59 protein-coding genes and 2 tRNA genes (1 of these 61 running past the window's edge) are annotated in these 57,671 nt (G+C 38.4%); 33 read left to right on the top strand and 28 right to left on the bottom strand.

What is annotated here, in order from left to right; translation table 11 throughout:
* Window positions 1-232: 232 nt before the first annotated feature.
* From G9H65_RS10595 to G9H65_RS13555, 3 genes are read left to right on the top strand one after another with little or no spacing between them, the layout of a single operon-like run.
* Entirely contained in the window at window positions 233-1,222 is a 990-nt protein-coding gene (locus tag G9H65_RS10595; protein WP_166375321.1) for a bifunctional heptose 7-phosphate kinase/heptose 1-phosphate adenyltransferase, read from the top strand.
* 2 nt (window positions 1,223-1,224) lie between these two features.
* Complete coding sequence (locus G9H65_RS10600; RefSeq protein ID WP_166375322.1) at window positions 1,225-2,508, top strand: AGE family epimerase/isomerase; 1,284 nt, start codon at window positions 1,225-1,227, stop codon at window positions 2,506-2,508.
* 12 nt (window positions 2,509-2,520) lie between these two features.
* Entirely contained in the window at window positions 2,521-3,381 is an 861-nt protein-coding gene (locus G9H65_RS13555) for a TonB-dependent receptor plug domain-containing protein (RefSeq protein ID WP_394367201.1), read from the top strand.
* On the opposite strand, the gene G9H65_RS10610 is transcribed toward G9H65_RS13555, so the two are convergent.
* The 4 genes from G9H65_RS10610 to G9H65_RS10625 all read right to left on the bottom strand — a co-directional run bounded on the left by G9H65_RS10610 (window position 3,378) and on the right by G9H65_RS10625 (window position 7,676).
* Entirely contained in the window at window positions 3,378-5,558 is a 2,181-nt protein-coding gene (locus G9H65_RS10610; protein ID WP_166375323.1) for a sialate O-acetylesterase, read from the bottom strand. The two genes, G9H65_RS13555 and G9H65_RS10610, sit on opposite strands and share 4 nt — an antisense overlap.
* 112 nt (window positions 5,559-5,670) lie before the next feature.
* The gene (locus G9H65_RS10615; protein ID WP_166375324.1) at window positions 5,671-6,834 is read right to left on the bottom strand and encodes a hypothetical protein; all 1,164 of its coding nucleotides are present in this window, start codon (window positions 6,832-6,834) and stop codon (window positions 5,671-5,673) included.
* Between the two features lie 150 nt (window positions 6,835-6,984).
* Window positions 6,985-7,458: a tetratricopeptide repeat protein gene (locus tag G9H65_RS10620; RefSeq protein WP_166375325.1), complete on the bottom strand. Its 474-nt coding sequence runs from the start codon at window positions 7,456-7,458 to the stop codon at window positions 6,985-6,987.
* 148 nt (window positions 7,459-7,606) lie between these two features.
* Window positions 7,607-7,676: transfer RNA gene (locus G9H65_RS10625), tRNA-Gln, on the bottom strand.
* A 120-nt stretch (window positions 7,677-7,796) separates the two neighbouring features.
* Here G9H65_RS10625 and G9H65_RS10630 point away from each other — a divergent pair.
* A complete protein-coding gene (locus G9H65_RS10630) occupies window positions 7,797-8,255 on the top strand; it encodes a mobile mystery protein A (RefSeq protein WP_166375326.1) in 459 nt (152 codons plus the stop codon).
* A complete protein-coding gene (locus G9H65_RS10635; RefSeq protein WP_166375327.1) occupies window positions 8,246-8,842 on the top strand; it encodes a mobile mystery protein B in 597 nt (198 codons plus the stop codon). The genes G9H65_RS10630 and G9H65_RS10635 overlap by 10 nt, the downstream gene beginning before the upstream one ends.
* A gap of 68 nt (window positions 8,843-8,910) precedes the next feature.
* On the opposite strand, the gene G9H65_RS10640 is transcribed toward G9H65_RS10635, so the two are convergent.
* Window positions 8,911-8,984 (bottom strand) — tRNA-Gln (locus G9H65_RS10640).
* Window positions 8,985-9,118: 134 nt separating this feature from the next.
* The gene (fabD, locus tag G9H65_RS10645; protein ID WP_166375328.1) at window positions 9,119-10,000 is read right to left on the bottom strand and encodes an ACP S-malonyltransferase; all 882 of its coding nucleotides are present in this window, start codon (window positions 9,998-10,000) and stop codon (window positions 9,119-9,121) included.
* 100 nt (window positions 10,001-10,100) lie between these two features.
* Here fabD and G9H65_RS10650 point away from each other — a divergent pair, with 100 nt between their 5' ends.
* Entirely contained in the window at window positions 10,101-11,198 is a 1,098-nt protein-coding gene (locus G9H65_RS10650) for a hypothetical protein (protein WP_166375329.1), read from the top strand.
* Here the strand turns inward: G9H65_RS10650 and G9H65_RS10655 are convergent.
* On the bottom strand, window positions 11,195-11,554 hold the full coding sequence (locus G9H65_RS10655; protein WP_166375330.1) for a thiol-disulfide oxidoreductase DCC family protein: 360 nt from the start codon (window positions 11,552-11,554) through the stop codon (window positions 11,195-11,197). The genes G9H65_RS10650 and G9H65_RS10655 overlap by 4 nt on opposite strands.
* Entirely contained in the window at window positions 11,554-14,394 is a 2,841-nt protein-coding gene (locus tag G9H65_RS10660; protein ID WP_166375331.1) for a T9SS type B sorting domain-containing protein, read from the bottom strand. Before G9H65_RS10660 ends, G9H65_RS10655 begins: the two co-directional genes overlap by 1 nt.
* Window positions 14,395-14,567: 173 nt before the next feature.
* Between G9H65_RS10660 and G9H65_RS10665 the strand changes: the two genes are divergently transcribed.
* From G9H65_RS10665 to G9H65_RS10720, 12 genes are all read left to right on the top strand, one after another.
* Entirely contained in the window at window positions 14,568-15,236 is a 669-nt protein-coding gene (locus tag G9H65_RS10665; RefSeq protein WP_166375332.1) for a succinate dehydrogenase cytochrome b subunit, read from the top strand.
* A 22-nt stretch (window positions 15,237-15,258) separates the two neighbouring features.
* Complete coding sequence (locus G9H65_RS10670; protein WP_166375333.1) at window positions 15,259-17,238, top strand: fumarate reductase/succinate dehydrogenase flavoprotein subunit; 1,980 nt, start codon at window positions 15,259-15,261, stop codon at window positions 17,236-17,238.
* A 9-nt stretch (window positions 17,239-17,247) separates the two neighbouring features.
* Entirely contained in the window at window positions 17,248-18,006 is a 759-nt protein-coding gene (locus tag G9H65_RS10675; protein WP_166231551.1) for a succinate dehydrogenase/fumarate reductase iron-sulfur subunit, read from the top strand.
* A 48-nt stretch (window positions 18,007-18,054) separates the two neighbouring features.
* On the top strand, window positions 18,055-18,639 hold the full coding sequence (locus G9H65_RS10680; protein WP_166375334.1) for a thymidine kinase: 585 nt from the start codon (window positions 18,055-18,057) through the stop codon (window positions 18,637-18,639).
* Between the two features lies 1 nt (window position 18,640).
* Window positions 18,641-19,096, top strand: coding sequence for a YkgJ family cysteine cluster protein (locus G9H65_RS10685; RefSeq protein ID WP_166375335.1), 456 nt, complete (start codon window positions 18,641-18,643; stop codon window positions 19,094-19,096).
* 77 nt (window positions 19,097-19,173) lie between these two features.
* Window positions 19,174-20,091 (top strand): ROK family protein, encoded by a 918-nt coding sequence (locus G9H65_RS10690; protein WP_166375336.1) that lies wholly within the window; start codon window positions 19,174-19,176, stop codon window positions 20,089-20,091.
* Window positions 20,092-20,256: 165 nt separating this feature from the next.
* Entirely contained in the window at window positions 20,257-20,493 is a 237-nt protein-coding gene (locus G9H65_RS10695; protein ID WP_092019417.1) for an acyl carrier protein, read from the top strand.
* A 123-nt stretch (window positions 20,494-20,616) separates the two neighbouring features.
* Window positions 20,617-21,864 carry a beta-ketoacyl-ACP synthase II gene (fabF, locus tag G9H65_RS10700; protein WP_166375337.1) on the top strand — a complete coding sequence of 416 codons (1,248 nt, stop codon included), beginning with the start codon at window positions 20,617-20,619 and terminating at the stop codon, window positions 21,862-21,864.
* A gap of 4 nt (window positions 21,865-21,868) precedes the next feature.
* Complete coding sequence (gene rnc / locus G9H65_RS10705; RefSeq protein WP_166375338.1) at window positions 21,869-22,615, top strand: ribonuclease III; 747 nt, start codon at window positions 21,869-21,871, stop codon at window positions 22,613-22,615.
* A gap of 2 nt (window positions 22,616-22,617) precedes the next feature.
* Window positions 22,618-23,556 (top strand): hypothetical protein, encoded by a 939-nt coding sequence (locus G9H65_RS10710; RefSeq protein WP_166375339.1) that lies wholly within the window; start codon window positions 22,618-22,620, stop codon window positions 23,554-23,556.
* A gap of 65 nt (window positions 23,557-23,621) precedes the next feature.
* Window positions 23,622-25,256, top strand: a complete 1,635-nt coding sequence (locus G9H65_RS10715) for a helix-hairpin-helix domain-containing protein (RefSeq protein ID WP_166375340.1) — start codon at window positions 23,622-23,624, stop codon at window positions 25,254-25,256.
* A gap of 186 nt (window positions 25,257-25,442) precedes the next feature.
* On the top strand, window positions 25,443-25,580 hold the full coding sequence (locus G9H65_RS10720; protein ID WP_166375341.1) for a hypothetical protein: 138 nt from the start codon (window positions 25,443-25,445) through the stop codon (window positions 25,578-25,580).
* Here G9H65_RS10720 and kdsA read toward each other — a convergent pair.
* From kdsA to G9H65_RS10735, 3 genes are read right to left on the bottom strand one after another with little or no spacing between them, the layout of a single operon-like run.
* Window positions 25,575-26,384 (bottom strand): 3-deoxy-8-phosphooctulonate synthase, encoded by an 810-nt coding sequence (kdsA, locus tag G9H65_RS10725; protein ID WP_166375342.1) that lies wholly within the window; start codon window positions 26,382-26,384, stop codon window positions 25,575-25,577. The genes G9H65_RS10720 and kdsA overlap by 6 nt on opposite strands.
* Before the next feature lies 1 nt (window position 26,385).
* Window positions 26,386-27,426 carry a UDP-N-acetylmuramate dehydrogenase gene (murB, locus tag G9H65_RS10730; RefSeq protein ID WP_166375343.1) on the bottom strand — a complete coding sequence of 347 codons (1,041 nt, stop codon included), beginning with the start codon at window positions 27,424-27,426 and terminating at the stop codon, window positions 26,386-26,388.
* A 1-nt stretch (window position 27,427) separates the two neighbouring features.
* Window positions 27,428-28,156 (bottom strand): ABC transporter ATP-binding protein, encoded by a 729-nt coding sequence (locus G9H65_RS10735; protein WP_166375344.1) that lies wholly within the window; start codon window positions 28,154-28,156, stop codon window positions 27,428-27,430.
* A gap of 187 nt (window positions 28,157-28,343) precedes the next feature.
* Between G9H65_RS10735 and G9H65_RS10740 the strand changes: the two genes are divergently transcribed.
* Entirely contained in the window at window positions 28,344-29,249 is a 906-nt protein-coding gene (locus G9H65_RS10740) for a prohibitin family protein (RefSeq protein WP_166375345.1), read from the top strand.
* A gap of 8 nt (window positions 29,250-29,257) precedes the next feature.
* On the opposite strand, the gene G9H65_RS10745 is transcribed toward G9H65_RS10740, so the two are convergent.
* The 3 genes from G9H65_RS10745 to G9H65_RS10755 all read right to left on the bottom strand — a co-directional run bounded on the left by G9H65_RS10745 (window position 29,258) and on the right by G9H65_RS10755 (window position 31,296).
* Complete coding sequence (locus G9H65_RS10745; RefSeq protein WP_166375346.1) at window positions 29,258-29,659, bottom strand: type II toxin-antitoxin system HicB family antitoxin; 402 nt, start codon at window positions 29,657-29,659, stop codon at window positions 29,258-29,260.
* A gap of 51 nt (window positions 29,660-29,710) precedes the next feature.
* Window positions 29,711-29,905 (bottom strand): type II toxin-antitoxin system HicA family toxin, encoded by a 195-nt coding sequence (locus G9H65_RS10750; protein WP_166375347.1) that lies wholly within the window; start codon window positions 29,903-29,905, stop codon window positions 29,711-29,713.
* A gap of 170 nt (window positions 29,906-30,075) precedes the next feature.
* On the bottom strand, window positions 30,076-31,296 hold the full coding sequence (locus tag G9H65_RS10755; protein WP_166375348.1) for a bifunctional 3,4-dihydroxy-2-butanone-4-phosphate synthase/GTP cyclohydrolase II: 1,221 nt from the start codon (window positions 31,294-31,296) through the stop codon (window positions 30,076-30,078).
* 90 nt (window positions 31,297-31,386) lie between these two features.
* Here G9H65_RS10755 and G9H65_RS10760 point away from each other — a divergent pair, with 90 nt between their 5' ends.
* Window positions 31,387-32,094, top strand: a complete 708-nt coding sequence (locus G9H65_RS10760; protein ID WP_166375349.1) for an ABC transporter ATP-binding protein — start codon at window positions 31,387-31,389, stop codon at window positions 32,092-32,094.
* Here G9H65_RS10760 and G9H65_RS10765 read toward each other — a convergent pair.
* The 3 genes from G9H65_RS10765 to G9H65_RS10775 are packed head-to-tail and all read right to left on the bottom strand — an operon-like array spanning window position 32,091 to window position 35,018.
* Window positions 32,091-32,876, bottom strand: a complete 786-nt coding sequence (locus tag G9H65_RS10765; protein WP_166375350.1) for an amidohydrolase — start codon at window positions 32,874-32,876, stop codon at window positions 32,091-32,093. The genes G9H65_RS10760 and G9H65_RS10765 overlap by 4 nt on opposite strands.
* An 11-nt stretch (window positions 32,877-32,887) precedes the next feature.
* Complete coding sequence (locus G9H65_RS10770; protein WP_235927503.1) at window positions 32,888-34,258, bottom strand: DUF4270 family protein; 1,371 nt, start codon at window positions 34,256-34,258, stop codon at window positions 32,888-32,890.
* The gene (locus G9H65_RS10775; RefSeq protein ID WP_166375352.1) at window positions 34,209-35,018 is read right to left on the bottom strand and encodes a glycogen/starch synthase; all 810 of its coding nucleotides are present in this window, start codon (window positions 35,016-35,018) and stop codon (window positions 34,209-34,211) included. The genes G9H65_RS10770 and G9H65_RS10775 overlap by 50 nt, the downstream gene beginning before the upstream one ends.
* A 133-nt stretch (window positions 35,019-35,151) precedes the next feature.
* Here G9H65_RS10775 and G9H65_RS10780 point away from each other — a divergent pair, with 133 nt between their 5' ends.
* The 3 genes from G9H65_RS10780 to G9H65_RS10790 are packed head-to-tail and all read left to right on the top strand — an operon-like array spanning window position 35,152 to window position 37,310.
* Window positions 35,152-36,147, top strand: coding sequence for a lysylphosphatidylglycerol synthase transmembrane domain-containing protein (locus G9H65_RS10780; protein ID WP_166375353.1), 996 nt, complete (start codon window positions 35,152-35,154; stop codon window positions 36,145-36,147).
* Window positions 36,131-36,613 (top strand): D-glycero-beta-D-manno-heptose 1-phosphate adenylyltransferase, encoded by a 483-nt coding sequence (gene rfaE2, locus G9H65_RS10785; RefSeq protein WP_166375354.1) that lies wholly within the window; start codon window positions 36,131-36,133, stop codon window positions 36,611-36,613. Before G9H65_RS10780 ends, rfaE2 begins: the two co-directional genes overlap by 17 nt.
* Before the next feature lie 4 nt (window positions 36,614-36,617).
* Window positions 36,618-37,310: a zinc metallopeptidase gene (locus G9H65_RS10790; RefSeq protein WP_166375355.1), complete on the top strand. Its 693-nt coding sequence runs from the start codon at window positions 36,618-36,620 to the stop codon at window positions 37,308-37,310.
* 118 nt (window positions 37,311-37,428) lie between these two features.
* Here the strand turns inward: G9H65_RS10790 and G9H65_RS10795 are convergent, their stop codons facing one another.
* Window positions 37,429-39,141, bottom strand: a complete 1,713-nt coding sequence (locus G9H65_RS10795) for an amino acid permease (protein ID WP_166375356.1) — start codon at window positions 39,139-39,141, stop codon at window positions 37,429-37,431.
* Window positions 39,142-39,244: 103 nt separating this feature from the next.
* Between G9H65_RS10795 and G9H65_RS10800 the strand changes: the two genes are divergently transcribed.
* A complete protein-coding gene (locus G9H65_RS10800; protein WP_166375357.1) occupies window positions 39,245-40,252 on the top strand; it encodes a glycosyltransferase family 2 protein in 1,008 nt (335 codons plus the stop codon).
* Here the strand turns inward: G9H65_RS10800 and G9H65_RS10805 are convergent.
* A complete protein-coding gene (locus G9H65_RS10805; RefSeq protein WP_166375358.1) occupies window positions 40,249-40,470 on the bottom strand; it encodes a PspC domain-containing protein in 222 nt (73 codons plus the stop codon). The two genes, G9H65_RS10800 and G9H65_RS10805, sit on opposite strands and share 4 nt — an antisense overlap.
* 323 nt (window positions 40,471-40,793) lie before the next feature.
* Here G9H65_RS10805 and G9H65_RS10810 point away from each other — a divergent pair, with 323 nt between their 5' ends.
* Window positions 40,794-40,988, top strand: coding sequence for a cold-shock protein (locus G9H65_RS10810; RefSeq protein ID WP_109322468.1), 195 nt, complete (start codon window positions 40,794-40,796; stop codon window positions 40,986-40,988).
* A 146-nt stretch (window positions 40,989-41,134) separates the two neighbouring features.
* On the opposite strand, the gene lysS is transcribed toward G9H65_RS10810, so the two are convergent.
* Window positions 41,135-42,850 carry a lysine--tRNA ligase gene (gene lysS, locus G9H65_RS10815; RefSeq protein ID WP_166375449.1) on the bottom strand — a complete coding sequence of 572 codons (1,716 nt, stop codon included), beginning with the start codon at window positions 42,848-42,850 and terminating at the stop codon, window positions 41,135-41,137.
* A gap of 333 nt (window positions 42,851-43,183) precedes the next feature.
* Between lysS and G9H65_RS10820 the strand changes: the two genes are divergently transcribed.
* Window positions 43,184-44,659, top strand: a complete 1,476-nt coding sequence (locus G9H65_RS10820; RefSeq protein ID WP_205753298.1) for a Do family serine endopeptidase — start codon at window positions 43,184-43,186, stop codon at window positions 44,657-44,659.
* A 246-nt stretch (window positions 44,660-44,905) separates the two neighbouring features.
* On the opposite strand, the gene G9H65_RS10825 is transcribed toward G9H65_RS10820, so the two are convergent.
* A complete protein-coding gene (locus G9H65_RS10825) occupies window positions 44,906-45,889 on the bottom strand; it encodes a pyruvate dehydrogenase complex E1 component subunit beta (RefSeq protein ID WP_166375359.1) in 984 nt (327 codons plus the stop codon).
* Between the two features lie 142 nt (window positions 45,890-46,031).
* Here G9H65_RS10825 and aroB point away from each other — a divergent pair, with 142 nt between their 5' ends.
* Window positions 46,032-47,060 carry a 3-dehydroquinate synthase gene (gene aroB / locus G9H65_RS10830; protein WP_166375360.1) on the top strand — a complete coding sequence of 343 codons (1,029 nt, stop codon included), beginning with the start codon at window positions 46,032-46,034 and terminating at the stop codon, window positions 47,058-47,060.
* On the opposite strand, the gene gatC is transcribed toward aroB, so the two are convergent.
* From gatC to G9H65_RS10850, 4 genes are read right to left on the bottom strand one after another with little or no spacing between them, the layout of a single operon-like run.
* Window positions 47,061-47,348, bottom strand: a complete 288-nt coding sequence (gene gatC, locus G9H65_RS10835) for an Asp-tRNA(Asn)/Glu-tRNA(Gln) amidotransferase subunit GatC (RefSeq protein ID WP_166375361.1) — start codon at window positions 47,346-47,348, stop codon at window positions 47,061-47,063.
* The gene (locus G9H65_RS10840) at window positions 47,335-47,526 is read right to left on the bottom strand and encodes a hypothetical protein (protein ID WP_166375362.1); all 192 of its coding nucleotides are present in this window, start codon (window positions 47,524-47,526) and stop codon (window positions 47,335-47,337) included. The genes gatC and G9H65_RS10840 overlap by 14 nt, the downstream gene beginning before the upstream one ends.
* 2 nt (window positions 47,527-47,528) lie before the next feature.
* On the bottom strand, window positions 47,529-49,031 hold the full coding sequence (gene gltX / locus G9H65_RS10845) for a glutamate--tRNA ligase (protein WP_166375363.1): 1,503 nt from the start codon (window positions 49,029-49,031) through the stop codon (window positions 47,529-47,531).
* Between the two features lie 6 nt (window positions 49,032-49,037).
* Entirely contained in the window at window positions 49,038-49,409 is a 372-nt protein-coding gene (locus G9H65_RS10850) for a RidA family protein (protein ID WP_166375364.1), read from the bottom strand.
* Window positions 49,410-49,484: 75 nt separating this feature from the next.
* Here G9H65_RS10850 and G9H65_RS10855 point away from each other — a divergent pair, with 75 nt between their 5' ends.
* The gene (locus tag G9H65_RS10855; RefSeq protein WP_166375365.1) at window positions 49,485-50,381 is read left to right on the top strand and encodes a DMT family transporter; all 897 of its coding nucleotides are present in this window, start codon (window positions 49,485-49,487) and stop codon (window positions 50,379-50,381) included.
* A gap of 111 nt (window positions 50,382-50,492) precedes the next feature.
* Here the strand turns inward: G9H65_RS10855 and G9H65_RS10860 are convergent, their stop codons facing one another.
* Entirely contained in the window at window positions 50,493-51,587 is a 1,095-nt protein-coding gene (locus G9H65_RS10860) for a chorismate mutase (protein WP_109322460.1), read from the bottom strand.
* A gap of 138 nt (window positions 51,588-51,725) precedes the next feature.
* On the opposite strand from G9H65_RS10860, the gene G9H65_RS10865 reads away from it, so the two are divergent.
* From G9H65_RS10865 to G9H65_RS10885, 5 genes are all read left to right on the top strand, one after another.
* A complete protein-coding gene (locus G9H65_RS10865) occupies window positions 51,726-52,898 on the top strand; it encodes a proline dehydrogenase family protein (protein ID WP_235927499.1) in 1,173 nt (390 codons plus the stop codon).
* A 2-nt stretch (window positions 52,899-52,900) separates the two neighbouring features.
* Window positions 52,901-53,554 carry a lipoprotein signal peptidase gene (locus G9H65_RS10870; protein ID WP_166375452.1) on the top strand — a complete coding sequence of 218 codons (654 nt, stop codon included), beginning with the start codon at window positions 52,901-52,903 and terminating at the stop codon, window positions 53,552-53,554.
* Window positions 53,555-53,576: 22 nt separating this feature from the next.
* Entirely contained in the window at window positions 53,577-54,305 is a 729-nt protein-coding gene (locus tag G9H65_RS10875; RefSeq protein ID WP_166375366.1) for a sulfite exporter TauE/SafE family protein, read from the top strand.
* A gap of 163 nt (window positions 54,306-54,468) precedes the next feature.
* Window positions 54,469-54,945 (top strand): Dps family protein, encoded by a 477-nt coding sequence (locus G9H65_RS10880; RefSeq protein WP_166375367.1) that lies wholly within the window; start codon window positions 54,469-54,471, stop codon window positions 54,943-54,945.
* Between the two features lie 89 nt (window positions 54,946-55,034).
* A complete protein-coding gene (locus G9H65_RS10885) occupies window positions 55,035-56,369 on the top strand; it encodes a DEAD/DEAH box helicase (RefSeq protein WP_166375368.1) in 1,335 nt (444 codons plus the stop codon).
* Window positions 56,370-56,623: 254 nt separating this feature from the next.
* Here G9H65_RS10885 and G9H65_RS10890 read toward each other — a convergent pair whose 3' ends face one another.
* Both G9H65_RS10890 and G9H65_RS10895 read right to left on the bottom strand, forming a co-directional pair.
* Window positions 56,624-57,226 (bottom strand): OmpH family outer membrane protein, encoded by a 603-nt coding sequence (locus G9H65_RS10890; RefSeq protein WP_166375369.1) that lies wholly within the window; start codon window positions 57,224-57,226, stop codon window positions 56,624-56,626.
* Window positions 57,227-57,256: 30 nt separating this feature from the next.
* Window positions 57,257-57,671, bottom strand: the 3' portion of a protein-coding gene (locus G9H65_RS10895) for an OmpH family outer membrane protein (protein WP_166375370.1). It continues 149 nt past the right edge of the window; 415 of the gene's 564 nt are visible here — the last part of the coding sequence; the start codon falls outside the window, past its right edge — the gene reads right to left on this strand; the stop codon is at window positions 57,257-57,259.

Here is a 57,671-nt window from a genome sequence, read left to right on the forward strand (position 1 = left end):
TGTCACCTATTGCTTTTGAAAAAAAACTATTAAATTTAAATCAAGCTATATGCTAAACAAAAAATACTTGAATACTAATCAAGTATAAATGACATAAAACGGTCAACTTCATTCAGGCATTCACAATCTATAATTTATCATTCATCATTTATAATTTACAACTCCCTTTTGACGATTTTTATTTAGCTTTACATCATTATAAACCTATTATTTCAATCTATACCTTTTACGCATGTCCCCCGAACAATTACGGCAGATCCTAACCCGTATTCAATCCTTGAAAATTGCGGTCATTGGAGATTTTGCCATTGATTTCTACTTCCAAAAAAGCGAAGCTACTGGCGACTTTTCTGTCGAAACTAAAAAAGAAGTACACTGGGCTAAAGCTCCAAAAACAGGACTAGGTGGTGCTGGAAATGTGGCCAAAAACCTGGCTACTCTAGGCGTTCCCACTTCCGCATTCGGACTCATTGGTTCAGACATTTTTGGTCGCGACATGAATTTTCACTGCCAAAATTTAGGCATTCATTCTGAGAATCTTAAGGCTCTAAGTGGCATGGACACACCCACCTATTCGAAACCGATGCAAGGGGATGTGGAGTTGAATCGGATCGACTTTGGTACGCAAGAAAAAGATATCGTTCAGGCTAGTCAAGACTTAGTGGATTCACTCTGTCAGCAAATAATTGACTACGACTGGGTGATCATCAACGAGCAATTCCGCTACCCATTATTGAACCAAAATCTACTAGAAAAGCTACAAGAAGCCATGAATAAGGCGCATAAAATTGGCTTAGCCGACTTACGAAGCCTTGGAAATTTTGCTAATAATGTATTATTAAAAGTCAATGAATCTGAATTAGCCCATTTACTGAATATAGACCCTGCCCTATTGGAGGACAATAATCAAGTACCACAAATTGTGAAAGAATGGGTTAAAAGCCGTCAGCAAGGCGCACTAGTAACCCTTGGCGATCGCGGATTAATCTATGCTGACCACGACCATTTTCACTGGCAAGCAGGCATCCCTGCCAAAGGCCCCATTGATACAGTTGGTGCCGGCGATATGATTGTTGCAGGGTTTTCTGCTGCTAAAGCTGCTGGTGCCAGTATACAAGAAGCCTGTGAATTTGCTACCTTGTGTGCGCATATTTCCATCCATAAATTAGGCGAAACTGGTGAAGCCTCCCCTCAAGAAATTTTAGATCTAAACCAATTATAACGATGAATGTTCAAGAAATTGAAGCCCTAAGAAAAGAAATTAAAGACTATACCGAAGCGCACTTATTGCCTTTCTGGTCCAAAAGAACCATTGACAAAGAATATGGTGGCTATTTGACCCATTTCGATGAGTTTGGAATTGATTCAGGTACCGATGAAAAATCTCTGATCGCCCAAACCCGTTCTGTTTTCACTTATTCCCAAGCCTACCGACACGGCTTTGGTGGCCCGATCATGAAGGAAATGGCCGAGCATGGCGTTAAATACCTGATTGAGAAAATGTGGGATGAGAAAAATGGTGGTTTCTATTGGATGATGGACCGCAAAGGTAATGCGACTAATAAACAGAAAATTGGCTACGGACATAGTTTTGTTATCTATAGCTTGAGTGAATATACCTTAGCTACTGGTGACCCAATCGGTTTGGAATATGCCGAAAAGACCTTTGACCTATTACAAAAATATGCTGTAGATACCAACCTGGGGGGCTATTGGGAGTTCTTCTCCGAAGAATGGGAACTGATGGGTGCTGGATCACCCGGTGGCGACCGCAAAACGTTGGACGTTCACATGCACTTGATGGAAGCATTTACCACCTTGTACGAAGCTAGTGCTAAAGAAGTACATCGCAGAAAGTTGAAGGAATCCATCGATATTTTGATACAAAAAGTCATGCACCCCGTGTACGGAACAGGTGTTCCTCAATTCTGGGCCGACTGGTCTGTAGCCCCGCAAATTAAATTTGATATCGTTTGGGGTTGGGATCGTTTTGCGGAAGGTGGACAAAAAGCCTCAGCCGTTGATAATACTTCTTATGGCCACAACTCTGAATTTGGCTGGTTATTAATGCATGCACTGAACATTGGTAAATTCCCGGTAGCAGATTATATGGATAACCTGAATAAAGCTTTTTACCATTCGATGGAACATGGAATTGATTGGGAATTTGGTGGTGTATTTGTAGAAGGATCGCACGATGGACAGGTCTATGACAAAGAAAAAGAATTTTGGCAACAGGCTGAAATGCTGATTGGTATGGCTGACGCCTACCTCTTAACTAAAGATCAAGACTTTCTAAAAGCTTATCGACAAGTACATCGTTTTGTTTTCGATAAAATGATTAATTTTAACACCGGTGAGTGGTGGCCTTTGATGACCAGAGAAGGAGAACCTATCTGGAGACATATGTCGCACTCTTGGAAAATTAACTACCATAATGTAAGATCGATGATACTATCCTACGAAAGACTAGGAGAAGTAGCTAAGGTCTTAGCTAACTCTAACTAACCCCATCATGCCATGAAATACGTATTATTTACCCTGTTTGTATTTGCGAGTATTACAGTGAGTGGACAATCTACCACCTCTCCTCAGGAAGTAAGTCAGATTTTAAGTACGTATTTCAGCAAGACGGCCTCTTCCAGTGCTTTAGCGAATAAAAGCCAAGCACTGGAAGCAAGTCGCACTTTCTCCATTCGTCGAGATAGTTTATTTATCTACCTCTACGACCCGATGGATGTCTTTACCAAAGGTCCATTTTATGACACGACGGTCATTCCTATCAATCAAATAGAGCAAATAAAAATTCATAAGTCGAAAAATGCAACTGGACAAGCTGGTGTAGGAATTGAGTTTATCCAAAAGAATTTTGCCGGTATTTCTGTTAAAGAAAAAGCCAAAGACAATGGAGCTCCGGCTAAAATCACAGATAAAAATTTGGCCAATGTCAATGCTGCTAGTGTGAATCAAAAAATGATTGGACAGGTAGCTGGGGTGACGGTTGGTAACGATAATTCTCCTGGTGGTGCCACTATGGTGCGCGTTCGCGGCTATGGTTCCATCAATTCGAATAGCCCTTTGTATGTAGTCGATGATGTACCTGTAACAGGAAATTTGAATACCATCAATCCCAATGATATCGAATCCGTTCAGGTTTTAAAAGATGCTTCCTTGACGGCTATTTATGGCGTTAGAGGGGCAAATGGCGTAGTCTTAATCAAAACGAAAAAAGGAGGTATCAGCTCTGGAATTCCAGCTGATTTACCAAGAGATTTAGTTTTATCTTACACCCTTTGGACATGGGGTAAAGCTGCTACGGATTTCAATAAGTCCGATGATAAAATCAAATTGAAGAAATTCCTCGAGCAAGATTATAATTAATGGCTTACGATGATATTTTTCACGTATTCCATTTGATCATTTGTTCTTACCCATAATTTGTACAATCCCTGCGAAAGGTGTTGTACATTTAATTGGGCAGACCCATCTTGACTGATTTGTGAATCCATCACCAATCGGCCATCCAAGGTATATATTTTCACTAATGCTCCAGCTAATGAAGTTTTTGCTTGAATCGACAAGAAGCTAACTACTGGATTTGGGAATACCACCACTCCCATGTCATCTGGTAAACTATAGCTATAACTGGCCTTAGGAGATGCGCAAGTTGGTCCAGGAATATAGGTTTTAGTCAAATACAAGGAATAAGTCCCAGACTCATTCACACGTAAAAGCGTACTTTTTTCGGGCAATACCTTTTGATTGAACTCCCAAAACATATTTGTATCACTAGCTTTCAATACAGATGTCTTAAGAAAATAAGGACTTTCCTGTGTAATTACAGGAGCCGCTGGAATGTCAAAAACTCGGGTACTAACGGCATTCGAATAAGCTGTAGTACATTGATATTTATTGGTTCCTTTCACTTGATAAGCGCCTTTTTCCTTTACGGTTATCAATGAACTTTGCGCACCTGTATTCCATACATAGTTTAAATCTGAATTAGCTGCTACTTGTAACTCAACAGAACCGCCTTGGCAAAACAAGGTGTCTCCTTTGACTAAAATAACAGGAGTTGCTGGAGCTTGCAGCGGCTTAAATTGAAACAAAGGAACGCTAAATTCATTTCCTACACCATCTTGCAAACGCATCGCATAATTGCCCGATTTGGCTTTTGTTAGGGTATTACTTGTGCTAAATACTTGCGAACTATCATTTAACCATTGAATGTTATCTGGGGTAGTTACACTTAAATTGGTCGCATTGCTATTATCACAAATGACCGAAAAACTAGGTAAAGCTTTGGGAGTAACCGCCTTGGCATTTTTACTGATCGCCTCAGATATTTTCACTAACCAAAGGTAGGCTAGTTCTTCATAAGCATCTGGAGAGAAATGGACACATTCAGAGAAGGCATCTGGTTTACGAGGAATCTCTACCACATCGGTATAAGGTCCTAAATATATTTCAGGTATACCACTAACTTCGGTCACCATATCTCCCTGCTTTCTTACCAATAAATCATCCGTATATGACATAGTACAAGCCCCATTTACCAATCCTGCTCCATAAGAAACCTGAGAAACTAACCAAGGCACATCAATTCCCGTTTGTGTCCGAAGGTTTTTAATCATATCCTTGAAATTCTGTTGATAGGTATCCGTTTTCGCTTTTCGAAGCTCATAAGAATCTAAACGATAGCCAAAAGAATCCGTTTCCCCTTGATGCCAAAGTATGGCCCTAACCCCGTTTTTCTTCCCAAATAACTCTACTGCTCGCTTTAAATTCTTAAAAGGAAATCCAGCATCATAGGAAATGTTGGGATCAAAAGGATTGGCAGATGGCTTGGCATTAGGTAATGATGATTCATACCAATTCCGCATAACAGTGGCTAACCAGGCAGTATTGATAAAACAAACAGGAACATTGTAAGTCTCTGCTAAGCGATCCCCCAATCGCGCCCAATAATAATTGGATAATCCCATGGGACCAATCGTGGCTTTGGCATCCAAATGTTGGAAATCGGTAAAAGGGAAATCAGTGTTCAATCGCCCTAAATAGCGGTAAAATGGCGAATTATTGTAGTCTTTGAAGTAATTGTACACATTAGCCACATTAACTCGATCATCCTTGGAAAAACTTTCCTCGGCCCGTCGGTTATTTCCTCCTTGGGCATTGGATTGACCAGAAATTATAAAATTCTCCCCTACTCCAACGCGATCTAATTGAGTAGAATCTTTTAATTGTGAGCCCTGATAGGTACGAATTTTCAAAGTATACCAACCTCCTTTGGCCGTAATGATTTCTTGATAAAAACCAGCCACTGGCTTGGTATTCATACTAGTCCAATCGATTAAGGTCCCTTGACCTGCTTTCACAGGTTCCAATTTATATTGTACCAAACTTACATCTTGAGAACAATTTCCTAGGATGGATAATCGAGCTTCATTTTGGGCATCCCGCTGAAATACTTGTCGATTATGTGGAAAAACAATGGATACTTGACCATTTACTTGCATTGAAAACAATACGGTAAAACATAAAAGCAAGTATTTCATAGTTTGGCGTTTATCAGTTAGGGTTGGCAAATTTTGGGTACTAAAATAGTAAAAAGCATCGGCAAAGGGAAATCAATTGATTAAAGACTCGACGATTCAACAAGCAAAGCGCTTAATAAATCCAATTGAATGGAGAAATCCGTTCCAAATGCATGATCAAGGTATAAGTTGGCGTGAAAAAATTTGCCAAAAACAAGAGAAAAATCAAGACTCTTGCACTTTCGTGTTCTTTCACATGATGGATGATTTGAAAGAATACCAATATAATAGGAAAACAAAAAGTAAGACTTCGCGTGACATCATCTACTGCAGTGGCAGCAATAAATGAAGCTAAATAAATCCCAAAATATAACCAAGCCGAGGTCCATATATGTTGCTTAATAAAATAAGCAAAAACAAAAATAGGTAAAAAAATCGCCCATTTTAAAGCAGAAAATAAAGCATATGGTAATTTAAATCCATGCAAAAAGGCAAAGCCCAATTGTACCCCAGCCTGTTTTCCAATAGGTGTCTCTAAATGAAAATTGGCGTATAAATAAAATCGAATCAAGGCATACAATGAATAACTAATCAATAGATAATGTGTCGCTCTGTTTTTCAAAAGAAAATCACGAATCACGTTGGTCCATTTACCTTGAGGTATCCCTGTTTGAAATAAAAATAATAATGGCAAATTTAAGGCAGGAAATAGACTACGCTCATCCACAAAAAAGGCTAAAATCAAAGCTAAAATAGACCAAACGCGATCATAATAAAAACAAGCTAGTAACAGAAATACAAAGGCGTATGAATCATAAAAAAGCGTATCATAAACAAATGAATGTCCTACATAAGTAAACAACATACATGCTGTTGCCCAAAATGCCATGGGAGCATCTCCTCCAGCTAACTTTCGAACTAGATTAAATAAGAGAAAAAGAAAAAAGGGCAGTAATAGTACCTGCAAATAAAACAGTCGAATGGCATTTAAATGAAATACCTTTCCTATCACATAAGGAGTAATACGCAATTCTCTTTTGGCAAAATGCTCTTTCGAATCTTTGCCCACCATCGCCACCAAAGGATGTTCAATCTTACTATTGACAAATTCAATCAAATACTTATCATTGCTCGTCCAGGAATTGTACATCCGCTTCTCAATAACCTTTGGAAAATAGAGTAAAGAAAACCCAGCAAATAGACCTAGGCAAATAATCAAAACGCCTAATTGATGTTGTGCCCATTGGCTAATCAATTCATTCCATCGACGAAAAATAGTAGGAATATGGGGAATCATAAGTAATTAGAGAATATAGCAGATGTAGATACCTGAGAGCTTATTTCTAGCTTTTCTTGTATCGCAATTTAACTTTAATTATACTTTTTTGCTAAATTATCATATTTCTTCTGTCTTGGCAAATATCCGCTTTAAGTTAAGAAAAGAGGATTAGGGCTTCAAAGAACAATATTTAGCTTGCAAAGTGATAGCTGAAGTATCTCCAGCCGAAATTGCCTCTTGAAGATCGAGACATGCTTCAGTCAAATCACCTAATGCAATAAATGAATCAGCTCGCTGACGGTACACTTCTACATACCATGGTGCTTTAGTGAGGCAAATAGAATAATCCTTGATAGCGCTTTTGTGATAGGCCAATTGAGATTTGAAATACCCTCGAAAAAAATAATAATCTGGACGCGAATCATTTAAGCTAATTGCTTTATTCATATCGGCAATGGCTAAAGAATGGTAGCCCGCTAAACTCCGACTGGCCGCCCGAGCAAAATAGATTTCATCGTTTCGCTTGTCCTTCAAAAGAGCCTCACTAAATTCTACATTTGCCCCCAAATAATCTTGATTGGAAAACTTACTGATACCTGTTTGATACTGTACTTGACCTGTACAAGATATTAGTAAAAACAAACAAAGGATTATCAGGTATCTCAAACGAATGAATCTTTTTTTGATTTTTGCTAAAAATAAGAGCAGCCCTTCAAAAATCCTATTTTCTCGATTTATTTCAAAAAACAAAAAAAATCCCCCGCCGAAAAATCAGCGAGGGTAAGGGTGCTTGACCTAAAGGATTCGAACCTAGAACGACTGAACCAAAATCAGATGTTTTACCTTTACACCATAGGTCAATTTCAAATCGAATGCAAAAAACAGACTCAATAAGTCAAGTTATAATTTTACATTTTATTTGAAATAGTCAACTTATATATTTACTTTTATTAAAAATAGTCAATATATATATTTACATTATGAACAAGAAATCATTACAACGTCAACAACTGAATGACAAAATGTTGATACTGGCTTCTATTAATCAGGTGATTAGCCCACCTATTGGATGGGTAAAAGCAATTCGAACCTCTCTGGGGATGTCCATGTTGCAATTAGGGAATAAACTCTCCAAATCAAAACAAGGAATAGCCGATATAGAAAAAAGGGAAATAGAAGGAGGCATTACAATAAAGGCATTAAGGGAGGTTGGAGAAGCTTTGGATATGAAATTAGTATATGGTTTTGTCCCAATTGATGGTTCCCTAGAGGCACTTATAGAAAAAAAAGCGTTGAAGCTAGCCACTAAAATTGTGATGAGAACATCCAATACCATGAGACTGGAAGATCAGGAGAACTCAAATGAGCGAATTGAGAAAGCCATAAAAGAGAGAACTCATTCGTTAAAACAAGAAATGCCAAAAATTCTATGGGATTAAGAATAGCATATAATGAAGGGCAAACTCCATTGGATGATGAAGAAAAAGAGGGGCTTCTTATTCCCAGTATAGCCACTAGGGGAGAATTAGATGAATTCGAACAACAAAATATAGAAGAGGCTATTCAATGGGCTTTAATGAGAACGATTAAGGCCGAAGAACTACTAACAGAGGAGTTCATATGTAAAGTACATGAAAGAATGTATGCTAACGTATGGAAATGGGCTGGAAAATTCAGAAAAACGAATAAAAACTTAGGGGTTGACAAATGGCAGATTCCATCAGAATTAAGAATTCTACTAGATGATACTCGATTTTGGTATGAAAATAACATTTATCTACCCGACGAAATGGCCATTCGATTTAAACATAGAATCGTAAGTATTCATTGTTTTCCCAATGGAAATGGTAGACACAGTCGCTTAATGGCAGATATAATAATTGATAAAATTTACCAACAGTCAGAATTTACATGGGGAGCCTACTCTAGCAAAAATGTACCTGAAATTAGAAAAAACTACTTAAATGCAATAAAAGCAGCCGATCTCGGTGATTTTAAATCTCTTCTTGCTTTTGCTAGATCTTAAATTAAAATATAACTTTTAAGACAATTAGAAACAAAAATCCCCCGCTGAAAAATCAGCGAGGGAAAGGGTGGTTGACCTACTAGGATTCGAACCTAGAACGACTGAACCAAAATCAGATGTGTTACCTTTACACCATAGGTCAATTCCAAATCGAATGCAAAAATAAGACCTCCTAAGCGAATTATCAAATGTGCTTCAAAAAAAATTGAATTATTTCATCCAAAATCGGCTTGGAGGCTCTAAATCAAGCAATTAATTTGCACTTGACAAAGCTGCTTATGCCAACTCCATCGATGCAACTTGGACATCAGCACTAATTTTCTTTACCAAACCTTGCAAAACCTTACCCGGACCACACTCAATAAAGTCCGTTGCACCTGCTGCAACCATTGCCTCCACCGACTGCGTCCAACGTACTGCACCTGTCAATTGAGCAATTAAATTCTGCTTGATTTCTGCTGGATCCTGTGAAGGCTTTGCCGTTACATTTTGGAATATCGGACAAATAGGTCGTTCGATCGTCGTGGCTTCGATAGCTGCCGCCAATTCCACACGCGCTGGCTCCATAAAGGGTGAGTGAAATGCTCCACCAACTGGTAATGTCAATACTCGCTTAGCACCTGCCGCCTTCAATAGCTCAGCTGCTTTTTCTATTCCAGACACACTTCCTGAAATCACCACCTGGCCTGGGCAATTGTAATTAGCTGCCACCACTTCCCCGTTCAATTCTCCACAAATACGTTCAATTTCGGCATCTGCTAAGCCTAAAACTGCTGCCATGGTACTTGGAACTACCTCACAAGCCTTTTGCATCGCTAAGGCTCTTTGATAAACCAAACGTAATCCATCTTGCCAAGATAATCCTCCTGCCGCAACCAATGCTGAAAACTCGCCCAAGGAATGTCCCGCCACCATGTCTGGAGCAAAATCTTTCCCTAATTTAGCCACGAGCACCGAGTGCAAATAAATGGCTGGTTGAGTCACCTTCGTTTGTTTCAAATCTTCATCAGTCCCCTCAAACATGACTTTCGACAACGAAAAACCCAAAATTTGATCCGCCTCATCCACGATTTCTTTCGCTAAAGCAAAGTTCTCATATAAATCTTTGGCCATACCTGGAAACTGAGATCCTTGACCGGGAAATACGAATGCCTTCATTTTTATTATGTTTTGTTATATTTTTGATTTAAGATTGACAATCTTTGACAAAGATAAATTAATCTTCTGGCTATCTGAAACGCTCTTAAATTTCAATTGCATGTTCCATCGATTTTTAACCTTCCTAGCAATCCCTCTCTGCCTAAGCCTATTCATTTCTTGCCAAAAGGAAGAGAATAACCCATCTACCAATCAGCAAGGAAATATCCAAATTGATGCATCGAATAGTCGGACTTTTATTCAACGAGATCTCAACAATCAAGGTACCATTGTCCTAGTAGGACAAAGTTCCCTATCATTTACTTCTGCCCAAGTCAAATTCAAAAACATTCTTGGTGGAAAAGAAAGTGATTGGCTCAATCTAAGTAAAGAAGGTGCTCAATTTAAAGGTGAATTCGCTTTACAAGCTGGTGGATATTATCCAGAAATCAAGTTAATGCAGGATTCCAAAACAGTCAGTGATACTCTCCTAACCCAATCTCCCTTTAAAGTTGGAGAAGTTTTTGCAGTCATAGGTCACTCCTTAGCAGAAGGCCAACCTCCTTATGAATTGACCGATTACGACAACAAATGGTGTGAAATCATTAAATATTCCGACAATAACGTAGTTGCCTTTTGGGGGAGACTCGCCGATAAACTAAAAAACAGATATCAAGTTCCCATTCGCATCTATAGTACGGGAATCGGTGGATCTACCTCGGAACAATGGGGAAAATCGGCTTTAGGATTGGAATTCAGCAGCACATTGTTCGACTGGAAAAAAAGATACCCATATTCCTTTTTTGAAAATAAACTCTTATCTGAAGTACCAAAAAGTGGATTGAGAGCCGTATTGGTCATTCATGGAGAAAATGACGCCACTACTTCCATGGATAACATCATCAAATACACCGGTATTTATATGGATTATACCCGTAACATACTTCAAAGTAAAAATCTGAATTTTATGCTGGCACGAAGTAACCGTGGTCTCAATAAAACAGAGGATTTACATGTGCAGGAAGCTCAAAATGTCATCTTGAAAACCTTCCCCAATGTCATCGAAGGAGCAAATTTACAATCTGTGGTAGGCGCTGGTTTTCGCTGGGATGGAACTCACTTTAACTTTGCTGGATTAGAAGAGGCGGCTAGAAAATGGGATATCGTTTTTGATCCTAAACTATTCAACCAAATGACACCCATTTTACGGAGTCGCTAAAGCTCACAAGCATCCACCGATTTCCCCCAAATCAATCGATTTTTGGCAATAAAATCATAGCCTTTATCCAATACACGGCTAGGTAAAAAAAAGAATATCTGAAAAATTTGGTAATACCATGGGGCCAAAGACAAAACATACTCAACGGCCTTGGACTTGATCAAAACCTGATTTCCCCGTACCATTTTAATGCTATCCACTTCCCAATTTGGATGGGGATATTTTAAAACATAGCTTTGGTACACATCAGAACCCTGAAATTCAATCTGAATCTTTTCGCCACACATGTAACGCAAAACTTTGGCACAAAAGCGACAAAAGCGACAATTCCCGTCGATAAATATGGGGGTTTTCATTAGCGAACTAGTTCGACCCAACCTTTCAAACTTTTGGTTTTCAAACTTGGATCATTGACATCAAAGCTAACATCCACCGTGTAAAAATAAGTTCCCACTGCCATATCTTTTCCTGAACTATCTTTCCCGTTCCACCCAAAATCAGATCCCGTGCCGTTGTAATCATAGATCAATTGACCATAACGGTCTACAATTTTACATACGACCGTTTTTACAAATCGAGGACAACGCATAGGTAACCAAAGATCATTTTTCGAGTCGCCATTCGGACTAAATAAATTAGGTAGTTCAAAAGAAGGGCAATTGTCTTGGTTCAATGTTTCACTTTTCGGACTTTCCTTGCCTAATTGACTAATGGCCGTTACATAATAACTTCCAATGAAGGAGTCTTTCTTTTGATGTAAATAGCGTAAATCGCTAACCTCTGCAATCCGAGTAAATGGCCCTGCGGCACTAGGCGCATAGTAAATACGGTACGAGGCTATATTTTGATCACAGGTTCCCGTCAAAGTCGGTTGCCATGTCAATTGATTCGTAAAACTGGTAAAGTTACAATTCAAAGAACCATCCAAGGCCGCACAATCAGGAGCAGATAAACTCAATTTAGGAGCACATGGATTTACATCCGACTGTGGTTTTAAACAAACAATTTTAGAGGCATTAATTAAGGTCATGGCAGGGAATCCTTCACCATAAGAGCCTAAGGTTTCGACATAATAACAATAGGTAGAATCTGGAGAAAGTGTAACATCAAACTTTCCATCTTTGGTATAAAAATCTGTTCCTTGATCTGTATACGTATAGGTACTAGGACCAGCCACTGAGACTTCCGTGATTTGATTGAATTTTCCTGAACCACGTGGAGTCTCTCGATAAACCCGGTGAACTTGGAAATCATTTAACCAAGGAACATCGGCAGACCAAGCCAACTTATTAGACCTTACGGCTGACTGAGCTACTAATTGTACCTGAGCGGCTGGACTAGGTGAATCCAATAATTTGAATTGACCATTTAATGTGTAATAAAAATCTGCACGATATCGATAAACCTTCGCTTCTGTAGACAATCCTTTATCGATAAACGAAGTATCATTTTTCGCTTGTAAAATCGAAGCTGAAATAGGATTTCCAATGGCCACGAAATTAGTGGACCCATTTCCTTCAGCGCGCATTACCTGATACTGGTATGGACCTTTATACAAACTAGTATCTAGATTCAAAGGTCTTGACCAGCGAACCAATATTTCCCCATTGCTTGCATCCGTTTTTTGAATAGAAACGTTTGTCATCAAGGGCGCAGATGAAGGAATAAAAGCACAGCTGGAATTGGACATAGGGCTGTAATCGGTCTGACCACTTGAATTGGTAAACACCACCACCAAAACATATACATAATTGGCATTCTTCATCAATCCCGCCCCCTTATTGGTATCCTCAAACTGTACGTCACCAGCGTTCAAACGAGCTATCTCCGTAAATCCGGTTAATTGCATCCCCGTTTCACAAGATTTATTCACCACCGATGTACATGCAGCCTGCTTACGGAATACAATGATTTTTGCCCCTGGCAATGAACAGGTATAAGGGGTCCAAGTCAATAAAGCGGAACCTTTAGTTGGCTGAATTCTAGCCACCAAATTCTTGATAGAAGGCGCAATGATTTTAATTTTCCAAATTTTACTATCTACCAACTTCACGCCTCCGCCAATAGCAGTAGGAGGATTATCTTCGGCTTTAAAGAAAATATCGTAGGTTTCCTTTCGTATGTGCTGACAAGCAGTCTGCCAAGTAAACGTACCAGTAGCTGTCCCCGTTTGCCTTGGAGTAGATATAAACGTGGCAAATGGCTGCTTGATGGCATATGAAGTATCTATCGGATATACATTACCCGAGCTAATGATGGTCACAGGATCTAAACGGCCTGTTTTTGAAGCCACATCAGCGGCCGTTATGGTTTCTCGAATTAGAGCCCCAGCCTGAATACAAACATCAGGAGGTACTACGATTTTAGGACCTTTATTATCTAAATCCTTAACCTCAATCTGCATATCACGTACCGTTTCGGAAATTTTTATTCCATTTCTCCATTCTTCTACAATGAAGGCACAATTGTATATACCTAATTCCTGAGGCGAATCCCAAATTAAATCCCCATTCAAGGAATTAATGGTAAAGGAGGAAGCAGTGGTTGAAACTTCATTAGGTTGTCTGAAATTGGGGGCCGTTATTCCACGGCTTGTTGGATTACAAGTTTCATAATCACCGTAACGAGAAACGGTTAAACGATAAGCTAGACTATCCCCTTCTGCATCAACAGCATTAGGATTATGGATAAATGGTTGACCGACAACTGCCGTTAAATCTACCGCAGGATTCAGCAATAAGGGAGTGGAATTTTGGCCTAAACCCGAGTTAATAGAGAATATTGTCTCGACATAAAAAGGAACTTCCACGGATCGCGTGATATTGCGAACTCCATCATTACGATTGGGAATAGCAACTGATACTTTATAAAACAATGCAGGTGCGGGATAAGTATATTCAATTTTATAGGTGTTTTTCAAAGTACCATTCCCCAAATTAACGATGGGCAAAAGTCTTTTGGATTTGAATATCCCTGAACCATCTCCAAAACAGAAATTTACATCTGTCTGATCTTGATTAGCTCTATTATCCTCAGTATAAGTAGTTAAGGTAAATTCATAGGTCAGGCTGACGTTGGAAATCCGCTTTACGGTAATCTCCCCCCCTTTTAAGTGGGTTGCCTCAGCTTGGAAAATCATTCCCAAAAAACTAAGCAAAAAGGCAAGAATGTAGGCGGAATAATTTTTATAAGACATAAAACAAATTTGTAATATGGAAAGTTAATTAAGCAATTCGAAAAAAATAAAAAAAACGGTTTTTTTAATCGAATATTTGAAAGACCCACGAATCAATTGTAGTTTTATGTCCTAAATTTTCTCTTGTGCTTAGCGTGGGCGAATATTTAACTCAATCAAAATAAATTTCATTTATGGCTTGGTTATCAAAATCACTTAATTCATCTCTAGGGAAAAAGCTCTTAATGGCAATCACCGGCCTATTTTTAGTTAGTTTCCTCATTGTTCACTGCGGACTTAATGCCACGATCTTTTTAAACGATGGTGGGGTCACTTTTAATGAAGGTGCAGAGTTCATGGCAAAGAATCCCATCATTCGTACCATGGAAATCGTTTTATTTGGAGGTTTATTACTTCACATTTTAGACGGTTTACGTTTATGGATGGACAACAAAAAGAAACGTCCTGTTGCCTATGCCGTTGTTGACGGTGCTGCTAACAGTAAATGGTACTCTCGTTCCATGGGACTTTTAGGAACTTTGTTGTTATTATTCCTGATAATTCACCTAAAGCATTTCTGGTATTTCTCTCGTTTGACAGACAACTTAACTGAAGAGCATACTTTGTATAACGAGATGCAAGCTGTATTTACTAGCCCAGTGGTAGTTATCATTTACGTGTTAGGATGTATTTCATTAGGTTACCACTTATTGCATGGATTTCAGAGTGCCTTCCAAAGTCTTGGTTGGAACCATCCAAAATACACTCCGACGATTAAATGCATTGGTGCAGCGTATGCCATCATCATTGCCGCTTTATTTGCCGCTATGCCCATCGCACTCCATTTTAATTTGATTCATTAATTCCTCAGCCGATACGATTAATATGACAAAATTAGACGCAAAAATTCCAGAAGGTTCTTTAGCCGAAAAATGGACCAAATACCGTTCCAGTGTTTCCTTAGTAAATCCTGCCAACAAACGTAATTTGGAAGTGGTCATCGTAGGTTCAGGCTTAGCAGGAGCTTCTGCTGCCGCCTCCTTGGCTGAGTTAGGATATAAAGTAAAAGTATTCTGCTTTCAAGATTCACCTCGTCGTGCGCACTCAATTGCCGCTCAAGGAGGTATCAATGCAGCTAAAAACTATCAAAATGATGGTGACTCTACTTTCCGCCTATTTTATGATACCATCAAAGGTGGAGACTACCGTGCACGGGAAGCTAATGTGCACCGTTTAGCGGAAGTATCAAGCAATATCATTGACCAATGTGTGGCTCAAGGCGTACCTTTTGCTCGTGAATATGGTGGTTTACTTTCTAACCGTTCATTCGGTGGAACGCAAGTTCAACGTACCTTTTATGCAGCAGGGCAAACAGGTCAACAATTATTATTAGGTGCTTATTCGGCTTTACAACGCCAAGTAGGTATGGGAAATGTTGAGTTATTTACTCGTCATGAAATGTTGGACGTGGTGGTAGTAGATGGTAAAGCTCGTGGAATTATCGCCCGAGATTTAGTATCTGGTGAGTTAGAGCGTCACTTTGGTCATGCCGTTTTATTGTGTACTGGAGGATACGGAAATGTATTCTACCTGTCGACCAACGCCATGGGATCCAACGTAACAGCAGCATGGAAAGCACATAAAAAAGGAGCTTACTTTGCTAACCCTTGCTACACTCAAATTCACCCAACTTGCATCCCTGTTTCTGGCGATCACCAATCGAAATTAACCTTGATGTCAGAGTCATTACGTAATGACGGCCGTATCTGGGTTCCAAAAAAGAAAGATGATCCACGTAAAGCCAATGAAATTCCAGAAGATGAGCGTGATTACTACTTAGAGCGTCGTTATCCTGCCTTCGGAAACTTAGTTCCTCGTGACATTGCTTCTCGCGCCGCGAAAGAGCGTTGTGATGCTGGTTATGGAGTAGGAACATCCAAAATGGCTGTTTATTTAGATTTTGCAGCTGCCATCATTCGTTATGGTAAAGCTGAAGCCAACAAAAGAAACATACATCACGCTAGTGATGAAGAAATTCAATTGATGGGTAAGGAAGTCGTAAATGAAAAATACGGTAACCTATTCGATATGTACAAGCAAATCACAGGAGAAGATCCCTATGAATTGCCAATGCGTATATACCCAGCAGTTCACTACACCATGGGTGGACTTTGGGTAGATTATAACTTAATGACAACCGTTCCAGGTTTATATGCCTTAGGAGAAGCCAACTTCTCGGATCACGGGGCTAACCGTTTAGGAGCATCGGCCTTGATGCAAGGATTAGCTGATGGGTATTTCGTAATTCCTTACACGATTGGTGCTTACTTGGCATCTGAAATCAGAACGCCTGCCTTATCAACTGATAGCGAAGTTTTTGTCAATGCAGAAAAAGCGGTGAAAGAACAGATTGATAAATTAATGAACATTCGAGGAACCAAGTCAGTGGATTATTTCCACAAGAAACTTGGTCTAATCATGTGGGATCAATGTGGAATGGCAAGAAATGAAGCAGGTCTAAAAATGGCCATAGCAGACATTCAAGCTTTACGCAAAGAGTTCTGGAGTGATGTTCGTATTCCAGGTGAGGCGAACAACTTGAATCCTGAATTAGAGAAAGCTGGTCGTGTGGCCGACTTCCTAGAATTAGGAGAGCTGATGTGTAAAGATGCATTGGATAGACAAGAAAGTTGCGGAGGACACTTCCGTGAAGAATATCAAACTGAGGATGGAGAAGCCTTGCGTGACGACGAGAAATTCGCTTACGTGGCTGCTTGGGAGTTCAAAGGTGAATCTCAATTCGAACTTCACAAAGAAGAATTGAAATTCGAAAACATTAAAATAGCTCAAAGATCTTATAAATAATTCGATAACATGGAAGGAAATTTAAACCTGACGCTTAAAATCTGGAGACAAAAAAATGCCCAAACTGCGGGTAAATTCGAGACATACCAAGTAAGTGGTATTTCGGAGGATATGTCCTTTTTGGAAATGATTGACGTGCTCAACAACCGTCTTATCGAAGAAGGTGATGATCCAGTAGCTTTTGATCACGATTGTCGTGAAGGTATCTGTGGAATGTGCTCGATGTACATCAACGGCCGTCCTCATGGACCTAACAAAGGAGTTACGACCTGCCAGTTACACATGCGTAGCTTTAGCGATGGTCAAACCATCACCATTGAACCTTGGAGAGCAGAAGCTTTTCCAGTGATTAAAGACTTAGTAGTTAATCGCTCGGCATTTGATCGCATCATTGCAGCCGGTGGATTTATTTCTGTCAATACAGGAAATGCACAAGATGCGAATAGCTTACCTATTCCAAAAGATGATGCCGATGAGGCATTTGCAGCGGCAGCTTGTATTGGTTGCGGAGCCTGCGTAGCAGCCTGTAAAAATGCTTCTGCCATGTTGTTTACTTCAGCGAAGATTTCTCAATTGGCTTTATTACCTCAAGGTCAAGCAGAGCGTTCGAAGCGTGCGGAAGCCATGGTAGCTCAGATGGACGAAGAAGGTTTCGGTGCATGTTCTAACACAGGTGCTTGTGAAGCTGAATGTCCAAAAGGTATTTCCATAGAGAACATTGCTCGCATGAACCGTGAGTATTTCTCATCGGTATTTACCTCCAAATAAGATGTAACCTAAACTAAGCCCCTTGGAATCAAGGGGCTTTTTCATGCCTTGTTTTTAGAGCCCAATCATGCCAAATCTTCTCAAAATACCAATCCCAGCGGTTGGGTGGAAGTGATATGTGGCTCCATGTTTTCTGGTAAAACAGAGGAATTAATTCGTCGACTGAAAAGAGCGAAAATCGCCCAATTACAAGTGGAGATCTTTAAGCCTGCCGCCGATACTCGTTATCACGATGAGGATATTGTTTCTCACAATCAAAATTCCATCCGTTCCACTCCTGTGCATAGTTCCAGTGAAATACTCCTTCTGGCTGGCAGCTGTGATGTCGTGGGCTTGGATGAAGCACAGTTCTTCGATGAAAACATCATTGAAGTTTGTAATACCTTGGCCAACCAAGGTAAACGCGTGATAATTGCTGGCTTAGACATGGATTTCAAAGGTCTACCCTTTGGCCCTATGCCCGGTCTTATGTCCATTGCCGAATACATTACCAAAGTACATGCCGTTTGTGTAAAATGTGGAGGAGTAGCTCAATACTCCCATCGAATCGTACAGCAACAGCAAACCGTCATGTTGGGTGAATCAGAAAGTTATGAAGCACTATGCCGAACTTGCTTCACTCATCGTAAGTAACATGCCCAGAGATCCAAGTTTCACCAAAGTTTTTCAGTGCATTCGGGCCAAAAAACCGAAAGACCTAGACGCTCAATTTGAAAAAGCACATGAAGCGGTATTTGAAAACATGGATTGCCTAGATTGCGGGAATTGTTGTAAAACCACCAGCCCCATGTGGAATGAAACCGACATTCAACGGGTAGCTAAGCTCTTAAAAATGAAAGTATCCGATTTTTTGGATACCTATTTAATCAAAGATGCCGATGGCGACTGGGTTTATCCCTCCAGTCCATGCCCCTTTTTGTTAGACGATAATGCTTGCGATATTTACGAACACAGACCGAAGGCTTGTAGGGAATATCCTCATACTGATCGAAAAAACATGCTGGGTATTCTTAAGTTAACTCAAAAAAATGCCTTAATCTGTCCAGCCGTTTCCCAAATCATGGAAAAACTGGAAAGAATCTACAACTAAACCAAATTGCCCAATAGAATATTTGAATATGCGCGTAATTTTAAAGAAATTCGCAGCAAATTAAACCAAAAGAACGCATGGAAGCAGCAGAATATCTAGGAATTGATGTAGGAGGAACAGGAGTTAAAATGGGCATTGTCCATCCTGAAACGGGCCATATAACTAATTTCCAAAGTTACGATACAGCCACCTGGAGAGAATCCAATCACTTCTTAGAACGCTTAGCAGATGCGATTGCCTTACAATTATTCCAACACAAACATGTGCATAAAGTGGGAATTGGTTTACCGGGCATTTTAACAAAAAACCGTAAGACCTTAATTGAGATAACGGCCATTCCTGAAATTGATGGTGCTCATTTAATTTCCATGTTGGAAAAACGCTTTCCAGAACATGAATTTTTCATGGAAAATGATGCCAATGCCGCAGCTTTAGGGGAATTTTATTTCTCGCCTGAAAAAGAAAGCATGCCAGAAGATTTCATCTTTTTAACCTTAGGCACGGGTATTGGTGGTGCCGCTATCATTGATCGTAAAATATTCTTAGGTGGCGATGGAAATGCCATGGAACCAGGACACGTTCCTTCTAGAAATGGCAAAGTATTGGAAAGAAATATCGGTAAAAAAGAATTGTTGCAAATGGCTACTGCCATGCGTGCCGCCTATAAAGGTAAAACTGTCTTAGAGGCAGACGGCTCAATTTCTACCACAGCTTTAGTAGTAGCCGCCGAAGAAGGGGATGAATTAGCGTTAGCTATTTGGAACGAAGTAGGTGAAATGCTGGGAGACATGATTGTTTCATTAATTCGTATTCTAGATATCAAAAATATCTTTATTGGAGGTGGACTTTCTGCTTCATTCGATTTCATATTACCCAGCATGGAGAAACAATTGAATTATTGGTTAACTCCTGCCTACTTGAAAAAACTGAGTATTAAAAAGGCACTTTTAGGAAATGATGCTGGACTTTTAGGAGCCGCTTCGCTTTGTTTTTAAGGCTTTAGTATAAATCAATTGCAAGAATTTTAAACAATTCAAAAAAAAGAATTATTTTTATCTAATTATTTATTTTAATAATGCAATTAGGCTTAAAATTTGTTTGATAATCTAAGTTTTAATTCTAATCTTTGCATCGTTTTTGAACCCCAAAATATTTTAGAAATGGCAGATATTGCAGAAAAAGTAAAAAGCATCATCGTTGAGAAATTAGGAGTAGAAGCATCTGAGGTTACACCTGAGGCATCTTTCACAAACGATTTAGGAGCTGATTCCTTAGACACGGTTGAATTGATTATGGAATTTGAAAAAGAATTCAACGTATCTATTCCAGATGATCAAGCAGAGAATATCCAAACTGTAGGACAAGCCATCACCTACTTGGAAGAGAACGCAAAGTAATCGAAACGAAATAATAATGATGTCAATTGGTAATTGGTAATAACTCAGGAACCTAGTTCCTTAGAAAAATACCCTTACGAATTGACATTTTTTATTTTTCAAACCTAAAATACCAGGATAATTATGGAGTTAAAACGAGTTGTAGTAACGGGTTTAGGAGCCCTTACCCCTATTGGAAATACAGTAAGTGAATATTGGGAAGGTTTATCTACCGGAAAAAGTGGATGCGGACCTATCACCAAATTCGACGCTGAAAAATTCAGAACTCGTTTTGCCTGTGAACTTAAGAATTTTAGTGTTGAAGAGTTCATTCCACGTCAAGAGGCCCGTAAAATGGACCCATTCACTCAGTATGCCATTGTCGCTTCCGATGAAGCCATCAAGGATGCTGGATTTGATATGGAAGCAATCAATAAAAACAAAGTCGGTGTCATCTGGGGATCGGGTATTGGTGGTTTAAAAACCTTTGAAGATGAAATGATTTATTTCGGCAAAGGAGATGGAACGCCAAAAATCAATCCTTTCTTCATTCCTAAAATGATTGCTGATTCTAGTTCAGGTCAAATTTCCATCAGAAATGGATTCCGTGGTCCAAACTACGTGACTGTTTCTGCTTGTTCATCAGCGAACAATGCCATCATTGATGCATTCAACTACATTCGTACAGGTCGTATTAATATCTGTGTGACAGGTGGTTCGGAAGCTCCAGTGACCATTGCATCCGTAGGTGGTTTTACTGCCATGCGTGCCATGTCGGAAAGAAATGATGATCCTGCTACTGCCTCTCGTCCTTACGACGTTAACCGTGATGGTTTCGTGGTAGGTGAAGGTGCAGGTGCATTGATCCTAGAAGAATACGAACATGCCAAAGCACGTGGAGCTAAAATCTATGCCGAGCTAATCGGAGGTGGATTCTCTTCCGACGCTTACCACATTACGGCCCCCCATCCAGAAGGATATGGTGCCCTACTTTCCATGATGGATGCATTAGAAGATGCTCAAATCAAACCTGAAGAAGTGGATTACATCAATACGCACGGTACTTCTACCCCGATTGGTGACCCACAAGAATTAAAAGCCATCGTAGATTGTTTTGGTGACCATGCTTATAAAATGAGCATCTCTTCCACCAAATCCATGACCGGACACCTCTTAGGTGGTGCTGGTGCAGTAGAAGCTGTCGCTTCTATCCTAGCAATACAACACCAATTTGTTCCTCCAACCATCAATTGCAAGGATTTAGACCCTGCCATTGATCAAAACCTAGACTTGACACTTAATCAAGGTAAAGCTAGAAAAATAGACATTGCATTAAGTAATGGATTTGGTTTTGGTGGACACAATGCTACCGTCATTTTCCGAAAAGTATAGGCTTATGAAAATTCTCTCGGTGTTAAGCTGGTTGAATCCTACCCAACTAAATGAAAGAGAGAAATTTCTAAAGAAATCTGTAACCCATTTGATTGGCGAAAGTCCATCCAACCTGTCGCTCTATCGCTTGGCCTTTTTACATGCTTCTGCCTCGAAGGATAGCATTGCCAAATCTTTCAAAGAATCCAATGAACGCCTAGAATTTTTAGGGGACTCTGTACTCGGTATGATTACAGCAACCTATTTATTCCAAAAATTCCCATTTAAAGACGAAGGTTTCTTAACTGAAATCAGATCTAGAATGGTCAGCCGGGAATCCCTAAATGTATTAGGTCGAAAATTAGGCTTAGACGAGGTGATTGAATATGAAAACCAAAAAAGAACCATTCTTTCTAGGTCTAGCATGTATGGAGATGCCTTAGAAGCATTCATTGGAGCCATTTACCTAGATAAAGGCTTTGCCTTTACTCAAAAATTCATCATCAAAAAGATATTAACACAGTATTTCGACTTAGAAACTGTGGTTCAAAATAATCCGAACTTTAAATCCATTTTAATTGAATGGGCTCAGAAAGAAGGGAAAAAAGTGGTATTTACCTTGGATGAAGAGGGCCAACACCACAATAAAGAATTTACAGCCATCGTTCTGGTAGATAACTTGAAGGTAGCCGAAGGTAAAGGCTACTCCAAGAAAAAAGCAGAACAAACAGCTGCTATGAAAGCCTGCGAAGAACTGGAAATAAATAATTAACGATGCCGACGCCCAATATTTTGCTTCATTACTGGACCGAAGAAGGTCAATCAAGTACTTTTCAAGATATTTTACAGCAAGAAATTCCCGCTTCCACCTTGGAAGTTCTTCAATCTGAACTACTGTCACAATTACAAAGTCAACGAGTTCAAGATCAATTACCTTGTTTTGATTGGCAAAGTCATCGATTCCAAGAAAAATGGGATAATATTACTCGCTCACTCGTTTTACAAGTTAGCCTTCCTAATCACATATGGAATCATTGGATTCAAGAAATCAATAATTCCAGTGCACAGTCTGACTATTTATACAACGCATTGGGTGCTGAGACTCAAGAAATAAGTCCAGATACCTTGTTGACCGCCGAAGTTTATTTTGAAGCTCCAGAAGCCTTAGAAGATCTTCCTGAGGATGAGTCACCTGAACCTGAGATTGTTGTCCTGGAAACCAGCACGGCTACCGTGGAAATTATAGAAGAAATAGTTTCGGAGCCTATACCTGCCAAGCCAGTGGCGGAAATCATTATTGAAAACGTTCAAGTATCTCCAGCTCCTTCCACGTCCAATAGCTTTTTCCAAGAAGAACCTAAAGAACAAGCTACTCCAGGCAGAAAAATCATGGAAGTAATCGCTGATTCCACTTCCGAAAAAGTCTTTGAAAAACTACAAGGAACAGATGGTTCGTTAAAATCTTTGGTGGAAACCAAAATGACTGAAACTTTGGCCAACAGCATCAGCCTAAACCAAAAAATCAAGTTCATTCAATCCATTTTTGATGGAGAAGGTCATCATTTGAACCAATTGATTGAATACATTGATAAAGAAGCCGAAAGCCATACTTGGCAAGAGGTCATCCAACATCGGTATGCTGAGTTCCAAAGAGCAGACAATGAAGAGTCATGGAATGAATTACATGAAATGATTCGTAGAAAATTCAACTAATTGATTTTCTTCATCAAGTAATTGTTCAGAAGTGAACATTAAGCTAGCTATTTTCACTTAAAAAATTGAAATACTTAGCCATTATCCTACTCAGCGCCTGCTCTCTCCAAGCTCAAGTCGATGATACCCAAACTTGGGATGAATCTGAAATTAGACAAAATACGTTTCAGCATTATTTACAAAACCCCATAGAGATTAATCAAGCTCAAGCTTCGGATTGGTATTTATTAGGCTTACTCAATGCTACACAAATTGAATCTTTCCTAGAATTCAGAAATAAAACCGGCCAATTTCTCAGTATTTGGGAATTACAAGCTATCCCTAATTGGGACATCCCCACGCTAAAACGCATTCAAGATTTCATCATTTGCCGAAACCCAATTGAGCGTTGGAACATAGCTTCAAGTAAACACTTGTGGATTCATCGATTGGAATTTACGGTAGAAGAAAAAAAAGGATTTAGCCCTCCAGATAGCCGAAGCAAAGTTCGCTATTTTGATAGCCCCTATTCTGAACTTCACCGATATAAAGGCCAAATAAGTAAGCCATTAGGTATAGGTTTCTTACTCCAAAAAGATGCTGGAGAGAACTCCATGACTGATTTTAGTAGTTTTTATGTGCATTGGAATAAACCCAAAAGCACATTTCATAAAATCATCATCGGAGATTTTAATAACCAATGGGGTCAAGGCCTTGTTCAAGCAGGGGGATTCAGCCTAGGAAAAAGCTATGAAAGCATCATTTCCACTCAAAAATTTCACCAAGGTGGGCTGCCTTACAGCTCCAGCATGGAATCAGGTTTTTATCGTGGAATACTTTTAGGATTTCAAAAGAAACAATGGAGCATGGAAAGCTTTGCTTCCAAAAGAAATTGGGATGCTAGTGTTCAAACCGATTCCGTAGGAACAGAATACTATACAAGCCTCATAACTAGTGGATTACACCGTACGCCTACAGAAGTAGACAAATTAAACCGAGTACAAGAATGGAGTTGGGGAAATTCCATCAGTTGGCATGCAAAAACCAATCCCCTTACAATTCAGGCTAATACCGTATGGAGTCGATGGTCCATTCCAAAAAGAAATTCGGCAAAATCGTATCAAACAGCCGAATGGCAAGGTCAAACACTCCTTAACAGCTCCATATCCGCGAATTTCCCATGGAAAAAAGCGCAATGGATGGTAGAAATGGCCATAGCTAGTCCAAAATCTTGGGCTTTACTGCATGGTGCAGCTTGGACACAATCTAAGGCTAGCGATTTCTCCTATGTATTCAGATATTTGTCTTCCAGCTATTTTAGTCCTCAAGGACAAGCTTTTGGCGAAAACTCAGAGGTCCGTAATGAACTCGGCATATTTCTAGGCAACCAATACCGCTGGTCTAAAAGAAGTCGAATATCTTCCTATGTGGATTTCTTTTTATTCCCATCTCCTAAATATTTGGTCAGTCAAACCCATACCTGGGGATGGGAAGCCTTAAGTCGATTTCAATTTGATCGAAGAAATCAATACAATTACTTCATCCAAATCAAGTGGACTTCCAAACAAGAAGATGCTCCTAAGCCATTTTTTGATCTGATCAGAAAACATCAATGGCAATGGAGCGGCGATTATAAAAAAACGATCCGAAAGTCATGGGATTGGCATAGTAGATTGATGGCCACCTACATCTACTCTCCTGCTCAAAAAGACTGGGGATGACTATGGCTTAATGATATCCATATATCGTGGCAGAAATGGCAAATAAAGACCCGACTAGCACTTGTACAAAGTAGCGATTACGACAGTCGACTGTATGCTTATGAGCCCAGTCTCCCATATTCCTTTTCATTACCTGCTTATTCGGGTAAAGGAATAAGAACTTGCTTGGTGATTCAATATAAATGCATGTCCCATATGAACATTTCCGCCAAAATGGGGAGAATGGATTATTTTGATCGAAATGAAATTGGATCTGGTTTAGACTTAATTACAGGTTCACACAAAACGGATGTTAGTCTACAAATAGTTTGGAACAACTTATAAAATGGCTTCTCTGATTTTCACTAATTTTTCTAAAAGACCTTCCAATTGATCCAGAGGCAACATATTTGCCCCATCAGATTTAGCTATGGATGGATTAGGATGGGTTTCTATGAATAAACCATCAGCTCCTACCGCAATCGCTGCTTTAGCAATTGTCTCAATGAGTGCTGGCTGCCCACCAGTAATTCCAGATCCCTGATTAGGTCTTTGTAGCGAATGTGTACAATCCATGATTACGGGAACCTGAAAAGCAGCCATTTCGGGTAAATTCCTAAAATCAACAACCAAGTCGCCATATCCAAATGAGTTCCCTCGATCTGTTAAATAAACCAAAGCCTCAGGATTTTCATACTTCACTTTTTCGACTGCAAATTTCATGGAGGCGCCCGACATAAACTGCCCTTTCTTAATATTAACGGCTTTCCCAGTTTGTGCGGCGGCGGCTAATAAATCCGTTTGGCGACAAAGAAAAGCTGGAATCTGCAATATATCCACATAGGGAGCGGCCATAGCGGCCTCTGCGCTTTCGTGTATATCGGTTACTGTGGGAACTTGATAATGTGCTCCTACTTCTTTTAGTATCTCCAAGGCCAGGATATCACCAATACCAGTAAAGGAATCTATTTTAGTACGATTTGCCTTACGATACGAGCCTTTAAAAATAAAAGGGATACCCATGGAATCGGTGATATGCTTGATTCTTTCAGCAATTTCATAAGCCAAATCTTTGCTTTCAATAGCGCAACTGCCGGCCATCAAGAAAAAGGGTGCTTTATCTTGACTTGTTGTATAGGGTAATAACATATTACAAAATGTTTACTTCGGTTTCTAGAACTACACCGAATTTAAGGAGAATAGATTGTTTAATTTTTTCTGACAAAGTCAATATTTGCTGACCTGTAGCTTGACCATAATTGACTAGAACCAAAGCTTGTTTGGCATGTACACCAGCGTCTCCCTCACGGAAACCCTTCCAACCAGCTTGTTCAATCAGCCAGCCCGCAGGAAATTTGATATCCGAACTACCTGCTACTGGGTAATGCGGTATCTGAGGATATTTCTCGATCAATTCGGTGGCATTCTGCTTATCTAAAGTTGGATTTTTAAAAAAACTACCTGAATTTCCTATGTCTTTAGGATCGGGCAATTTGCTTTGTCGAATTTCAATAACAGCATTAGAAACATCTTGAATGCTGGGTTGAGTGATGGATTTAGCCAGTAACACCTCTTGGATAGCTCCATAAGAAGTCTGAGGTCTAGCCACTTTGTTCAATTTAAAACAAACATAAGCGATCACATATTTACCTTTCCCTGCATGTTTAAAATAACTCTCCCGATAACCAAATTGGCATGCTGCAGCATCAAATGTCTCTAAAGTTTGCGTTGCCAAATGGAAAGCTTGCAAATGATCAAATGTATCTTTGATTTCGACGCCATATGCCCCAATATTTTGCATGGGAGCAGCACCCACCGTACCAGGAATGAGGGATAAATTTTCAATACCTGCCCAATGATGGCTAACAGTATATTGTACAAAATCATGCCAAACTACTCCAGCACCAGCTCGTACCCATACATGCTGATCGTTTTCTTTGATGACTTCAATACCCTCGATAGCCACTTTCACCACCAAGGCATTTAAATCTTGAGTTAATAACACATTGCTTCCTCCACCCCAGAAAATATGAGGTACATGGGTATACTGACCAGAATTCAATAATGCGTGGTATTGCTCTATGGAACGAATTTCTACAAAATACTTTGCCTTGACCTCAATTCCGAAGGTATTGAGTGATTGGAGGGAATAGTTTTCCAATACTCTTGGTATGGCAATGGAAGAAGGCATATTAATGCAATTTAGTAGATAAAAATTCTTGTAAAGCTGGTACATCAGTACTCATCAAAGTCTTATTACTACCCTCCCAAAGCTTTTTGCCTTCTTTCAAAAAGATCACATATTCTCCCATTCGAAGAACAGAATTCATGTCGTGAGAAATAACGACTGTCGTGATATTAAACTCTTTAGTGATCTCTTGAATCAGTAAATCAATTTTAACGGCTGTCAAGGGATCCAGTCCTGAATTAGGCTCATCACAAAATAAATATTTGGGATTCATCACAATGGCCCTGGCTATACCTACCCTTTTCTTCATTCCACCTGAAATATCAGAGGGCATTTGACTAGCTGCCGCCTCCAAACCCACTCGTTGCAAACAAATTAATGCCCGCTCATTCTTCTCTTCTAAACTTTGCTGGGTCAAAATATCCAAGGGAAAGCGTACATTTTCTAAGACCGTTTTGGAATCAAATAATGCTCCTCCTTGAAAAAGAACTCCCATTTCTCTACGAATGGATTTGATAGTATCATTGGATGCTGTAACAAAATCCCGACCATCGTATAAAACTTTACCTTGCTCAGGTTTCAAAATACCAATCATACACTTCAACAATACACTTTTCCCCGTTCCACTTCCTCCAATCACCATATTGATTTTGCCCTTTTGGAAGCAGCCATCAACTCCATCCAAAACAACTTTTCCATCAAACTCTTTGTGTATGTTTTTGATTTCAATCATACTCAAAATTAGCTATATTTTGCCAAAAATGAAGAATGTCTAATTTTTTAGCCGAATTATTTTCAAAGCCAATATTTGCCTCTAAATCCTGAAAAAATTCTATTAACATAATTTGATTGCTTGATGATACTATTCTTTGTACTTTGAGCCATTGAATATTTCAAACCTAAACACTAAAAATACTTCTATGTTTTTCATCGTCGTTGGAATTGTATTACTGGTTATTGGCAATATCATTGCGAATCCCAATTTAGTATTTTCAAAATACAGCAAAGCCTTCAAAATTGGAGGAATAGCCATGGCAACTTTAGGCTTGTTCAGCTCAACAGTCAAACAGATTGAAGCAGGGGAAGTTGGGGTGCAAAGTTTATTTGGTAGTGTCAAACCGCAAGTATTAAACAGTGGTTTAAACTTTGTCAATCCATTATCAAACATTTTTATTTTCGATGCCAAAACACAAAACTACACCATGTCAGGTGTACATGATGAGGGCGACAAAGAAGGAGATGACGCCATCAGAGTTCTAACAGCTGATGGATTGGAAGTAATTGTTGATTTAACCGTATTGTATAAAATATCTTCTCAAGAAGCCCCCAATATATTTAAACAAATTGGATTAGATTACAAGGATAAAGTCGTTCGCCCGATTACTCGTACCAAAATTAGAGATAATGCTGTTTATTATGATGCCGTTGGTTTGTTTTCGAAAAAAAGGAATGAATTCCAAAACCGTATCTTCAAAGACATTGACGCGAATTTTAAAAACCGCGGACTCATTTTAGAACAATTATTAATTCGAAATATCACGTTGCCCAATTCTGTCAAACAAAGTATAGAATCAAAAATCAATGCCGAACAGGATGCTCAGAAAATGCAGTTTGTCTTACAAAAAGAAAAGCAAGAAGCAGAACGTAAACGAGTAGAAGCCCAAGGAATTGCTGATTATCAACGTATCTTATCCACGGGATTAAGCGATCGTCAATTACAATATGAATCCATTTTGGCTCAAAAAGAATTAGCCAAATCACCCAATAGCAAAATCATCATCATGGGTAATGGAAAAAGTAGTCCAATAATTTTGGGTGGGAATTAAATTTTAACTTAAGACAAACTAATATTGCTCAATTCGTCTGCCAGCTTATGTAATCCCTGAGAAATTTGAATTATTTTCTTATCCGACAATGGGGCCAATTTTCTGGTATATTGCCTGAATAAGCTTGGATTAACACCTACATAGTGTTCAGCAAATGCAGATTTATTGATTACATGGAAATAGTCGAAAAACTGTTCTAAATCCAATACATAATTCAACGAATAATCTTGAATTCGTATGGAATTACCCATTTCATATGCATGATCAACATGGTATTGTAACACTTCTAAAAAATTAGCTTTTAACTCTTTAATGCTATCTCCTACAGTAGCCATTCCATCTATTTCTTTCGCATAGGCAGAAAAACCCGTTCCTGTTTTTTCTACAATGACCGTCAACTTTATTTGCATATTCATCATTCTTAAATTTAAGAGAGTCTTAGCTTCTTTAATCAATATAAATCACCTCCTATTCAAACCTGCTGCTTTTAAAATACTTGCCCATGTTCCATTGGCCATTTCTTTACTAGTATGTCGTGGAATCACCAATTGACCCAATTTAATGGGATGCCTGTATAAATCATGATTAGCTCCATTTCTATATAAATACCAACCATCATTTTTCAATATTTTCAACAATTCATTAACGGATGCCATGGTTCAATTAAAAATCAAAACAAGATTATCTTTTAACTAAACCTTTCAAATATATAACAAATATGTTATAATAAATAGAACGATAGATTAAAATTGAGCCAAATAAATTAGATAAATAGATAAAAAAAAAGCGCTCCCCAACGGGAGCGCTTTCTATATCAATATGTTGATTATTTCCTCAAAATGGAATGTCCCATTTTATCTCGTTTCGTTTGTAAATAGTGCTGGTTGTGTGGATTGGGATTAATTTCAATAGGTATAGATTCCACAATTTCCAATCCATAACCTAATAAGCCTGCACGCTTTTTAGGGTTATTGGAAATTAACCTCAATTTTTTGACACCTAAATTTCTCAAAATTTGAGCCCCTACCCCATAATCCCGTTCATCCATCGCAAAACCTAATTCCAAATTAGCTTCCACCGTATCTCTCCCCATCTCTTGAAGTTTATAGGCTTTAAGTTTGTTCAATAAACCGATTCCTCTACCTTCTTGAAACATATACAAAACCACTCCTTTGCCTTCCTTTTCCACCATTTCCATGGCTTTGTGCAACTGAGGGCCACAGTCGCACCGACAAGAGCCAAATATATCTCCAGTAACACATGAACTGTGTACACGCACCATAATTGCTTCATCTTTCTCCCACGTTCCTTTCACCAAAGCCAAATGAGTATCACCCGTATTTTTTTGCTTAAATGCAATCAGGTCAAAATTTCCCCATTGCGTAGGCATATCGACTCCAATTTCTCGCTGAATTAAGGATTCCTTATCCAAACGATATTCAATCAAATCCTTAATGGTAACCAGTTTTAAATCAAATTTATCAGCAATCCGACGAAGATCCGCCAAACGAGCCATACTTCCATCTTCATTTAATACCTCAATCAACACGCCAGAAGGTTGAAAACCCGCCAGACGAGCGAAATCCATCGATGCTTCGGTATGTCCAGTCCGACGTAATACCCCTTCTGATTTACTCTTTAAGGGGAATATATGACCTGGTCTACCTAAATCATTGGGCTTAGTCAAAGGATCTACCAAAGCTTGAATCGTTTTAGCACGATCGGAAGCTGAAATACCCGTGGTGCATCCATTTCCCAATAAATCTACCGATACCGTGAATGGAGTTTCATGTGAGGTCGTATTGTTATCGACCATCATTTCAAGCCCTAAAGCACCACAGCGGTCTTCCGTCAGAGAAACACACATTAAGCCACGTGCTTCACGAATCATAAAATTGACTAATTCAGGACTTATTGCTTCTGATGCGCAAATCATATCACCCTCATTCTCACGGTCCTCATCATCGGCTACGATAATGATTTTACCTTGTCGAATATCTTCTATCGCATCTTCTATACGATCCAAACGAATGGAATCTTCCTGCATGTTTTTAAGCTTTATGAACCAAAACACAAAGGTAAGCAGATTTAGTTCCCATTTTACTACCTTTGTCAGATAATCTATCCCTTATCAGGTATGTCGATTGAAGTTGCCAATCTTTCTAAAATATACGGTTCACAAATCGCCGTTAATTCGATTTCATTTCATGCCTCTGAAGGTCAAATCATCGGCTTTCTAGGGCCCAATGGTGCAGGGAAGTCAAGTACGATCAAAATGCTGGTTGGATTAATTCCACCAAGTCAAGGTGAAGCCAAAGTACTCGGACTGAATGTAGCGAACCATAGCTTAGCACTGAAAAGAAAAATAGGCTATCTAGCAGAAAACAACCCACTTTACCCAGACATGTACGTACAGGAATTTCTGGATTTTATTGGTAAAATTCATGGAATTTCGGCTATCCAAAGAAAGCAGAGAATCGAAGAGGTTATTCAACTAGTGGGATTAGATAAAGAGAAAAAAAAGAAAATATCGGAATTGTCTAAGGGTTATCAACAACGAGTAGGCCTTGCTCAAGCAATCTTTCATGATCCATCTGTATTGATTTTAGATGAACCTACCAGTGGTTTAGACCCCAATCAAATGGCTGAAATCAGGTCATTGATACAATCATTAAGTAAGGGTAAAACTATTTTGTTTTCAAGCCACCTATTAACCGAGGTGGAATCCATTTGCGATCGAATTTTACTAATTAGTCATGGAAACTTAGTAGCTGATTGTTCGCTACAAGAAGCTCAAAATTATTCTGGGGGCTTGGCTGCTTTCTTTAAGGATAAAACAGCTTAATTCAATTCAAATGCATCGGCATCAAGATGTGCCGGGAATTTATCCCTAAACTCCCGCAAGGATTCCTTGGAGATGCTCGTGGTTTGTATTGCCTCTTCATCCAATAGATGGATTATTTCTTCTCCTTTAAAGGATACAACAACTGAATCCCCTTGATAAACTAAGTCATTCGCGTCTTTACCTACTCGATTAACCCCGACCACATAAGCTAAATTTTCAATAGCTCGGGCTTTCAAAAGCGTAGACCAAGCATGGGCACGTGCAGCTGGCCAATTTGCGACATAAATAGCTAGATCATAAGCCTTCTGCACATTTCTTGACCAAACAGGAAAACGTAAATCATAACACACAAATAATGCTATGTTCCACGATTTATAAGTTAAAATTCCTTGTTTTTCACCCGGACTATAAAACTGATGCTCGTTGCCCATGCGAAATAAATGACGCTTATTATAAGCAACAATTTTCCCGTCTGGAAAAACGGCCAACAAGCGATTATAAAACTGATTGTTTTCTTTGATTTTAAGGCTTCCTACCAATAATACATCGAGCCGATTGGCCATCATTTGCATCCATTGTACTTGAGCTCCTTTGGGAAACTCTGCTCCCTCTGAACTCATGCTGAAACCAGTTAGAAACATTTCTGGTAAAACGACGACATCCGTTTTACCCTGTAGAGTTTGTAATTTCTCCTCTAAAATAGCACAATTGGCTGCAGGATTCTCCCATACAAGAGATGTCTGCACCATACTTACCCGTAACTGATTATTCGGGGAAACCATGTCTGTGTGAATTACTTCGCAATATAGGTATAATACACCTTCAATTTAATTTTACTTGCATTCAAAGGTACATACCGAATATTGTCTCCAATAATACGACTAAAACCTGACGAGTTGCTCGTCAAAGGACTAGTCACCAAAATGGCAAAATCCTTACGGTTATTTGCAATGATGTTTTGAATGGCTGTCGTAATATTAAAGCTATAAGTCTTTGAGCCTGAATCAAAATTAGCCGTTTGAATACCGGTTCCACCTTCAGTCAACAAATACCGTAAACCATAAGAATTCTTAAGAGTTCTATTGCTAGCGTCCGTTTCAACCAAAGATAAAGAACCTAAGGTTTTAGCTAATTCGTAACTATCAGCAGCTGGAATTACTAACTCCGCTTTATTGATTGCGACATTTTTATTCCCTTTCAAATTCAATAAATAAGGGATTTCTAATTTAGTCGCTAATCCTGTTCCTGATTGAACATAAGTCACCATGTTGGTCTGTGATGCAGGAATCCGATCTCCCGGTTTTTGTAAATTACCTAAGGCACCCGAACGAGAAATGTTCAATTGATTAAATCGACCGTGAATTTCAGCTACTAAAGCCGTAGATAAGCTAAAGTAATAATTCACCGCATATTTAACCGTATCATTCGGATTATGATAATGCAAAGTCATGACTGAGTAAGTAGGCGTAAAACCCATAATTGCTGCTTTGCCGGCTGAACTGGCTTTGATGTACATCCCTTTAAAATAATCTCTAAAGGCTGCACCACCTGCTGCAATGGACTTGTCTGTGTATTTACCGATTAGTTCTCTTCCAAATGAAGCATTCATTTTAAAGCTCAAGGTGTCGTATTTCAAGGAATCACCATTAGCCGTTTTGGCTTTGATTGGACGAGGATAAAAAGAATGAGATCCAATGGGTGTAGGATCATAGGGCAAAGTGGAGGTATTAAAATAATCTACCGCACGGCTCACACTATCTTTTAGTCGATAAATCGAAATAGTTTGTTTTTGAGTGGTATCACCTACAAAAGATTGATAAATCAAATTCATTTTTAATGAATCCAAAATAGAAGTCTCTTTACTTTTCAAGGTATCTACATTCGCAATCTGAGTAAATGCTGAAGCAGCAATAGTCCCCAAAATGGGATCTTGATGTGATCCTACTAAAAAAGTACCCGTTTGATTCGTGTATATCGAATCAATCAAGACAGTTGACGACTGAATGCTCAATGAATCTGTATAGTTCAAACCAACTTCTACACTAAACAAATCGGACCCAATTTCTTTGGGTAAATCACAAGAAGTAAGGAAAAGGGAAAGAATCCCTACCCATTTAATTGCCGGCCAATTCCAAATACAATTTTTCGAAGAAATCGAGATCATTTTCGGCAATATTTTGATAGGTTTTTGATTTGAATTCATCAATGATGGATTGGATACGGCTATTTTCCGCATTTTCTAATGATACTACTTTATCGGCATATTCTGCACCAATTTTAATGAAGGCAGAATAATCTGAATTTGCTAAACTAGTTAAATTTTCGTCTTCAATTTCGCCTAATTTCACTTTTTCTAACAAATCGTCGTTAGAGAACGTAAAATCAAATTCAGAATTGTGAGGAGAGAAAATAGTTTTTGAATCTTTAAAGATTGGATGGTTTTTGTAATGAGTAGAAATGTACAAGGGTACTAAGCTCGACATCCAATCATTGCAATGCACGACATCTGGCGACCAGCCTAACTTAACCACTGTCTCCAATGCTCCTTTACAGAAGAATGCGGCACGCTCATGATTGTCCTCATAGAATGCTCCATCTTTGTCGTTTAAAACAAATTTACGTTGGAAATAATCTTCATTATCAATAAAATACACCTGCAATTTAGCTGCTGGAATACTGGCGACCTTAATCGTTAACGGTTTTTCTTCCTCACCCATTGGGATAGTGATTCCGGAAAGCCGAACTACTTCATGCAAACGGTTTTTGCGCTCGTTAATAGAACCAAATCTTGGAACCAAGATTCGGATCTCCATTCCCCTCTCCTGCATAGCAGTTGGAAGGTTACGAACGAAGTCTGCAATTCTAGAGGTGTTAAGGAAAGGGTCAACCTCACTCGAAACGTAAAGAATACGTAATTTGGACATTCTAAATTGATTTAGGGGAAAATTATCCCAAAAAAACTTTGCAAAAATATAAAAAAATTATCGGATTCCAGCTATATAAATTAAGCAAAGGTCTTTATTTTGCCTTGTGATTCTCGAAATCCATCACTACCCTATGATAAAATCCATTCTTAAGTACTTATTCTCGACTTTATTGGCTGCCTCGCTCTTGTATTGGGCTTTTTCCAAAAGTCAGCTAGAATGGGATGACATTTACCAAACGCTTTTACAAGCGAATTACCAGTGGGTAACCCTAGCCATCGTGATTTCTTTGATTTCACATTGGTTAAGAGCATTACGTTGGGAGCAATTACTCGATAGCCTACAGTATCAACCTGGTCAAGTCAGAACCTTTTCAGCGGTACTCATCGGCTATTTTGCTAATTTCATTGTTCCTAGAATGGGCGAAGTTTCCCGATGTGGTTCCCTTCAAAAAACAGCCGACATCCCCTTTGAAAAGTCATTTGGTACCGTCATTACCGAAAGAATTGTCGATTTACTAGGCCTAGTCGTCTTGGTTGGAATTACATTTTTAGTTGAATGGAAACCCATTCAGTCTTTCTTGTTTCCTCAAACAGACAGCCCCCCCTTGACCTTAATCATGGGTTTGATTATCCTCGGCCTCATAGGACTTATTACCTTATGGTTCACCAAAGATTTTATCCTAGCTAAATGGGAAGTCCTTTCAAAAAGTTCCAAAGTAGGGCAAATCCTTTCGGGTTGGATAGATGGCATTATTAGTATCAAAGACGTAAAAAGACCGGGTTTGTTTTTGATGTATACCCTAGCCATTTGGGTGGCTTACTTTATGAATGTTTATATCTTGCTATTAGCATTTCCAAGCAGTGAAAACCTAGGTTTTTCAGCTGCATTAAGCATATTAGTGATGGGTACATTTGGTATGGCTACCCCTACTCAAGGTGGAATTGGAGCTTATCACAGTTTAGTAGCATCTACTTTATTTTTCTACCAAATTCCCATGAAAGAGGCTACCGCCTTAGCTACTTTTTTCCACGGAACTCAAATGGCCACAATCTTGTTGTTTGGGGGTATCAGTTTTATTTTAACTCTTTTCTTACCTAAAAAAACAAGCAGTGTCAACTCTCAGTGAACAAAAGATTCATACACTTAGTGAAGCAATTGAACTTCGTAAAACCTGGAAAAAAGACCTTCAAAAAGTGGTTTTCACCAATGGTTGCTTTGACATTTTACATCTCGGCCACGTCGATTACTTAGAAAAGTCGAGTCAAGCAGGAGACAAAATGATTGTAGCTGTTAATTCTGACCGATCCGTTCGTGAATTAAAAGGCCCCGAAAGACCCGTGAATACGGAATATGCACGAGCCCGATTAATTGCTGCCTTAGGATTCGTTTCCATGGTCATAATATTTGATGAAGAAACACCGTTAGAACTAATTAAAGCTCTTTTGCCCGATGTTCTTATCAAAGGAAATGATTATACCATTGATACCATCGTGGGGTCAAAAGAAGTTTTAGAAGCAGGAGGAGAAGTAAGTACCATTGATTTAGTACCCAATTATTCAACAACAGGAATTATTAACAAACTTAAAAAATAAAAAAATGACCGGAATCTATGTTTTAACCATCCTATTTGGAGTTATCGGAATGTTGATTTCTTGGAGATTAAAATCCAAATTCAAACAGTATGCAGAAGTACCATTGCAAAGTAATTTATCTGGCCAACAAATCGCTGAAAAGATGCTTGCTGACCATGGTATCTACGATGTTCGTGTTATTTCTGTCGATGGACAATTAACAGATCATTATAATCCTAGCAACAAAACCGTGAATTTAAGTGCGGATGTGTATCATGGTCGAAATGCGGCCTCGGCAGCTGTGGCAGCACATGAATGTGGACATGCGGTACAACATGCTCAAGCCTATTCCTTTTTACAATTTAGAAGTGCCATGGTTCCCTTGTTGAATATCGCCAATGGTTTCATGCCCATCTTATTAATGATCGGAATGATGATTTTATATTCAACAGGAAGTGCTACTTTATTGAGTATTGGAGTGGCTTTATTTGCCCTCGCTACCATATTTAGTTTTGTAACTTTACCCGTTGAATTTGATGCTTCAAACCGTGCTTTGGCTTGGATAAAGAACAACCAAATCGTTAATTCGAGTGAATATGAAATGTCAAAAGATGCTCTTTGGTGGGCAGCAATGACCTACGTAGTAGCTGCACTAGCCATGTTGGCACAATTACTATACTATTTGAATTTATTAGGTGGGCGAAGAAGTAACGACTAACAAAAAAGAGGCTATCTCAAATTCATGGGATAGCATCAAGAATCGCTTTTTTGATCTTTGGTTTACATCAGCGATTTGAATAAATGAAAAGAGGCTGTTTCAAAAACAGCCTCTTTTTTTATACATGCAATTTACTCTTTCGATAACTGTAACTGAAATAAATTAAGAATCCAGCAATACACCAATATAAGAATCGCTCCCAATTGGTGGCTCCCATTTGAGTCATCAAATATAAATTCACCAATAAACCTAACACAGGAATCAATGATAGATTGATGGTAAAGCTAAAATAGGCTAATACTAACCAAATAATAAAGAATCCCGATAGCAAAAAATGATCAACACGAGCATCGCCAATCCAATGCGCGTTCCAATAATTCGACCAAGAAGCGGCATCAGGTAAATAGAAATAGACGCCAATCACAAAACACAAACCTACCCAATATTTGGCATTGATATAAGGAATCTTAAACTTGGATTTCTTTTGATTTTCAGGATCTAAATCCAAAATTAATACACCGCCACAAACCAATACAAAGGCAAACAAGGTACCTATACTGCTCAAATTGATCACCTCTTCCAAATTGGCAAATAAAGCAGGAATACCCACTAAAACACCCGTCATAATAGTAGAAAATGAAGGCGTTCTGTATTTGGGATGTATATTAGAGAAAGCCTTCGGTAAAAGTCCATCGCGTGACATTGTCATCCAAATACGAGGCTGTCCCAACTGATACACCAATAAGGCACTGGTTAAGGCGATAACGGCACTGGCTGCTACGACACCAGCTACACCGTGTAAACCCACTTGTGTGAACATATATGCCAATGGATCTTCAATACCAGCTAATGATTCAGATGGTACAATACCCGTTAATACTAGCGTTACTAAGACGTATAATACGGTACAAATAAGTAAAGCCCACATCATGGCTTTCGGGATATCGCGCTGCGGATTGGTACATTCTTCCGCGGTAGTGGAAATGGAATCAAAACCAATGTAGGCAAAACAAACGGCTGCCACACTTTTTAACACACCGCTGATGCCATTGGGGGCGAATGGAGACCAGTTGTCTACTTGCACATAAAAAGCACCCACACCTACCACAATGACAATCACCAAAAGTTTAAGAATCACCAAAATATTATTCATATTCTTGGTTTCTCTGATGCCGATATAGACTAAATAGGTAATCGCTGCAGTAATTAATAAAGCAGGAATATTGGCTACAAAATGCCATCCAAATAGCAATGGAGCAGTTGAATAAGCTGCATATCCTTCTCGGACATTGACAGATAATGATTCCAATAATTGTCCTTGTGACATCGCTACTTGTGCTTCAGCATAAGCTCTTTTAGCTGATAAAAAATCCATAGTGAGGTAATCAGGAATATGAAAACCAAGACCTTCGACTAAATCAACAAAATATTTTGACCAGGAAATAGCCACAGCTACATTGGAAATGGCATATTCCAACAAGAGGTTCCAACCTAAAATCCAAGCAACAATTTCACCAAGGCTGGTATAGGCATAGGTATAAGCACTTCCGCTAATCGGAACCGTAGCGGCAAAACGAGCATAACAGAAGGCCGTAAACATACAAGCTACAGCAGTAAATACAAATAATAGGGATACCGCAGGGCCACCATTGGCAGAGGCTTGACCTATGGCAGAAAAGATACTAGCCCCAATGATAGCAGCTACGCCTAAAAAGGTAAGGTCTCGAACTCCTAAATTCCGAACCATGAATCCACCTTCCAGCTTTTCCATTTCGATTTGATCAGAAACTATTTTATCAATGGACTTTTTGCGAAAAAAGGATGAATTCATGCAATTGGATTAGTTGATGTGATGGTAAGATTAACAAAAATACATCTTTCCCGAATAAATTCTAATTTGAACGATTTACTTACCTTTGTAACAAAGGAACAATATGTCGGTAGCGGTAGTCATTTTAAATTTTAATGGAAAACATTTTTTAGAGAAATTTTTACCTTCAGTTGTAACAAGCTCTCCGAAGGATTCTGTGTATATCGCGGATAATGGATCCTCTGATGACTCCAATGAATACATTAAAAAACATTTTCCAGAAGTACATCTTTTGATTGGCGAAGGCAATTTGGGTTATGCCGGAGGATATAATTGGGCATTACGATCCATCAAAGCAGATTACTATGTATTAATGAATTCGGACATTGAACCCAGTGAAAATTGGTTGAATCCACTAGTGGAATACATGGATAGAAATCCACAAGTAGCAGCAGTCCAACCCTTCATACTGGATTATCAAAACCCAGACCAATTTGAATATGCAGGTGCTGCTGGAGGCTATTGGGATAATTTAGGCTTTCCATTTTGTCGAGGTAGGATCTTTGATTCAATTGAAAAAAATGAAGGACAATATGGTACGAGCATCGTACAATGGGCAACAGGAGCATGCTTATTGGTAAGATCTGATATATACTGGCTTGTGGGAGGATTAGATGAGTATTTTTTTGCTCACATGGAAGAAATTGACCTTTGTTGGAGATTCCAGCGAGCTGGATATCAAGTAGCTGCTGTGGCAGAAAGCACGGTCAAGCATGTTGGAGGAGGTACTTTAGATAAAGGAAATCCATTTAAGACCTATTTGAATTTCAGAAACAATTTAATTCTATTATACAAAAACCTGTCGGGTAGAAAAAAATGGTTTACCCTATTATTACGAATGGAAGCTGATGGATTAGCGGGCATTCGATTTTTGTTAACTGGAGAATTTTCATTACTATGGGCTATCCTAAAAGCCCACTTTTCATTTTACAGCTATGTATTAGGCCATCACCCCAAGCAAAACTTAGCGCATTCTTTAGTTAAAAATACCAACACGATGAGGTATTCCAAATCCATCGTATGGGCATATTTCGTACAAAAAAAGAAAAAATTTAGCGACTTACAATTTTAGAATTCCCAAACAGTTGGATTATTTCTTTGGCGTAAATACCGACGGATATTCATCCAAAATGCTAAAATCAAATAAATGATGATGGGAGATCCCATCGTGATGAAAGTGGTATAAATAAAATACAATCGTATGCTGGAGGTAGAAATTTTAAACTTCTCTCCTAATCTAGTACAAACTCCAAAAGCTTGATTTTCAACGAAATACTTTACTTTTTCCATGTAGCTAAAATTATTGCCTACAAAAATATTAATTAATTACCCGATTCAAGATACAAAATGCGAATAATTCAAATTATTATACAAATATTACAATAATAAAATAAAATATTTGATATTTTGTAATATTTAATTTGAATTTGCTTGCATGCAATTGAATTTTATATACATTTGGACACTTAAAAGTTTTAATTCAGCAAAATTATCGACTTCATCCCTCCTAGTATCTCCCCGGTTTACACTCCAATTGATTCTACAAGTTTGTCCCAGTCAAAATTCTTGCGTCTAAAATTCTTTAAGATTTAATTTTTTAACATTAATTTTTTATGCAAACTGGTAAAGTAAAATTTTTCAACGAGACGAAAGGTTTCGGATTCATCGTTGACGATCAAACAGGTGAAGACATTTTTGTACACGTAACTGGCTTAGCTGGTGTTACGATTCGCGAAAATGACAGCGTTTCCTACGAAGTAACTGACGGAAAGCGTGGAGCTAACGCGATCAATGTAAAGAAAATCTAATTTTCTTACATGTCCTTGATTAGAGCAAATCAGTATTTTCCAATATATTAGGTTATCCTATTAAAATTGCAACATTGATCTCTAATAAAGAGAAAAGAAAAAGCCATCCCTCGGGATGGCTTTTTTGATTTCAATCATATTATCGATTAAGATTCTATCCATGCAATAACTTCATCTTTGCTCGGCATGGCAGCTTCTATCTTTAATTTTTTACGCATCCCTCCTAAATCATTAAATACTTTATTGGGATTAGCGGCTTTCAAAGCCTCGAGTGTTAAGATTCCCATTTTTTGTAAAGCAGGAATCCAATGTTCGGCTACACCTGCCTGAACAAAATCAGCGTCAGAAGATACTTCCTTCAATACTTCTGGTCTCATTTGTGGAAAGAATAATACTTCTTGAATGGAGGCTTGGTTTGTCATCAACATCGTTAAACGGTCAATACCAATTCCGATACCAGAAGTTGGCGGCATGGCATATTCCAATGAACGAATGAAATCGTGATCCATAACCATGGCCTCATCATCCCCTTTTTCGGCCAAACGCAACTGATCTTCAAATCTTTCTTTTTGATCAATCGGATCATTTAATTCCGAATAGGCATTGGCAATCTCCTTACCATTCACAAATAGCTCAAATCGCTCTACCAAACCTTCTTTTGATCTATGCTTTTTAGTCAGCGGTGACATCTCAACAGGATAATCGATAATAAAAGTTGGTTGGATTAAATTTGCTTCCACTTTCTCACCAAAAAGCTCGTCGATCAATTTGCCTTTGCCCATCTGCTCATCCACTTCCATACCAAATTCTAGACATTTAGCCCGTAAAGCATCCTCAGATAAAGCATCCACATCAACACCTGAATATTTAAGTATGGCTTCTGAAATGGATAATTTAGGATATGGTCCAGCAAATTCAATGGCATTTTCTCCTATCATCACAAGGGTTTGATGATGTAAAGTTTGAGCTACCTTTTCAAAGATTTTCTCTGTCAAGTCCATCATCCAGTGATAATCTTTATATGCTACATAAAACTCTAATGAGGTAAATTCAGGATTATGGGTTCGATCCATTCCTTCATTTCTAAACATTTTACCAAATTCATAAACGCCATCAAATCCACCTACAATTAATCGTTTCAAATACAACTCATTCGCAATTCGCAAATAAAGTGGCATGTCCAAGGTATTATGATGCGTTTTAAAGGGTCTAGCCGAGGCACCACCATGAATAGCTTGTAATACAGGGGTTTCCACTTCCAACCAACCACGCTCATCAAACATGGATCTCATGGTAGAGATGATTTTAGCACGCTTGATGAAAATATCTTTAACAGAAGGGTTTACGATTAAATCGACATATCGCTGGCGATAACGCATCTCTGGATCAGAGAATGCATCGTAAGTCTGCCCTTCAGCTTCCTTCACGACAGGCAGTGGTTTTAATGCTTTGGACAAAAGGGTGAATTCACGCACATGGACGGAAATTTCTCCCATTTGAGTCGTAAAAACATATCCTTTTACCCCAATGATATCACCAATGTCTAAAAGCTTTTTGAATACAATATTATATAGTGTTTTGTTTTCTCCTGGACATAAATCATCCCTTCTGAAATACAATTGGATTCGACCACTGGCGTCTTGCAATTCTGCGAATGAGGCATTTCCCATGATGCGAAAACCCATCAAACGACCAGCCAAGGTTACATCCTGAAAATTGGCTTCCTCAGCGGAATAAGTAGACAAAATATCCTTGGCATATACAGAAACGGGATAGGCTTCTGCGGGATAGGGATCAATGCCTAAAGCCATTAAATCCAATCTTTTTTGTCTTCTTAGTTGTTCTTGCTCACTTAAAACCATGGGGTATTTGCTAATTTCTAAAATGAATTGCAAAATTAACCAATTATAGGCCGATTAAAAAATGGACATCTATTTCATGTAAAATTTACTGCAGAATATTAATAAATTAAATCAGACAAATAGGTTCAATTCTATCGATTTTACTTGGACATTTTACATAAAATCGCATCAAATCTAGCTTTAACAATGGTTGATTTGTCAGTTTTTGGCACATGCTTCAAATTTGATAATCTGCCAATTCTTAAATCTTGTTAATAAAATAACGAGTTCAGAACATTGGCACACATTTTGCGTTAATTTAGCAAAACTAAAATCTAACGCATTTTTAATATTATGGAAATCAAAAACCACCTTAAAACGTATGTGATTATCGCCTTACTTTCTAGCGGAATCACCCTTGGCGCCTATTCCTTATTAAATTTAGGTTCCTCGCACACCCTAGGTGATGCACCTTCTGCATTTACAAGTTCTGTTTCCAACCAACAAAATGTCCCCGGAAATCCTGGAGAATTCACCTTTGCAGCTGAAAAAACTACACCAGCTGTGGTACACATTAAAACTAAAATGACAGCTAGACAGAGTCGTCAGTCATCCAGTCCATTTGATGATTTTTTTGGTTTTGGAGACCCTTTTGGCGGCCGACGTCAACAAGCTCCACAAACACAAGAAGCCTCGGGATCAGGGGTAATTATTAGCTCGGACGGATATATTGTCACAAACAATCACGTGGTTCAAGAAGCCGAAGAAGTGAGCGTTATCTTAAATGATAAGCGAGAATTTAAAGCTAAAGTAATATCAACGGATCCATCATCTGACTTAGCTGTAATTCAAATCAAAGCTGAAAATTTACCATTCTTGAGTTTCGGTGATTCAGACGCACTTCGGGTGGGAGAATGGGTGTTGGCAGTTGGAAATCCATTTAATTTAGAATCAACGGTTACTGCGGGAATAGTTTCAGCTAAGGGCCGTCAAAACATCATTGATCGTGATGGAGATACTAACCCTTTGGAATCCTTCATTCAAACCGATGCCGCTGTCAATCCAGGTAATTCAGGTGGGGCCTTGGTTAATCTTAAAGGAGAGTTAATTGGTATCAATACGGCTATCTATTCTAGAACAGGTCAATTCGCTGGTTATTCTTTTGCCGTTCCGGTTAGTATTGTGAAGAAAGTATCATCTGATTTAATCAAATACGGAAATGTGCAACGCGGTTTCTTGGGGGTAAGTATCACGGAGGTAAATGCCAAATTGGCAGAAGAAAAAGACCTAAAATCCAAAGATGGGGTTTATGTGGGTGGCTTCTCTGAAAATTCGGCAGCCAAAGATGCAGGTATTAAAATAAATGACGTCATCACTAAAATCGATGGAACTGATACCAAATCATCTTCTAAATTAATGGAGATTGTCGGTAGAAAGCGTCCAGGTGAAAGTATTTTGGTCACAGTGAACCGTGATGGTCAAACCAAAGAGTTTAAAGTGACATTAAAAAATAAAGATGGTAATACCTCCATTGTGAAGGGTGATGCAGGCGAATCGACTAAATCTGAATTTTTAGGCGCTAAATTTGGTAGCCTAAGCAGCGCTGATAAAGAAAAATTCAAAGTAAGTAATGGTGTAAAGGTTATAGAGGTATCAGCTGATGGCCGACTAGAGATGTATGGTTTATCGAAAGGATCGATTATTACTAAGATCAACGATAAAGCCGTTAGTGATCCTAAAGAAGCTGTTCAGTTATTGGAAGCACGTAAAGGACGGATTAAACTTGAAGGAGTGGATGTGGACGGTTCTCGTTTCATCTATGTATTATAAATAGATTGATATTTTGAGGTTTTGACATATTAAAAATCCCCCGAAAATCGGGGGATTTTTTTGTTTTTGAACGCTAATTTCCTAACGCTGGCAAGGTTCCAAACCTTGACAGCGTTGAGCGTTCATAACGTTTTTGGAAATAAATATGTTGTCCAAGAAACTGATATTGTAAACAAAGTTGAACTCTGGATACAAAAAAAAGAGCCAAACATCCGCTAGGCTCTTTTAACTTTTATATTACTAGAATTACTTTTTATAAGTAACTGTTTTTACTGCTTGAATTGTGCGCTCAATACTTGGCAAAATTTCTTCAATCAAAGTAGGAGCATAAGGTAAAGGCAAATCCTTCGAATTTACGCGCACTACTGGAGCATCGAGGTAATCAAATGCCCAACGTTGTAAATGATAGGTAATTTCAGACGAAATAGCCGATAATGGATTTGCTTCTTCAACCACAACACAACGGTTCGTTTTCTTAACGGATTCTACCACTGTAATATAATCAATAGGACGTACACTACGCAAGTCAATAACTTCCGCATTAATCCCCATTTTAGTCAATTCTTCCACTGCTGGCATTACCACGCGAGAAAGCATTTTACCAAAGGTTACAATGGTTACATCCTTTCCTTCTTTCACAATATTGGCTTTACCAATTGGAATTAAAAATTCTCCATCGGGCACCATGCCTTTATCTCCATACATTAGTTCTGATTCCATGAAAATAACAGGATCATTATCACGTATAGATGCCTTTAATAATCCTTTGGCATCGGCGGGATTCGAAGGAACAACCACTTTCAAACCTGGAGTATTGGCATACCAGTTTTCAAAGTTAGATGAGTGCTGAGATGATAATTGACCCGCATTTCCTGTAGGGCCGCGGAAAACAATTGGGCAAGAATATTGACCACCAGACATCGACATCATTTTAGAGGCCGAATTGATAATTTGATCAATGGCTACTAAGGAGAAGTTGAAAGTCATAAATTCGACAATCGGACGTAAACCATTAGCGGCAGCACCTACTCCAATACCTCCAAAACCTAACTCTGCAATTGGAGTATCAATTACCCGGTCTGGACCAAACTCATCCAACATCCCTTGGGAAACTTTGTATGCTCCATTGTATTCGGCAACTTCTTCACCCATTAAAAAAACGGATGCATCACGTCGCATCTCTTCTTGCATTGCCTCACGCAAGGCTTCTCTGAATTGAATCTCTCTCATAAAATGTTAAGGTGTATGAAAAAACATAACCGCGCAAAATTAGGTAAGAAAAAGCATACCACAAAACCAAAATTAGGTTCTCAAATTGCCCATTTTGAGAAATTCGTGGTATTTTTAAACTTTAATACCAATTTTACATCTCATGTCCATACAAATAGCTTCGATTTCCACTTCATTACCTGCATTTCTCGACTCTAAAAACTATTCTAGGGTTATTGTATTAGTGGATGAGCTAACGCAAAAACATTGTTTATCCAAGATTGAAAATATTCTTCCTAAAAATTACATTAAAGTTGTTATCAAATCGGGTGAAACAAATAAAAACCTGACGACCTGTGTGAAAATATGGGAAGTTATGACTAAATCAAATTTGGATAGACATGCCTTGATGATCAATTTGGGGGGTGGTGTCATCGGAGATATGGGAGGTTTCTGTGCTTCCACCTATAAAAGAGGTATTGATTTTATACAAATACCCACTACTCTTCTGGCCCAAGTAGATGCTAGTGTCGGGGGGAAATTAGGTATTGATTTTCAAGGTTTCAAAAACCATTTGGGCGTATTTCAATTACCCAAAACGGTGTTGATTGACCCAACTTTCTTAGAAACATTGACAGAAAGAGAAAAAAGATCTGGTTTTGCTGAAATTATTAAACACTGTTTAATCCGTGATGCCGCTAAATGGTCTGAAATAAGTCAAATAGATTGGCAAGAAAACGATTTTGCTACTTTGGTCGCACATTCAGTTGCCATCAAAGAAGCCATTGTTACCGAAGATCCTAAAGAAGCTGGAATCCGTAAAATCCTGAATCTAGGACATACCTTAGGACATGCTGTCGAGACTTTTTTATTAAACCAAGGTAAAAGAAAAATCTTACACGGTGAAGCGGTAGCTGTAGGAATCATCACAGAAGCCTACCTTTCTTATGAGCGAGGTTTAATCAGCATAGTTGAATTAGAAGAAATTGAGGCATATCTATTTGCCACCTATGGAAAAGTACCATTGCAAGAAAGTGAAATTCCTGAAATTATCCGTTTGACCATGCAGGACAAAAAGAACCTTGGAAATGAGGTTCGTTTCTCATTATTAACAGGAATTGGTGATTGTGGGTATGATATTCCTGTTGGGAAATCAGAAATGAAAAAAGCACTCCAATATTATATTGGCTAATTACTCAATTACTTGTGGCACTTTAAAATAACTTTCATTGGTGTCTGGACCTAATTTCAACGCTTTTTGACGATCTAACATCGATTTGGCTTGATCTTCTCTAAAATGATTTAAAGCAGGAGTCATATGAACTAAGGGTTCAACTGATGATGTATCTACTGCATTCAATGCTTCCATCCAATCCAAGACTTTATTGATGGAATCCTGCATATCTTGAATTTTTTCCTCTTTTAGCTCCAGACGTGCCAAATGAGCAATTTTAATCACATCGTCCTTATTTACCTTCATCGTTCTTAGGATTTAACTTTTTATCATCTGGCATCTCTTTGTCCAAAAATGCATTTAATGCATCGCGATTCAAGGTCGACGTAATTTGTCCAAATGAATCAATATTCATCTCAAAGCCTGCCAAATCGGGATGTACCTTGGGAGCTTTCTCTTGGATTTTCTTAGATTTATCTTTCATATTTAAATGGTGGGAAACTTTTCTAAGGCCTTATTTAATCTTGCTAAAACTTGATCCTTTCCCCAAAGTTCCAAAGATATCATTAAATCTGGTCCTGCACCTTTTCCACTCATAGCTACGCGAAATAATTGCATCACTTTACCCATTTTGATACCCGCTTGATCCAAACATTCTTGGATGGTTTGTTTGATCTGATCTGCATGCCAATCATGACAAAGAGGTAAGGAGGCTACAATAATTTCCAAAGCTTGTTTGGTTTCTGCATTCCATTTCGAAGCCAACACCGACTCATCATAATTTTCAGGAAATCCAGAAAATTCTTGAACCATTTGCTCGAGCTGTTGCGGAAATGTAATACGGTCCAAAAACAAATGAACATAGGCTTCCCCTTTTTCCATCTCAATAGATGGTAAATAAGTAGCAGCTAGCTCTTTTGCATCATGTTGTTTCAAATATTGCTCATTGAACCATTGAGCCTTTTTAACATCGAATTTTGCCCCAGCTTTATTGATTCTTTCCAAAGAAAAGGCTTCTATTAAGTCTTCCAAAGAAAATAACTCTTGTTCTGTTCCTGGATTCCAGCCTAAAAAGGCTAAAAAATTCAATGTCGCTTCTGGCAAATATCCTTCTTGCTTAAAGCCTTTGGAAATAGCTCCTGTTTGAGGATCTTTCCATTCCAAAGGAAAGACAGGAAAACCACCTAAATCAGCATCTCGCTTAGAAAGTTTACCGTTTCCTTCTGGCTTAAGTAATAGAGGGAGGTGGGCAAAATGAGGGGGATTCCAGCCAAATGCTTGATATAATAAAATATGTAAAGGAGCAGATGGCAACCATTCTTCCCCACGAATCACATGGGTAATTTGCATAATATGATCATCCACGACGTTAGCAAGGTGGTATGTTGGCATTCCGTCTGACTTCATCAATACTTTATCATCAATGCTGGAAGTATGCACATGTACCCAATCTCGAATGATATCCTGAAATCGAATTTCACCTTTGGCAGGAACTTTCAATCTAATAACATAAGGTGTATCATTGGCCAACAATTGATCTACTTCTTCTTTAGAAAGCGCCAACGAATTTCTCAATTTAACTCTTGTAACCGCATTATATTGAAAGGCAGACCCTTGGCTTTCAAAAGTAGTCCGCATGGCATCCAGCTCCTCTGAAGTGTCAAAGGCATAATAAGCTTTACCTGATTGGATTAATTCATCGGCATAAGCTTTATACATCGTTTTTCTTTCACTTTGACGATAGGGCTCAAAAGGCCCACCAACACCTATTCCTTCGTCTGGCGAAATACCTAACCAAGCTAAACTTTCCAATATATAGGCTTCGGCACCTGGAACAAAACGCGCTTGATCAGTATCTTCAATACGTAAAATGAAAGTACCTCCCAATTTACGAGCTAATAAAAAATTATATAAGGCTGTTCGAACTCCACCAATGTGTAATGGTCCTGTAGGACTTGGGGCAAAACGAACACGTACTGAATGAGGCATATGAATTTATTTATGGGCAATACAAGAAATTTCTACACGAACATCTTTAGGTAACCGAGCTACCTCAACAGTCTCTCTTGCGGGTGGATTGACCGAAAAATACTGGGCATACACCTGATTAACCTGTGCAAAATGATTCATGTCTTTAACAAAAATGGTACACTTAACTACATCTTCGTAATCATAACCCGCCTCTTTCAAAATGTAGCCAAGGTTTTTCAATACTTGATGCGTTTCTTCTTCAATATCTCCTCCAGCTTCCATTACCGAAATGGCAATTTGACCTGAAACATATAAGGTTCCATGAATAGCCACCGCTTGTGAATAGGGGCCAATCGCAGCAGGAGCTGATTCCGATAAAATTATTTTTTTTGTCATACCTTTGAAAAAAGAAATGCAAGTTACCAAAAAAATAAGGATTAAAGAATCTGCGACGAGCTTTCTCCCTAAAATATGCTTTCCAAAATTCAACCATTCATCAGCAAAAACAAAGGAATTGGCTTCATGCTTTTATCTTCCTTGTGCTTTGCTATGATGTCGGCCATGGCCCAAAGGATGAGTAATTTTTTCCCTTCTGTTGAATTAGTTTTATTTCGGAATGCCGTTGGCCTACCCTTTTTAGTACTTAGCCTTTGGCAGAAACCAGCTGTACAGACGGGTGGAAAACTAGGGTTCCTAATATTCAGAGGCTTATTGGGTGCTTTTACTTTGTATTGTTTGTTTTACGCTTTGGAACATCTAGGATTGTCATTAACGAATACCTATGGACAAGCCTTTCCGCTTTTCATTGCCATATTTACCTTTATCTGGATACCAACAGAAAGCTTAAAAAGCAAACAAGTTTTGTTTCTTTTGATGGGCTTCATGGGGATATTATTGATTTTTCAACCATCGGTGAACAGTCCTTGGCAAAAACATTCAGTAGGTTTATTGTATGCTATGGGAACAGCTTTAGGCTATATGGCGATTAAAGAAGCGCAAAAATACTACGATTCTCGATGGGTGATATTTTCCTTCATGGCCGCAGGCTTTACGGCTTCTTGCATTTCTTTAGCCATTGGAACGTGGGGTAATTTACCTAACAGTTTTTGGTCGGGCAAATGGGTGAACCCTCAAGGAATACAATACCTAGAAATTCTGATCATGGGACTTTTAGCATTAGGCGTACAAAGTTTTACCACACAAGCTTTGAGATTTGAAAAAACGAGTATCGTGGGCGCTGTTGGAAATAGTGCCGTCTTGTTTTCTATATTAATAGAAATAATCTTAGGACATGGACTCCCAGATATGATCGTAATGATTGGAATGGCATTCGTACTTGTTGGAAGCTATCAGATTTCAAAAAAATAAACGAAAATGCTAAACCTCGCCAGCGTTTTAAACGCTGTCGAGGTTAACGAAAAAAGGCTAATAAATGATATCATTTACTAGCCTTTTAAGCTTTTATTATCAAGATATTGATTAAGCAGTAGCTGAATTCATTACTTCCGTTTGTTTACGGATAGATTCTAAGTGAACCAATTTGAACAATTCTTCTACAAACTCAGGATATAAACCTAAACCTTTTGCTTGATTAGCACGGTCGCCATGTAATTGCTTCCAACGATCCAATTGCAATACAGCTACGTTGTTATCACGCTTGTATTCACCTAGCTTCTCAACAACCGCCATACGAGCCGTTAATACTTCTAATAATTCACGATCGATATTGTCAATTTTCTCACGCAATGCAGCTAATTCATCGGAGAAATCAGCACCATAATTAGCTTTTCTAACTTCTAGTTCGCGCAACATCTCTCCTAGTTTCTCGGGAGTAACTTGTTGTGAAGCATCTGACCAAGCCGCATCTGGATCACGGTGAGTTTCGATGATCATACCATCGTAATTCAAATCCAAAATGCGCTGAGATAATTCCATCAATAATGCACGCTTACCAGCCATGTGAGATGGATCGCCAATGATTGGCATTTGTGGAAATAAACGCTTCAATTCAACAGCCATAGCCCACATTGGTGAATTACGGTATTTTGTTTCTTGAGCATTTGAAAAACCACGGTGAATAGCACCTAATTTCTTAATTCCTGAACCTTGTAAACGCTCAAATGCACCTACCCAAAGAGCTAAATCTGGGTTAACTGGATTTTTCACTAAAACTGGGATATCGACACCTTTCAAGGCATCAGCCAAATCTTGTACGTTAAACGGATTAACGGTAGTACGAGCACCAATCCACAAAACATCGACACCATACTTCAAAGCTAATTCGATATGCTCTGGAGTGGCTACTTCAATAGCTAATGGCAAACCTGTTTCTTTCTTTGCTTCCACCAACCACTTTAATGCTGGCTCTCCCATGCCTTCAAAGCTTCCTGGACGAGTACGAGGTTTCCAAACACCAGCACGCATGATGTGCGCATAGCCTTCCGCTTTAATACGACGGGCTGTCTCTAATACTTGATCCTCTGTTTCAGCAGAGCAAGGTCCCGCAATGATTAGCGGCTTGCCATCTGTCTGAATCCATTCTTGCATCGGCACTACTTCTAAATTGGCATTCATAAATTTGGATAGATTAAAAGAGCCTAAGCTCAAACTGTTTTAATATTAATATTCTTGTGTTACAGATTCGGTTAAATTTTATTCACTTATATTTGCAGGCAATTTAAAAAAAATGACCCACCAAACATCTTCGAAAAGTTGAAAAAGCTATCTTTTGAGGACACCCAAATCGCCTTTGCTTCTAAAAGCGATTTTCAACTTCGCAAGTCCTATTGGATATTTGCGATAATGAACCAAAATTGGCTTGTAAAGTTAGGGACTTTTTTCATCAAATTATTCCTTTTCTTGCATTTACCTGTTAAAAAAATAATAAAAACTACTCTTTTTGGCCAATTTTGCGGAGGAGAATCGATACAGGAATGCCAAACGACCATCCAAGAATTGGATAAAGCTCACATCGGTACAATCCTTGATTATTCGGTAGAAGGGGAAGAAAACGATAAATCTTTCCAATTAACTAAAAATGAAATCCTTAAAACCATCGTTCAGTCGCATGAAAGTAGCGCAATCCCCTATGCGGTTTTCAAAATGACTGGGATTTTCAATAGTGAGCTATTAGAAAAATATCAAACGGAAAAAGGTTTGACGGAAGAGGAAGAAATTGACTTCCTGAAAAGCAAGGATTATTTAATTGAAATTTGTCAAGAGGCCTACAATCAAGGGGTTAGACTATTTATTGATGCCGAGGAAAGCTGGATTCAAAATTCCATCGATGAATTGAGTTATGAAATGATGCAACGTTACAATCAAAAGACAGCCATTATTTTTAACACGTTCCAAATGTATCGCGTCGATATGTTGGAGAACTTGCATCATGCCATTCAAGTAGCTGTTGATCAATCCTATTTCTTAGGAGTAAAATTGGTTCGGGGTGCTTATTTGGAAAAAGAGCGTTTGAGAGCACATGAGGATGAATATTCAGAGCCCTTGCACAAAGAAAAAGATGCGACTGACCGTGATTTTAACTTAGGAATTCAAGCCTGTTTAGATCATTTGGAGCAAGTTCATTTCTGCGTAGGAACCCACAATGAGCAAAGTTGTCAATTACTTTGTCAATGGATGGAAGAAAAAGGTATACCCCAAAATCATACTCATATCTACTTTGCTCAATTATTGGGTATGTCAGATAATATATCTTATAATTTAGCGTCTTCAGGATATAACGTAGCCAAATATGTGCCTTATGGGCCTGTTTCTGCTGTTATGCCCTATTTATTCCGTCGAGCTGAGGAAAACAGCTCTATTGCAGGTCAAACTTCGAGAGAGTTTGCCCTTTTACAAAAAGAAGTGAGCCGAAGAAAAAAACTATGAAGTTGAAATATTACCGCTACTTTTTAGTCAGCATTGCCATTATATTGATTGATCAAGCCATTAAAATATCGGTTCATTATTTCATGGAACCTGGCTATTTTGGTCAAATTGAAATTTTAGGAAGCTATTTCAAATTGCATTATACCCTAAACCCGGGTATGGCATTTGGGATTCAGCTTGGCACGGTTTATGGCAAACTCATGCTAACAAGCTTTCGCATTGTTGCCATGTTTGGCATAGGGTATTATCTCTACAGTTTCACCAAGAAAAAAATGCATGCTGGTTTATTGGTCTGCATGGGATTGATATTAGGTGGGGCCATTGGCAATTTAATTGATTCCGTTTTCTATGGTGTTTGGTTTAATAATGCCCCTCTTAATGCTCCAATGACATGGTTTCACGGACAAGTTATCGACATGTTTTTCTTTGATATTTGGGAAGGAATTTTACCCAATTGGGTACCCATTTGGGGAGGTAGCTATTATTCTACACCCATCTTCAACTTTGCCGACGCATCTATTTTTTGTGGAGTGGTACTTTTTTTAGTATTTCAAAACAAGTTTTTGGAAAAACATGAAGCAGAAAAGGTTGATACAACTTCAAACCCTGAGTCATTGAATGCGCCAGAAGAAGAGGAAAATACATTACATATATAGCAGGTATTTGTTATATTGAAGGATGGAAACCTACACCCTTTTCTTTTTTCTAGCGTTATTAGCCGAAGTTATCGGAACTGTGAGTGGCTTTGGTTCATCCATTTTATTCGTGCCACTAGCTTCTTTGATTTTAGATTTCAAAATTGTGTTGGGCGTTACGGCAGTTTTTCATGTTTTTAGTAATACCTCTAAAATACTATTGTTCAGAAAAGGGATTGATAAAAACATCGTCCTAAAATTGGGTATCCCAGCGGTTCTATTTGTTGTTTTGGGTGCTTTATTAACCAATTACATCCCACAAAAAAAGATTGAACTAAGCATGAATATCATCATCTTGGCTTTATCCATTTATTTGATGACTGGCGCCCACAATCGAATTCAAAAGAACAATCAAAATTTGTATACAGGAGGGGCTATTTCTGGATTTTTAGCAGGCTTAATAGGCACAGGAGGAGCAATTCGTGGTATCACCTTAGCCGCCTTTCAACTAGAAAAAGATGTATTTATCGCAACCTCGGCAGTGATCGATTTTGGAGTTGATTTAAGTAGAGCAGTTGTGTATCTATCTCAAGGATATTTTCATCAAGAACATCTTATTTTAATTCCGTTTTTAATCATCATCAGCATAGTGGGTACATATTTAGGTAAAATTATTTTAACCAAAATTTCAGAAAAAGTATTTCATTACCTTGTTTTGTCTGTCATCATCATAACAACCGTCATTCAAACCATCCATTATTTTCAAGATTAAACGGGCTATTTCTCTGGCCTATTCGACATTTTTTTTGCGAAAAATGTGTTTCTAGCTGAATAATGACGAAATTGCATAAAATTAGGCAAGCTCTATTCCATCGATTGAACCAATTATCGGGTCTTTCCGTTTGAACTATCAGCGTAACATCATTTTCATCCACATGGCTAACACGAACCTCATTGGACTAGACAGTCAAAAATCAGAACAATTAGCTGCTAAATTGAACATTCTTTTAGCTGATTATCAAATACTTTATATCAATGCAAGGGGTTTTCACTGGAATATTTCAGGTGAAAAATTCTTTGAGCTACATTTAAAATTTGAAGAAATTTACAATGATGCTTTATTGAAAATAGATGAGATAGCTGAACGAATTTTGACTTTGGGCCATACCCCATTACATTCTTTCACCGACTATGTAGCTCATGCAAGTATCAAGGAAGTGAAACATATTTCCAATGGAAAAGAAGCTTTATCTCATATTTTAGAAGGTTTTCAAGCACTTATTGTTTTGGAAAGAGAATTATTGAATTTGGCTTCTGAGGCCCAAGATGAAGGCACTAATGCCCTGATGAGCGATTACATTCGTGAGCAAGAGAAATCAATTTGGATGTTTGCTGCATTTCTTAAAAAATAAACCGTCTACCTTTTTAGACAACGAGTTCCTTTTCGTCCGACCGGTGATCAAGAAATCAAAACAATCCGGTCGATAAACAAAAAGGCACTATGTCATTTGAAAATTTAAAGTTAATTGAGCCTATTCTGAAGGCTTTACAATCAGAAGGTTATACTACTCCCACTCCTATCCAAGCCAAAGCGATACCATTAGTTTTGGATAAAAAAGATTTACTAGGTTGTGCCCAGACTGGCACTGGTAAAACTGCTGCATTTGCCATTCCGATTATTCAATTATTGACAGAAGATAAGCATTTACCAGCGGGTAAAAGACTAATTAGAAGTCTTATTTTAACGCCTACTCGAGAATTGGCCATACAAATTGGTGAAAGTTTCGAGAGCTATGGTAGAAACACTAGTTTGCGCTATAAAGTGATATTTGGAGGAGTAAGTCAACACAGTCAGGTGGAATCATTACGTGCTGGGATAGATATTTTAGTAGCTACACCTGGTCGTTTATTGGATTTGATGAATCAAAAAATTATCAGTCTACAGCATATTCAGTTTTTTGTATTGGATGAAGCTGACCGTATGTTGGACATGGGCTTTGTGCATGATGTCAAGAAAGTTATTGCACGTTTACCTCAGAGAAGGCAATCCTTGTTCTTTTCTGCGACCATGCCTCCTGCTATTGTAGAATTGGCAAATACGATTTTGCATAATCCTTCCAAAGTAGAAGTTACTCCGGTATCATCTACCGCTAATACCATCAATCAAGTGGTATATTTTGTAGATAAGGACAATAAGCGCAAATTACTGATTGATATTTTAAAAGATAAGAATATAGAAAGAGCTTTAGTTTTTACTAGAACAAAACATGGAGCGGATCGAGTGGCTAAAGATTTAACCAAGGCAGGAGTGAATTCCCAAGCCATTCATGGGAATAAGTCGCAGAATGCAAGACAAACGGCCTTGAATAATTTCAAATCAAAATTGACCCGCGTGTTAGTAGCAACTGATATTGCTGCACGTGGCATTGATATTGATGAATTAACACACGTCATTAACTACGAGTTACCCAATATTCCTGAATCCTATGTTCACCGAATTGGTCGTACAGGAAGAGCTGGGGCAAGTGGCATAGCCATTGGTTTCTGTGAGGCAGAGGAAAAGGAATACTTAAGGGATATTCAAAAATTAATTGGGAAGCAAATCCCTGTGATTGAAGACCATCCTTATCCATTAATGAACCACACCATTACTAAGAAAGCAGCTAAGCCTCAGCGCCCACCTAGAGCAGCTGGAGCTTCCTCATCCCATAGGAATAGCGGTACTCCACGAACAGGGGCACCTGCAGGGGCTAATTCTTCTGTAGCTACAGGACCTAAACAGAATACTCCTTATACAGGTTGGAAGAAGAATAAATACCAAGGAGGTAAATCATAATTCTTGCTTGGAAATTGGGGATTAAAGATTTGTCAACTTTTAAAAAGTTGACAAATCTAAGTTGACAATTCATTGTTGATAAATCAAATTGAATTACCTAAGTTGACAAAGCCAAGTTGAAGTAATGAAGATAACTAATTAAAACATAAGCTTATTGATAAAAACAGCCTTGATCAGCGAAAATCAATTTCTTTATTAGAAATAAAAAAAGGGTGCAAGTTTGACTTGCACCCTTTTTTATCTTACAAATTTTCTTATTTCTTCGTAGCTGGAGTTGCTGTTTTGGTTGCTGGTGCAGTCGTTGCAGCAGCTGGAGTAGCAGTAACAGGCTTAGGAGTAATTCCCATTTTCTTCAACACTAAATCAGAGATGCTTGCTTCTGCTGGATAATGTAATAAAATAGGTGCCGTTCCCATACCTGCATCATAGTTGAATACATAGGTATAAGCATTTTCATTAGCAACAGCATGCATATTTTCTTCAATTTTCTTCAATAAAGGTTGTAGCAATTGAGCTTGCTTCTTTTGTAATGAAGACTGAGAATTTTGTTGAAACTCCTGAATAGATGTCTGTAAATTCTGTAATTCCTTCTCTCTATCTTGCTTGATGATATCAGCAGTGCTAGCAGGCAATTTCTCAAATACCGCTAATTTATCTTGAAAGTCTTTTACCTTTCCTTGGTACAAAGTTTCATATTGCTTTTGCGTATTTTTCAAATCTTCTTCCACTTGTTTAGCTTCAGGCATTTGACTTAATATGTAATCTGCATTGATAAATCCGATCTTAATCTGCGCCTTAAGAGGCATAACAGCCATTCCGAACACTAGGCCCATGGCCAACAAAAATTTGGTTTTCATACGTGAGTTTAATTGATTATTAATTTTCTTTTACTTGTTTAATTTATCTGTTGATTTATCGACCAAATTAGGATCTAACTCCAATCCCAATTCTTCCAATACATAATCAGAGTAGTCGTGAACTGGATTGGTATATATTAAAGCCAACCCATCATTTGCTTTATCGAATACAAAATCTAATCGTTTTTGGCGAACGACTTTTTCTACAGCTTTGGAGATTTCATCCAAAATTGGTTTCAAAGCAGCTTGTTTGTATTTAAATAATTCCCCATCTGTCCCGAATATCTTATTTTGAAAAGACCTTGCTTCATTGTCTTTTTGACGAATGACACTTAACCTTTGTTGACGTAAATCTTCAGTCAATAATAGTTCTTCTAATTTAAAGTCTCTTTCTAATTTAGCAACTTCCTCATTTTTAGTTGAAATTTCTTGAATCCATTGTTTG

The organism is Aquirufa ecclesiirivi (genome assembly GCF_011250515.1).
Lineage (GTDB): Bacteria > Bacteroidota > Bacteroidia > Cytophagales > Spirosomataceae > Aquirufa > Aquirufa ecclesiirivi.

Excerpts from the sequence above, each read along its gene's own strand:
- G9H65_RS10595 (WP_166375321.1), top strand. The coding sequence starts at position 233 with ATGTCCCCCGAACAATTACGGCAGATCCTAACCCGTATTCAATCCTTG.
- G9H65_RS10600 (WP_166375322.1), top strand. The coding sequence starts at position 1,225 with ATGAATGTTCAAGAAATTGAAGCCCTAAGAAAAGAAATTAAAGACTAT.
- G9H65_RS13555 (WP_394367201.1), top strand. The coding sequence starts at position 2,521 with ATGAAATACGTATTATTTACCCTGTTTGTATTTGCGAGTATTACAGTG.
- G9H65_RS10610 (WP_166375323.1), bottom strand. The coding sequence starts at position 5,558 with ATGAAATACTTGCTTTTATGTTTTACCGTATTGTTTTCAATGCAAGTA.
- G9H65_RS10615 (WP_166375324.1), bottom strand. The coding sequence starts at position 6,834 with ATGATTCCCCATATTCCTACTATTTTTCGTCGATGGAATGAATTGATT.
- G9H65_RS10630 (WP_166375326.1), top strand. The coding sequence starts at position 7,797 with ATGAACAAGAAATCATTACAACGTCAACAACTGAATGACAAAATGTTG.
- G9H65_RS10635 (WP_166375327.1), top strand. The coding sequence starts at position 8,246 with ATGGGATTAAGAATAGCATATAATGAAGGGCAAACTCCATTGGATGAT.
- fabD (WP_166375328.1), bottom strand. The coding sequence starts at position 10,000 with ATGAAGGCATTCGTATTTCCCGGTCAAGGATCTCAGTTTCCAGGTATG.
- G9H65_RS10650 (WP_166375329.1), top strand. The coding sequence starts at position 10,101 with ATGTTCCATCGATTTTTAACCTTCCTAGCAATCCCTCTCTGCCTAAGC.
- G9H65_RS10655 (WP_166375330.1), bottom strand. The coding sequence starts at position 11,554 with ATGAAAACCCCCATATTTATCGACGGGAATTGTCGCTTTTGTCGCTTT.
- G9H65_RS10660 (WP_166375331.1), bottom strand. The coding sequence starts at position 14,394 with ATGTCTTATAAAAATTATTCCGCCTACATTCTTGCCTTTTTGCTTAGT.
- G9H65_RS10665 (WP_166375332.1), top strand. The coding sequence starts at position 14,568 with ATGGCTTGGTTATCAAAATCACTTAATTCATCTCTAGGGAAAAAGCTC.
- G9H65_RS10670 (WP_166375333.1), top strand. The coding sequence starts at position 15,259 with ATGACAAAATTAGACGCAAAAATTCCAGAAGGTTCTTTAGCCGAAAAA.
- G9H65_RS10675 (WP_166231551.1), top strand. The coding sequence starts at position 17,248 with ATGGAAGGAAATTTAAACCTGACGCTTAAAATCTGGAGACAAAAAAAT.
- G9H65_RS10685 (WP_166375335.1), top strand. The coding sequence starts at position 18,641 with ATGCCCAGAGATCCAAGTTTCACCAAAGTTTTTCAGTGCATTCGGGCC.
- G9H65_RS10690 (WP_166375336.1), top strand. The coding sequence starts at position 19,174 with ATGGAAGCAGCAGAATATCTAGGAATTGATGTAGGAGGAACAGGAGTT.
- G9H65_RS10695 (WP_092019417.1), top strand. The coding sequence starts at position 20,257 with ATGGCAGATATTGCAGAAAAAGTAAAAAGCATCATCGTTGAGAAATTA.
- fabF (WP_166375337.1), top strand. The coding sequence starts at position 20,617 with ATGGAGTTAAAACGAGTTGTAGTAACGGGTTTAGGAGCCCTTACCCCT.
- rnc (WP_166375338.1), top strand. The coding sequence starts at position 21,869 with ATGAAAATTCTCTCGGTGTTAAGCTGGTTGAATCCTACCCAACTAAAT.
- G9H65_RS10710 (WP_166375339.1), top strand. The coding sequence starts at position 22,618 with ATGCCGACGCCCAATATTTTGCTTCATTACTGGACCGAAGAAGGTCAA.
- G9H65_RS10720 (WP_166375341.1), top strand. The coding sequence starts at position 25,443 with ATGTCCCATATGAACATTTCCGCCAAAATGGGGAGAATGGATTATTTT.
- kdsA (WP_166375342.1), bottom strand. The coding sequence starts at position 26,384 with ATGTTATTACCCTATACAACAAGTCAAGATAAAGCACCCTTTTTCTTG.
- murB (WP_166375343.1), bottom strand. The coding sequence starts at position 27,426 with ATGCCTTCTTCCATTGCCATACCAAGAGTATTGGAAAACTATTCCCTC.
- G9H65_RS10735 (WP_166375344.1), bottom strand. The coding sequence starts at position 28,156 with ATGATTGAAATCAAAAACATACACAAAGAGTTTGATGGAAAAGTTGTT.
- G9H65_RS10740 (WP_166375345.1), top strand. The coding sequence starts at position 28,344 with ATGTTTTTCATCGTCGTTGGAATTGTATTACTGGTTATTGGCAATATC.
- G9H65_RS10745 (WP_166375346.1), bottom strand. The coding sequence starts at position 29,659 with ATGCAAATAAAGTTGACGGTCATTGTAGAAAAAACAGGAACGGGTTTT.
- G9H65_RS10750 (WP_166375347.1), bottom strand. The coding sequence starts at position 29,905 with ATGGCATCCGTTAATGAATTGTTGAAAATATTGAAAAATGATGGTTGG.
- G9H65_RS10755 (WP_166375348.1), bottom strand. The coding sequence starts at position 31,296 with ATGCAGGAAGATTCCATTCGTTTGGATCGTATAGAAGATGCGATAGAA.
- G9H65_RS10760 (WP_166375349.1), top strand. The coding sequence starts at position 31,387 with ATGTCGATTGAAGTTGCCAATCTTTCTAAAATATACGGTTCACAAATC.
- G9H65_RS10765 (WP_166375350.1), bottom strand. The coding sequence starts at position 32,876 with ATGGTTTCCCCGAATAATCAGTTACGGGTAAGTATGGTGCAGACATCT.
- G9H65_RS10770 (WP_235927503.1), bottom strand. The coding sequence starts at position 34,258 with ATGATCTCGATTTCTTCGAAAAATTGTATTTGGAATTGGCCGGCAATT.
- G9H65_RS10775 (WP_166375352.1), bottom strand. The coding sequence starts at position 35,018 with ATGTCCAAATTACGTATTCTTTACGTTTCGAGTGAGGTTGACCCTTTC.
- G9H65_RS10780 (WP_166375353.1), top strand. The coding sequence starts at position 35,152 with ATGATAAAATCCATTCTTAAGTACTTATTCTCGACTTTATTGGCTGCC.
- G9H65_RS10790 (WP_166375355.1), top strand. The coding sequence starts at position 36,618 with ATGACCGGAATCTATGTTTTAACCATCCTATTTGGAGTTATCGGAATG.
- G9H65_RS10795 (WP_166375356.1), bottom strand. The coding sequence starts at position 39,141 with ATGAATTCATCCTTTTTTCGCAAAAAGTCCATTGATAAAATAGTTTCT.
- G9H65_RS10800 (WP_166375357.1), top strand. The coding sequence starts at position 39,245 with ATGTCGGTAGCGGTAGTCATTTTAAATTTTAATGGAAAACATTTTTTA.
- G9H65_RS10805 (WP_166375358.1), bottom strand. The coding sequence starts at position 40,470 with ATGGAAAAAGTAAAGTATTTCGTTGAAAATCAAGCTTTTGGAGTTTGT.
- G9H65_RS10810 (WP_109322468.1), top strand. The coding sequence starts at position 40,794 with ATGCAAACTGGTAAAGTAAAATTTTTCAACGAGACGAAAGGTTTCGGA.
- lysS (WP_166375449.1), bottom strand. The coding sequence starts at position 42,850 with ATGGTTTTAAGTGAGCAAGAACAACTAAGAAGACAAAAAAGATTGGAT.
- G9H65_RS10820 (WP_205753298.1), top strand. The coding sequence starts at position 43,184 with ATGGAAATCAAAAACCACCTTAAAACGTATGTGATTATCGCCTTACTT.
- G9H65_RS10825 (WP_166375359.1), bottom strand. The coding sequence starts at position 45,889 with ATGAGAGAGATTCAATTCAGAGAAGCCTTGCGTGAGGCAATGCAAGAA.
- aroB (WP_166375360.1), top strand. The coding sequence starts at position 46,032 with ATGTCCATACAAATAGCTTCGATTTCCACTTCATTACCTGCATTTCTC.
- gatC (WP_166375361.1), bottom strand. The coding sequence starts at position 47,348 with ATGAAGGTAAATAAGGACGATGTGATTAAAATTGCTCATTTGGCACGT.
- G9H65_RS10840 (WP_166375362.1), bottom strand. The coding sequence starts at position 47,526 with ATGAAAGATAAATCTAAGAAAATCCAAGAGAAAGCTCCCAAGGTACAT.
- gltX (WP_166375363.1), bottom strand. The coding sequence starts at position 49,031 with ATGCCTCATTCAGTACGTGTTCGTTTTGCCCCAAGTCCTACAGGACCA.
- G9H65_RS10850 (WP_166375364.1), bottom strand. The coding sequence starts at position 49,409 with ATGACAAAAAAAATAATTTTATCGGAATCAGCTCCTGCTGCGATTGGC.
- G9H65_RS10855 (WP_166375365.1), top strand. The coding sequence starts at position 49,485 with ATGCTTTCCAAAATTCAACCATTCATCAGCAAAAACAAAGGAATTGGC.
- G9H65_RS10860 (WP_109322460.1), bottom strand. The coding sequence starts at position 51,587 with ATGAATGCCAATTTAGAAGTAGTGCCGATGCAAGAATGGATTCAGACA.
- G9H65_RS10875 (WP_166375366.1), top strand. The coding sequence starts at position 53,577 with ATGGAAACCTACACCCTTTTCTTTTTTCTAGCGTTATTAGCCGAAGTT.
- G9H65_RS10880 (WP_166375367.1), top strand. The coding sequence starts at position 54,469 with ATGGCTAACACGAACCTCATTGGACTAGACAGTCAAAAATCAGAACAA.
- G9H65_RS10885 (WP_166375368.1), top strand. The coding sequence starts at position 55,035 with ATGTCATTTGAAAATTTAAAGTTAATTGAGCCTATTCTGAAGGCTTTA.
- G9H65_RS10890 (WP_166375369.1), bottom strand. The coding sequence starts at position 57,226 with ATGAAAACCAAATTTTTGTTGGCCATGGGCCTAGTGTTCGGAATGGCT.